General features: G+C 69.5%; 47 protein-coding genes and 1 pseudogene. 34 read left to right on the forward strand and 14 right to left on the reverse strand.

The genetic code is table 11. The features are described 5' to 3' along the window. Positions 1 to 521: 521 nt before the first annotated feature. Complete coding sequence (locus AC5P1C_RS36660; RefSeq protein ID WP_493870297.1) at positions 522 to 1,613, reverse strand: hypothetical protein; 1,092 nt, start codon at positions 1,611 to 1,613, stop codon at positions 522 to 524. After that, a complete protein-coding gene (locus AC5P1C_RS36665; protein ID WP_493870298.1) occupies positions 1,610 to 2,254 on the reverse strand; it encodes a hypothetical protein in 645 nt (214 codons plus the stop codon). The genes AC5P1C_RS36660 and AC5P1C_RS36665 overlap by 4 nt, the downstream gene beginning before the upstream one ends. Positions 2,255 to 2,803: 549 nt before the next feature. On the opposite strand from AC5P1C_RS36665, the gene AC5P1C_RS36670 reads away from it, so the two are divergent. The 6 genes from AC5P1C_RS36670 (at position 2,804) to AC5P1C_RS36695 (ending at position 12,285) form a co-directional block, all read left to right on the forward strand. After that, a complete protein-coding gene (locus tag AC5P1C_RS36670; protein WP_493870299.1) occupies positions 2,804 to 5,803 on the forward strand; it encodes a BTAD domain-containing putative transcriptional regulator in 3,000 nt (999 codons plus the stop codon). Positions 5,804 to 5,895: 92 nt separating this feature from the next. Then, entirely contained in the window at positions 5,896 to 6,621 is a 726-nt protein-coding gene (locus AC5P1C_RS36675; RefSeq protein ID WP_493870300.1) for a prepilin peptidase, read from the forward strand. A 155-nt stretch (positions 6,622 to 6,776) separates the two neighbouring features. Then, positions 6,777 to 7,976 (forward strand): cyclic dehypoxanthinyl futalosine synthase, encoded by a 1,200-nt coding sequence (gene mqnC / locus AC5P1C_RS36680; RefSeq protein ID WP_249588413.1) that lies wholly within the window; start codon positions 6,777 to 6,779, stop codon positions 7,974 to 7,976. Positions 7,977 to 7,983: 7 nt separating this feature from the next. Beyond that, positions 7,984 to 8,583, forward strand: coding sequence for an imidazolonepropionase-like domain-containing protein (locus AC5P1C_RS36685; RefSeq protein WP_493870301.1), 600 nt, complete (start codon positions 7,984 to 7,986; stop codon positions 8,581 to 8,583). A gap of 166 nt (positions 8,584 to 8,749) precedes the next feature. Further along, on the forward strand, positions 8,750 to 9,442 hold the full coding sequence (locus AC5P1C_RS36690) for a demethylmenaquinone methyltransferase (RefSeq protein WP_493870302.1): 693 nt from the start codon (positions 8,750 to 8,752) through the stop codon (positions 9,440 to 9,442). A 215-nt stretch (positions 9,443 to 9,657) separates the two neighbouring features. Next, positions 9,658 to 12,285 carry a zinc ribbon domain-containing protein gene (locus tag AC5P1C_RS36695; protein ID WP_493870303.1) on the forward strand — a complete coding sequence of 876 codons (2,628 nt, stop codon included), beginning with the start codon at positions 9,658 to 9,660 and terminating at the stop codon, positions 12,283 to 12,285. 32 nt (positions 12,286 to 12,317) lie between these two features. Here the strand turns inward: AC5P1C_RS36695 and AC5P1C_RS36700 are convergent, their stop codons facing one another. Continuing rightward, positions 12,318 to 12,602, reverse strand: a complete 285-nt coding sequence (locus AC5P1C_RS36700; protein ID WP_493870336.1) for a PASTA domain protein — start codon at positions 12,600 to 12,602, stop codon at positions 12,318 to 12,320. 168 nt (positions 12,603 to 12,770) lie between these two features. Continuing rightward, positions 12,771 to 13,295, reverse strand: coding sequence for a GNAT family N-acetyltransferase (locus AC5P1C_RS36705; RefSeq protein WP_493870304.1), 525 nt, complete (start codon positions 13,293 to 13,295; stop codon positions 12,771 to 12,773). A 97-nt stretch (positions 13,296 to 13,392) separates the two neighbouring features. Here AC5P1C_RS36705 and AC5P1C_RS36710 point away from each other — a divergent pair, with 97 nt between their 5' ends. Continuing rightward, positions 13,393 to 14,682: a geranylgeranyl reductase family protein gene (locus tag AC5P1C_RS36710; RefSeq protein WP_493870305.1), complete on the forward strand. Its 1,290-nt coding sequence runs from the start codon at positions 13,393 to 13,395 to the stop codon at positions 14,680 to 14,682. 73 nt (positions 14,683 to 14,755) lie between these two features. Next, positions 14,756 to 15,082: a putative quinol monooxygenase gene (locus tag AC5P1C_RS36715; RefSeq protein WP_371527811.1), complete on the forward strand. Its 327-nt coding sequence runs from the start codon at positions 14,756 to 14,758 to the stop codon at positions 15,080 to 15,082. Positions 15,083 to 15,158: 76 nt separating this feature from the next. Here AC5P1C_RS36715 and AC5P1C_RS36720 read toward each other — a convergent pair whose 3' ends face one another. Next, the gene (locus AC5P1C_RS36720) at positions 15,159 to 15,974 is read right to left on the reverse strand and encodes a C40 family peptidase (protein ID WP_493870306.1); all 816 of its coding nucleotides are present in this window, start codon (positions 15,972 to 15,974) and stop codon (positions 15,159 to 15,161) included. Between the two features lie 1,016 nt (positions 15,975 to 16,990). Between AC5P1C_RS36720 and AC5P1C_RS36725 the strand changes: the two genes are divergently transcribed. From AC5P1C_RS36725 to recQ, 15 genes are all read left to right on the forward strand, one after another. After that, entirely contained in the window at positions 16,991 to 17,350 is a 360-nt protein-coding gene (locus tag AC5P1C_RS36725; protein ID WP_003992243.1) for an NADH-quinone oxidoreductase subunit A, read from the forward strand. Positions 17,351 to 17,371: 21 nt separating this feature from the next. Next, positions 17,372 to 17,926, forward strand: coding sequence for a NuoB/complex I 20 kDa subunit family protein (locus AC5P1C_RS36730; protein WP_160506582.1), 555 nt, complete (start codon positions 17,372 to 17,374; stop codon positions 17,924 to 17,926). Then, the gene (locus AC5P1C_RS36735; protein WP_493870307.1) at positions 17,923 to 18,669 is read left to right on the forward strand and encodes an NADH-quinone oxidoreductase subunit C; all 747 of its coding nucleotides are present in this window, start codon (positions 17,923 to 17,925) and stop codon (positions 18,667 to 18,669) included. Before AC5P1C_RS36730 ends, AC5P1C_RS36735 begins: the two co-directional genes overlap by 4 nt. Continuing rightward, positions 18,669 to 19,991: an NADH-quinone oxidoreductase subunit D gene (locus tag AC5P1C_RS36740; protein WP_493870308.1), complete on the forward strand. Its 1,323-nt coding sequence runs from the start codon at positions 18,669 to 18,671 to the stop codon at positions 19,989 to 19,991. Before AC5P1C_RS36735 ends, AC5P1C_RS36740 begins: the two co-directional genes overlap by 1 nt. A 35-nt stretch (positions 19,992 to 20,026) precedes the next feature. Further along, complete coding sequence (gene nuoE, locus AC5P1C_RS36745) at positions 20,027 to 20,833, forward strand: NADH-quinone oxidoreductase subunit NuoE (protein WP_493870337.1); 807 nt, start codon at positions 20,027 to 20,029, stop codon at positions 20,831 to 20,833. Continuing rightward, positions 20,830 to 22,194, forward strand: a complete 1,365-nt coding sequence (gene nuoF / locus AC5P1C_RS36750; RefSeq protein WP_493870309.1) for an NADH-quinone oxidoreductase subunit NuoF — start codon at positions 20,830 to 20,832, stop codon at positions 22,192 to 22,194. Before nuoE ends, nuoF begins: the two co-directional genes overlap by 4 nt. After that, complete coding sequence (locus tag AC5P1C_RS36755; RefSeq protein ID WP_493870310.1) at positions 22,191 to 24,704, forward strand: NADH-quinone oxidoreductase subunit G; 2,514 nt, start codon at positions 22,191 to 22,193, stop codon at positions 24,702 to 24,704. Before nuoF ends, AC5P1C_RS36755 begins: the two co-directional genes overlap by 4 nt. Further along, positions 24,704 to 26,077, forward strand: coding sequence for an NADH-quinone oxidoreductase subunit NuoH (gene nuoH, locus AC5P1C_RS36760; RefSeq protein ID WP_493870338.1), 1,374 nt, complete (start codon positions 24,704 to 24,706; stop codon positions 26,075 to 26,077). The genes AC5P1C_RS36755 and nuoH overlap by 1 nt, the downstream gene beginning before the upstream one ends. After that, complete coding sequence (nuoI, locus tag AC5P1C_RS36765; RefSeq protein WP_493870311.1) at positions 26,070 to 26,741, forward strand: NADH-quinone oxidoreductase subunit NuoI; 672 nt, start codon at positions 26,070 to 26,072, stop codon at positions 26,739 to 26,741. The genes nuoH and nuoI overlap by 8 nt, the downstream gene beginning before the upstream one ends. Continuing rightward, positions 26,738 to 27,553 (forward strand): NADH-quinone oxidoreductase subunit J, encoded by an 816-nt coding sequence (locus tag AC5P1C_RS36770; protein ID WP_493870312.1) that lies wholly within the window; start codon positions 26,738 to 26,740, stop codon positions 27,551 to 27,553. Before nuoI ends, AC5P1C_RS36770 begins: the two co-directional genes overlap by 4 nt. Further along, entirely contained in the window at positions 27,550 to 27,849 is a 300-nt protein-coding gene (gene nuoK, locus AC5P1C_RS36775; protein ID WP_493870313.1) for an NADH-quinone oxidoreductase subunit NuoK, read from the forward strand. Before AC5P1C_RS36770 ends, nuoK begins: the two co-directional genes overlap by 4 nt. A gap of 14 nt (positions 27,850 to 27,863) precedes the next feature. Next, positions 27,864 to 29,759 (forward strand): NADH-quinone oxidoreductase subunit L, encoded by a 1,896-nt coding sequence (gene nuoL / locus AC5P1C_RS36780; RefSeq protein ID WP_493870314.1) that lies wholly within the window; start codon positions 27,864 to 27,866, stop codon positions 29,757 to 29,759. 5 nt (positions 29,760 to 29,764) lie between these two features. Further along, a complete protein-coding gene (locus AC5P1C_RS36785) occupies positions 29,765 to 31,336 on the forward strand; it encodes an NADH-quinone oxidoreductase subunit M (protein WP_493870315.1) in 1,572 nt (523 codons plus the stop codon). Continuing rightward, on the forward strand, positions 31,333 to 33,036 hold the full coding sequence (gene nuoN, locus AC5P1C_RS36790) for an NADH-quinone oxidoreductase subunit NuoN (RefSeq protein WP_493870316.1): 1,704 nt from the start codon (positions 31,333 to 31,335) through the stop codon (positions 33,034 to 33,036). Before AC5P1C_RS36785 ends, nuoN begins: the two co-directional genes overlap by 4 nt. Positions 33,037 to 33,261: 225 nt before the next feature. Next, positions 33,262 to 35,262, forward strand: coding sequence for a DNA helicase RecQ (gene recQ, locus AC5P1C_RS36795; RefSeq protein WP_493870317.1), 2,001 nt, complete (start codon positions 33,262 to 33,264; stop codon positions 35,260 to 35,262). Positions 35,263 to 35,371: 109 nt separating this feature from the next. Here recQ and fahA read toward each other — a convergent pair whose 3' ends face one another. After that, complete coding sequence (gene fahA / locus AC5P1C_RS36800; RefSeq protein ID WP_493870318.1) at positions 35,372 to 36,667, reverse strand: fumarylacetoacetase; 1,296 nt, start codon at positions 36,665 to 36,667, stop codon at positions 35,372 to 35,374. Between the two features lie 208 nt (positions 36,668 to 36,875). Between fahA and AC5P1C_RS36805 the strand changes: the two genes are divergently transcribed. The 3 genes from AC5P1C_RS36805 (at position 36,876) to AC5P1C_RS36815 (ending at position 40,448) form a co-directional block, all read left to right on the forward strand. Further along, the gene (locus AC5P1C_RS36805; RefSeq protein ID WP_493870339.1) at positions 36,876 to 38,117 is read left to right on the forward strand and encodes a carboxylate--amine ligase; all 1,242 of its coding nucleotides are present in this window, start codon (positions 36,876 to 36,878) and stop codon (positions 38,115 to 38,117) included. A 68-nt stretch (positions 38,118 to 38,185) separates the two neighbouring features. Continuing rightward, positions 38,186 to 39,388, forward strand: a complete 1,203-nt coding sequence (locus AC5P1C_RS36810) for an FAD-dependent oxidoreductase (protein ID WP_493870319.1) — start codon at positions 38,186 to 38,188, stop codon at positions 39,386 to 39,388. A gap of 238 nt (positions 39,389 to 39,626) precedes the next feature. Then, positions 39,627 to 40,448 carry an HAD family hydrolase gene (locus tag AC5P1C_RS36815; protein WP_493870320.1) on the forward strand — a complete coding sequence of 274 codons (822 nt, stop codon included), beginning with the start codon at positions 39,627 to 39,629 and terminating at the stop codon, positions 40,446 to 40,448. Here the strand turns inward: AC5P1C_RS36815 and AC5P1C_RS36820 are convergent. Next, a complete protein-coding gene (locus AC5P1C_RS36820) occupies positions 40,445 to 42,433 on the reverse strand; it encodes a CocE/NonD family hydrolase (RefSeq protein WP_493870321.1) in 1,989 nt (662 codons plus the stop codon). The two genes, AC5P1C_RS36815 and AC5P1C_RS36820, sit on opposite strands and share 4 nt — an antisense overlap. A 19-nt stretch (positions 42,434 to 42,452) precedes the next feature. Further along, positions 42,453 to 43,967 carry a peptide MFS transporter gene (locus tag AC5P1C_RS36825; RefSeq protein WP_493870322.1) on the reverse strand — a complete coding sequence of 505 codons (1,515 nt, stop codon included), beginning with the start codon at positions 43,965 to 43,967 and terminating at the stop codon, positions 42,453 to 42,455. Positions 43,968 to 44,007: 40 nt separating this feature from the next. Between AC5P1C_RS36825 and AC5P1C_RS36830 the strand changes: the two genes are divergently transcribed. The 6 genes from AC5P1C_RS36830 to AC5P1C_RS36855 all read left to right on the forward strand — a co-directional run bounded on the left by AC5P1C_RS36830 (position 44,008) and on the right by AC5P1C_RS36855 (position 49,960). After that, positions 44,008 to 44,214: a hypothetical protein gene (locus AC5P1C_RS36830; RefSeq protein ID WP_493870323.1), complete on the forward strand. Its 207-nt coding sequence runs from the start codon at positions 44,008 to 44,010 to the stop codon at positions 44,212 to 44,214. A 51-nt stretch (positions 44,215 to 44,265) separates the two neighbouring features. Beyond that, positions 44,266 to 45,276 carry a polyprenyl synthetase family protein gene (locus AC5P1C_RS36835; RefSeq protein ID WP_493870324.1) on the forward strand — a complete coding sequence of 337 codons (1,011 nt, stop codon included), beginning with the start codon at positions 44,266 to 44,268 and terminating at the stop codon, positions 45,274 to 45,276. Between the two features lie 160 nt (positions 45,277 to 45,436). Then, entirely contained in the window at positions 45,437 to 46,429 is a 993-nt protein-coding gene (locus tag AC5P1C_RS36840; RefSeq protein WP_493870325.1) for a CHRD domain-containing protein, read from the forward strand. 247 nt (positions 46,430 to 46,676) lie between these two features. Then, positions 46,677 to 47,948, forward strand: coding sequence for a LolA family protein (locus AC5P1C_RS36845; protein ID WP_493870326.1), 1,272 nt, complete (start codon positions 46,677 to 46,679; stop codon positions 47,946 to 47,948). A 118-nt stretch (positions 47,949 to 48,066) separates the two neighbouring features. Beyond that, a complete protein-coding gene (locus AC5P1C_RS36850) occupies positions 48,067 to 49,032 on the forward strand; it encodes an ABC transporter ATP-binding protein (protein ID WP_493870327.1) in 966 nt (321 codons plus the stop codon). Next, positions 49,019 to 49,960: an ABC transporter permease gene (locus tag AC5P1C_RS36855; RefSeq protein WP_493870328.1), complete on the forward strand. Its 942-nt coding sequence runs from the start codon at positions 49,019 to 49,021 to the stop codon at positions 49,958 to 49,960. The genes AC5P1C_RS36850 and AC5P1C_RS36855 overlap by 14 nt, the downstream gene beginning before the upstream one ends. 50 nt (positions 49,961 to 50,010) lie before the next feature. On the opposite strand, the gene AC5P1C_RS36860 is transcribed toward AC5P1C_RS36855, so the two are convergent. The 3 genes from AC5P1C_RS36860 to AC5P1C_RS36870 form a co-directional block, all read right to left on the reverse strand. Then, the gene (locus AC5P1C_RS36860) at positions 50,011 to 50,604 is read right to left on the reverse strand and encodes a flavodoxin family protein (RefSeq protein ID WP_493870329.1); all 594 of its coding nucleotides are present in this window, start codon (positions 50,602 to 50,604) and stop codon (positions 50,011 to 50,013) included. A gap of 205 nt (positions 50,605 to 50,809) precedes the next feature. After that, entirely contained in the window at positions 50,810 to 51,751 is a 942-nt protein-coding gene (locus tag AC5P1C_RS36865; protein WP_493870330.1) for a M28 family metallopeptidase, read from the reverse strand. A gap of 157 nt (positions 51,752 to 51,908) precedes the next feature. Continuing rightward, positions 51,909 to 53,465 carry a hypothetical protein gene (locus AC5P1C_RS36870; protein ID WP_493870331.1) on the reverse strand — a complete coding sequence of 519 codons (1,557 nt, stop codon included), beginning with the start codon at positions 53,463 to 53,465 and terminating at the stop codon, positions 51,909 to 51,911. Between the two features lie 428 nt (positions 53,466 to 53,893). On the opposite strand from AC5P1C_RS36870, the gene AC5P1C_RS36875 reads away from it, so the two are divergent. Beyond that, a complete protein-coding gene (locus AC5P1C_RS36875) occupies positions 53,894 to 54,310 on the forward strand; it encodes a Rossmann-fold NAD(P)-binding domain-containing protein (protein WP_493870332.1) in 417 nt (138 codons plus the stop codon). 118 nt (positions 54,311 to 54,428) lie between these two features. Here the strand turns inward: AC5P1C_RS36875 and rarD are convergent, their stop codons facing one another. Beyond that, a complete protein-coding gene (gene rarD, locus AC5P1C_RS36880) occupies positions 54,429 to 55,448 on the reverse strand; it encodes an EamA family transporter RarD (RefSeq protein ID WP_493870333.1) in 1,020 nt (339 codons plus the stop codon). Between the two features lie 139 nt (positions 55,449 to 55,587). Then, positions 55,588 to 56,448 (reverse strand): SDR family oxidoreductase, encoded by an 861-nt coding sequence (locus AC5P1C_RS36885; protein ID WP_493870334.1) that lies wholly within the window; start codon positions 56,446 to 56,448, stop codon positions 55,588 to 55,590. Between the two features lie 91 nt (positions 56,449 to 56,539). Between AC5P1C_RS36885 and AC5P1C_RS36890 the strand changes: the two genes are divergently transcribed. After that, complete coding sequence (locus AC5P1C_RS36890) at positions 56,540 to 56,911, forward strand: winged helix-turn-helix transcriptional regulator (RefSeq protein ID WP_493870335.1); 372 nt, start codon at positions 56,540 to 56,542, stop codon at positions 56,909 to 56,911. Positions 56,912 to 56,969: 58 nt separating this feature from the next. On the opposite strand, the pseudogene AC5P1C_RS36895 reads toward AC5P1C_RS36890, so the two are convergent. Continuing rightward, a pseudogene (locus tag AC5P1C_RS36895) lies at positions 56,970 to 57,139 on the reverse strand (2-oxoacid:ferredoxin oxidoreductase subunit beta); the annotation flags it as partial.

Raw genomic sequence — 57,139 nt, forward strand, 5'->3', positions numbered from 1 at the left:
ACCCGGTCCGGATCACCGGGCGTCGGATCCTTGTCCAAGTCCAGGACATGCCAATCCGCCGGACGATTCCCCGCCATACCGCAACCCCCGTAGAACCCGAAACGCTTGTGCTCGAACGCACAAGCGAAGCTATCGCACCCGTTTTGCTACTGAGGTGCTGGTTGTGACCCGCCCGGCTCCGAGTCGAAGTCGGGCCAGTCCTCGCCAGTCAATGTCGCTGCCAAGGACCGCGACGTCCTTCGTGTCGCCCCCGTGGCCGTGCCAGTCGTGGAGGCAGTCCACCAACGCCAGCTGTGGCCGAAGTACCTCAGGAAGGGGAACTCCCGGGCGAAGGTGGAGAACAGGGCTTCCGGTTCTCTCAGTTCCTCGCCTGCCAGGCGGATCACTCGGCCGCCCTGCTCTTGGAGCTGGGCGGTCTCGGTGGTCAGCCATGGGTCGTCGTGGTGTGTGAAGACGACCCATGGCTGGCTACGCCGGGTGAGGGTGGCGCCCATGGTGAGCCCCTGCTCCTCGTGCGCCGATCAGCGGTTGATCGACTGGATTTCCTGGACGTTCATGTCCTGGGTCGTCTCGAAGGTGCCGTTCGGCAGCATGTGCTTGCCGTCGTTGTCCGAGCCCTCCCAGGAGATCTCCCAGGTGACTGATGCCTTGAGCTGGTACGGCTTTCCGTCCGTGGCCCGCAGGTACTTGATGCCGCACGGCGGGTCCTGCTTCGACTTGCCCTTGGTGTAAGGCGTGCCGATGCTGCCGTCCTCGTTGATCTTGCATTCGCCGGATGCGGGGAAGGTCTCCGCGTCGGCCGTGCCCGGTTCCAGGTGGAGGCTCTTGGGTGTTGCCGTGGTTTCTGCCCAGAGCGGGGTGTTCGGCAGCTCCGCGCGGACCGTGACGTCCTTGAAGGTACCCTTGTCCAACCAGACCCAAGTCGGCAGATTCACCGTGGATTTGGCCTCAGGCTTCAGCTCCACCTCGGTGTCGGGGACCTTCACCTTGTCGTAGGCGTACTCGGCGAGCATCTTGGGGGTCGGGGCGTTCGGATCGTTCGGGATCTCGCCGTCGTCCACCCAGAACATGATGCGGCCGCAGTCCCAGGACTTGGGGTCGGAGTCGTCAGGTGCCACTCCGCGCCAGAAGCGGCCGTCCTTGCCCTCGTTGTAGTCCTTGTAGCCGTCGGCCTGGCTGTTCGCGTCTGCGTGCAGGTCGAAGTTGTCGGCCGGCTTGCCGTCGCGGTAGTGGTCGGTCCACAGTTCCTTGCCCCACCAGGACTCGTGGATGCCGACGTCGCCACCGCCGTCCGTGTCGACGAACTTCTTGAGTTCCGCGGACGTGAACGCCGGCTCGTACCAGCAGGCAGGTGGCTTCCAGTTGGGGTCGATCGGGGCGAGGTTTCCCTTCTTGCCGCCACCGTTGCCACCGCTCGGGTACGAGAGCTGGATCGAGGAGACTCCGGCCGACAGGGTGCCGCTCTTGTCGGCGTTGCCGCTCGGTGTCTCGTTGGACGGTGGTTCGGTGGTGTTGTCCCCTGGCCCGGCCGCGTAGGCGGTTCCGGCCGACCACAGCACGGCTGCCGCCGCCAATGCCGCGGACCATCGCACTGCATGTCGTGAGGATGTCATCGCTGGCACTCCTTCACTCGCCCCTCGACCTCGATCTGCAGCACCTTCCAGATCTTCTCCGAACCCTTGGGCTGCTTCATGAGGAGACGGAATTCCTGGTAGTCGTCGAGGCTCGGCTTCGTGTACCTGATCTTCTTGGTCTCGACGTTCTTGCCGTAGAACTTGCTCTGGTCGCGGCACATGGTGACGAGTACACCGGCCGTACCGACCTTGTCGGTCTTGGTGCGGTAGTAACTGTCTGTTCCGGTGGCGGTCCATTTGTCGTCCACCCACGACTTGATCTGCTTCTGCGCGTAGCGGGTGGCGTTGCCCAGCGAATAGAACTGGTAGGCAGGGTCCTTGGGGTCCTGGGCGGTGATCCCGTGGTTGAGGGCCTGGATGTATTTCTCGGCGTTCTCCTGAGCCGCCGCGTGACGCGGGTCGGACGGCTTTGAGGAGCCGAACTCGACCTTCAGGTCACTCGGCAGGCCGACGTCCGGCTCGCCGGGTTTCGCAGGAGTCGAAGTCTTCGACTTCTCCGAGCCGCCCCCCGCCCCCTCGATCTTGTCCGAGGAGTCATCACCCCCGCCGCCACAAGCAGTAAGCAGCAGGGTCGCGCTCGCCAGTAGAGCGGTAGCGACGGGCAAAGTGCGACGGGCCACGATTGCAGTCCCCCAGGTTCGGCAGAGTTCGGCAGTGTTCGACTTGTGTGCGCCATGTGCGCCATGTGCGGCATGTGCGGCATGTGCGGCAGAGAATGGAGCCGGTCGACGCTACCAGGCGCGAGTGACCGGCATTGGTGGGCCTTGTGAAGGTTCTCGCGGCCGGTGAGATGACGGAAGCGAACGGTCCTCAAGTGCTACGGGGGCGCAGCGAAGCCGTGCCGTAACTGTGACGCGCGGTGGTGAATGTCCCTTCTGTGTCTCTTCTGGGTGGGCACATCTCGGAAGAGGAACGGGCGGGATCGGGCTCGAAGCGCTCAGAGAGAGTTGGGCGTACGGCGCAACTCGGGCGTAAACGGGCAGCCTGCGAAGTCCCTTACGTCCCCTCGGGAGCCGTTGCCCCTGTCTGACCTTCGGGCCCTTCCGTACCATCGCCTCAGTACGCTCAGCGTTCACAGTTCACTGCGCGGCACCGCCCCGCACCGCCCCGCACCGCTCAGACCGCTGATCCCCATCCGCTCCCTCCCAGAGGACATCAGGACACCCGCCATGGCGCGCACCACTTCAAGTTCGACAGGCGGCCCGTCGGCTCCACGGAATCGGACGCCGCAGCCGTTGCCCGGCCGTCGTCGTACGGTCGGGGACTTCGTCAAGGCGTTCTTCGCCTTTGTCGCGTTGGCCGCGCTGCTCGTCGGCGTGCCTGGCGCCCTCGCGTATGCCGTGGGGTGGCCGCTTCCTGGGGGTGCGCCCTCGCTGGACTGGTTGCAGCAGGAGATCACGGTCGGGACGTTCATCAACGTACTGACCGTCGTCGTCTGGCTCGCCTGGGCCCAGTTCACCGCCTGCGTGCTGGTGGAGATCAAGGCCGCTCTGTCCGGAGTCGGGATGCCGGGTCGCGTTCCGGGGGCCGGCGGCAGTCAGCTCCTCGCCCGGCAGCTCGTTGCCGCGCTGCTTCTGGTGGGTGCCACTGCCGCCAGCTTCGCGCCTGGGCTCTCGCAGTTCGGGCAGTCTCTCGAAGGGAATCAGAAGCCCGCTTCCGCCGCTTCCGCCCAGCAGACCCCCGGCGGTCTCTTCGGGCAGGAGCAGGCCGGGAGCGCCGCAAGCGCCATCGCCGAGCAGGCCGCTCAGGCCGAGCAGGCCGCCCATGCGGACAGCAACGCCAAGGACGGCGACACCAAGTACTACCGGATCCAGCCGCCCGAAGGGCGTCACCACGATTCGATGTGGGAGATCGCCGAGCGGCACCTGGGAGACGGGCGCCGCTACAAGGAGATCTACCAGCTCAACAAGGACCGCGAGCAGCCGGACGGCTCGCGGCTGTCCGAGGCCAGCCTCATCCGGCCCGGCTGGATCATGGAGATGCCCGCGGACGCGCACGGCGGCGAGCTCGTCGAGATGCCCGACGAGGCACCCAAGGTCTCGCAGGACGTGAAGGAGCAGATCTCCGACTACGCCAAGTCCGGGGATCAGGGCAAGGACGGGGCCAAGGAACAGGGCGGGGGGCAGGGCGGCTCTGGGTCCGTCGATCGCGATACCGCCCACATCACCATCCCCGAGCAGCGGCCCTCCGAAGGCGCCGGGCAGGGGCAGCAGCAACAACCTCCCGTCGCCGACAGTGGGAGCGAGTCCGAAGGGTTCTCCTTCGGGTTGCCCGAAGCGCTCATCGGGGCGCCCCTCCTCGCCGCCGGACTGCTCGGCGCGCTCGGGCGCCGTCGGCGTCACGCGCTGTGGCAGTCCGCCATGGGCGCCGTCGGCGGACGTCGCGGCATGGAGCCGCCGACGCCGACCGGGGGCGCCGCCGATGTGCAGGACGCGCTGCTCGTGGGGGCCGACCCCGAGGGCGTACGGCTGCTCGATCTGTCCCTGCGGGGGCTCGCTGCCTCCCTTGCCGAGGAATCACGGGCGCTGCCCACCGTCTACGCCGCCTGGCTCAGCAACGGCGACCTGCATCTGCAGCTCGCCCAGCCCGCCGGACGGCCGCCCGCTCCTTGGCAGTTGGGGCAGGACCAGACGTTCTGGATGCTGGCCCGGACCGACGCCGAGCGGTACGAGGACGTGGACACCGCCGCTCCCTACCCGGGGCTCGTGAGCCTGGGAACGCTCGACGACTCCCGGCTGCTGCTCAATCTGGAAGCCGTGCCCGGCGTCGTGTCGCTGAGCGGCACCGAGGCCGATCGCGCCGCCGTCTTCGCGTCCGTGGCCGCCGAGCTCGCCACCAACGGCTGGTCCGACCGCATGACCATCACCCTCGTCGGCTTCGGGCAGGACCTGACGCCGCTCGCGCCCAACCGTCTGCGTCACCTCGACGACATCGAGGCGCTCATCGAGACGATGGAGGCCGAGACGCGGCAGCGGCGCGGAGCCCTGGGGGCGGCCGGTCACGACTCCGTGCTCACCGGTCGTACGGGGCCCGCCCAGCACACCCGCTGGGCGCCGCACCTGGTGCTGCTCGCCGCCGAGCCCGAAGGGGACGACGCGGTGAAGCTCGCCGAACTGGCCGCCGACGCGAGCCGGTTGGGTATCGGGTACCTCGTCGGTACGGAGTCCGGCGACCTGCCGGGCGCCGCGTGGGAGATGGAGATCACCCCAGAGGGCAAGCTCCTCGCACCGCTGCTCGGCCTTGAGCTGGAGGCGCAGGCGCTGCCCGAGGCTCAACAGCGGGCCGTCGTGGAGCTGTTCGTCGACGCCGATCCGGGGGAGGGCGGCACTTCAGGTTCCGGCGCCGGCTCCGGTCGTACGGGTGCCACCCCGCCGTTCCTCGTGGACGTCACCGAGCAGGGGCGGCCCGCTGTGTACGCGCGCCTCGTCGGTACGTACGAGATCATCGGCCTCGACACGCCTGACGGCGAGCGCAGCCCGCTGATGCACGAGGCGCTGGCGCTGCTCCTGCTGCACCGCGAGGGCGTGCACCCCCGGGTGCTCTCCTCCGCGCTGTGGCCGCGGGGAGTCACCGAGGACGTACGGGACGCACTCATCGACCGGCTGCGGGAGTGGCTCGGCACCGAGCCCGACGGGTCGCCGCGGCTGCGGGCCGACCGGAGCGGGCGGCTCACGCTCGCCAAGTCCGTCGTATCCGATCTGGATGTTCTGCGGTCGCTCTACCACGAGGCGACCCAGGGGCGCGGGGCCAACAGCCGGGCCGTGCGCGGGCGGATGCTCACCGATGCGCTGGTGCTCGTGCGGGGGCCGTTGCTCTCGGACCGGCCGCAGGGGCGGTACGCGTGGCTCACGCACGAGATCATCGACGCGCAGTTGCCGCTGCTGGTCGCCGATATCGGGCTCGCCCTCTCCGAGTTCCACCTGGAGAAGGGGCGTGCGGAGAAGGCCATCGAGGCGTTGAACGCCGCGCTTGGCTCCGCGCCTGGTGATGAGCGGCTCTGGAACGAGTTGCTGAGGGCCACGCATGCGGTGGGCGACCCCGGTCGCCTTCAGCAGGTGGCCGCTGATCTCGTTTCCCGGAGTGGGGCTCGGGGCGTGCCGCCCCGGACCGAAGCCCTGCTGGACGAGTTGCTTCCTGCCTGGCGCAGTGGCCTCAGCGCCGTGGGGTAGTTCTCTTGCCGCGGGTGGGATTTCGAGGCCGCCGCCTCGCGGCGGATCTCTCCCACCCACCCACCCGTATCTCCGCGTCTAGAGGCTGACCGTTGGACCCGTTCTCGTACGTCGTCGTCGGCGGCGCCCTCTGGGGCGCCCTCGCCGGGCTCTTCGTGCCCCGTGCCGTCTATCGGCTCTCGGTGCCGCCCGACGAGGCGTGGCGGGGGACCTGCCCAGACGGGCATCCCGTCGGGGGGTGGGTCGGGCTCGCGCGGTGCGGGGGAGGGGGTCGTTACGGGCCCAGGACCACGAGCGTCGCCACCGTCACCGCCCTCGCCTGCGCAGCCCTCGCCGCCGCCACGGGCCCCCGGCCCGAGCTCGGCGTGTGGCTGCTGCTCGCGCCCTTCGGCGTACTGCTCGCCGTCGTGGACTTCGGCGTGCACCGGTTGCCGGACGTGCTCACCCTGCCGCTCGCCGCCGCCGCGCTCGTGCTGCTCGGGGGCGCCGCGCTGCTGCCCGAGCACGGCGGGTCCTGGACGCACTCGCTGTACGGCGCCCTCGCGCTCGGCGGCGCGTACTTCGTGCTCTTCCTCATCAGCCCGAACGGCATGGGCTTCGGCGACGTGAAGCTGGCGCTCGGTCTGGGGGCCGTCCTCGGCTGGTACGGGTGGGGCGGGGTGCTGCTCGGGACCTTCGCCGGGTTCCTGCTCGCCGCCCTGTACGGGACGGGGCTCGTCATCGCCCGCCGCGCCGGGCGCAAGACGGCGATCCCGTTCGGGCCGTTCCTGATCGGCGGCGCGTTCGTGGGGCTGTTGCTCGGGGCGTACGCCGCCTGACGTGCTGCCCGGGGTGTACGCCGCCTGACGTGCTGTCCGGGCTGTACGCCGCCTGACGTGCTGTCCGGGCTGTACGCCGCCTGACGTCAGGCGGCCAGATCCCCTGGCGTACGCTGAATCAGTCCGCCCACAACCCTTACGAAAGGGACGCCCCGGTGACCGAGAAGGCCGACCTTCAGTCCGTCCTCGACCGTGCCGCCGCAGGTGGGCGGATCAGCGCCGAAGAGGCGCTCGACCTCTACCGCGATGCCCCGCTGCACGCGCTCGGCGCCGCAGCCGACGCCATCCGCCGCCGCCGGTACGCCGGGACCGAGCACATCGCGACGTACATCATCGAGCGGAACATCAACTACACCAACGTGTGTGTGACCGCCTGCAAGTTCTGCGCCTTCTACGCCGCTCCGAAGGACACCAAGAAGGGCTGGACGCGCGACCTCGACGACATCCTGCGCCGCTGCGCGGAGACCGTCGAGCTCGGTGGCACGCAGGTCATGTTCCAGGGCGGGCACCACCCGGACTTCGGCGTCGAGTACTACGAAGAGCACTTCTCCGCGATCAAGAAGGCCTACCCCCAGCTGGTCATCCACTCCCTCGGCGCCTCCGAGGTCGAGCACATGGCCCGCATCTCGAAGGTCTCCGCGGAGGAGGCGATCCAGCGCATCCACGCCGCCGGTCTCGACTCCTTCGCCGGTGCCGGAGCCGAGCTGCTCCCGGCCCGCCCGCGCAAGGCCATCGCCCCGCTCAAGGAGAGCGGCGAGCGCTGGCTGGAGATCATGGAGATCGCGCACGGCCTCGGCGTCGAGTCGACGTCCACGATGCTCATGGGTACGGGCGAGACCAACGCCGAGCGCATCGAGCACCTGCGGATGATCCGCGACACGCAGGACCGGACCGGTGGCTTCCGGGCCTTCATCCCGTACACGTACCAGCCCGAGAACAACCACCTCAAGGGCCGCACGCAGGCCAGCATCTTCGAGTACATCCGCATGATCGCGATCTCGCGGATCTTCCTCGACAACGTGGCCCACATCCAGGGTTCCTGGCTGACCACCGGCAAGGAGGCCGGCCAGCTGACCCTGCACTACGGCGCGGACGACCTCGGCTCCGTGATGCTGGAGGAGAACGTCGTCTCCTCCGCCGGTGCCAAGCACCGCAACAACCTGCGCGACATGATCGACATGATCCGCAGCGCGGACCGCGTCCCGGCCCAGCGCGCCACGACGTACGAGCACCTCGTCGTGCACGACGACCCGGCGAACGACCCGACCGACGACCGCGTCGCCTCGCACATCTCGTCCACGGCGATCGAGGGCGGCACGGCGCACCCCGAGCTGAAGCTCCTCGCCTCCAACTGAGGCTGTCGTGCGCACACTTCACGTCGCCGAACGCTCACCGGAGTCGGCGGTCCTGGTCGACGGGGCGAGCATCGCCGCCGTCGGCCCGTACGAGGAACTGGCCGCCGCGCACCCGAACGCCCGCGTCCGGCGCTGGCCCGGCATCCTCACGCCGGGCCTGCTCAACCCGTATGGCCCCGAGCTCCTGGAGGCCACGTACCACCCCGACCCGCGCGAGGCCGACCAGTTCGGCACCGAGCCGATCGTCGGGGAGCGGGCCCGTGCCATCTTCCGCGCCGACCCGTCCCGCCTGGGGGCCAGCGCACGCCGCGGCGTACAGCGGCTCTTCGCGCACGGCACGGTGGCCGTCGCGGGCGAACTGAAGGCCAGGCCCGTCATCGACACCGTCCGCAGGGCGGGCCTGGCGGTGGGCCAACGCCCACCACGGCTTCCGGGCCCGGCGTCCCTGTCCCCGACCCCGCTGGTCCTCCTGCCACCCCTGAGGGAGGGCGCCCCGGCCCGCTTCGCGATCTTCGACGTGCCGACGCGCGCGGAGCTGGTGCGCCGGGGCGCGGGAACATGCGTGGCAACGGTGATGGGCGGCCGCCTGGTGTACCGGGCGCGCTGAGAGCCGCCTAGAGCTGAGGGCAGCCCCGAAGGGGCGCCCTCAGGGGCGCGGGGAACTGCGCGAGCAACCCACGACGAACCCGCCCCGCCAGGCAGCCCGCATCCGGCAGACGCACCGCGAAATGCCCGCCGCAGGCGAGTCGGCCGCCGCCTGCCACAATGGCGGGGTGACCCGAGCCACCCTGGAAAAGCAGCCGCACGAAGTCGCCTCCATGTTCGACGACGTGGCGGAACGGTACGACCTGACGAACGACGTGCTGTCGCTCGGCCAGGCGAGGCTGTGGCGCAAGGAGGTCGCGAAAGCGGTCGACGCGCGCCCCGCGCAGAAGGTGCTCGACCTGGCCGCGGGGACCGCCACCTCGTCGCAGCCCTTCGTACAGGCGGGCGCGTACGTCGTGCCCTGCGACTTCTCGCTCGGCATGCTCCAGGTCGGCAAGGCGCGCCACCCCTGGATGCCGTTCACGGCCGGGGACGCGACGAAGCTGCCGTTCAAGGACGACACGTTCGACGCCGTCACGATCTCCTTCGGCCTTCGCAACGTCCACGAGACGGACGAGGCGCTCCGCGAGATGTACCGCGTGACGAAGCCCGGCGGCCGGGTCGTCATCTGCGAGTTCTCGCACGCGACGTGGGCGCCGTTCCGCACGGTCTACGAGGAGTACCTGATGCGGGCGCTGCCGCCGGTCGCGCGCGCCGTCTCCTCCAACCCCGACGCTTACGTCTATCTCGCGGAGTCCATCCGCTCCTGGCCGGACCAGCCGACGCTGGCCACGCTGTTGCAGGACGCGGGCTGGTCGAAGGTGGCGTGGCGGAATCTGACCGGTGGGGTCGTGGCGCTGCACCGGGGATTCAAGGCCTAGGCCTGCCGCGGAGCGCTCGAACGGGGAACGCGCGGAATCCTGCGATGTGAACCGAGTTGACGGGAACCAGCCGCCGGGCAAGATGTGTCCGTTGATACGACTCCGCCGACTTCGCGACGGTGTCGGCGCGAAGCCGCTCTTTCGCGTCGGCCGCCGCGAGGTCGCCCGGCACGGGTCGGTCTTTCTGGTCATCTCCCCAATGACGGAGCGTTCCCATGGCGTCGTACTGCCCTCACTGCGGGGCACCCACCCCTGACGAGGCCCGCTTCTGCATGAAGTGCGGGCGGGAGCGCCCGCGCGACACGACAGTGGACGCGGGGCCCGCGGAGCTGCCTGCGGCAGAGCTTGGCGTACCGACCTCCGCGGACGCCGCGGACGCCGCGGACGCCGCGGCCCCGCCCGCGCCCGCGGCAGCGGAGGGGCCCGAGCCCGAAGCTCCGGAGCCCGCGAAGAAGACCGCGGAGGCGCCCGAGGGCCCGGGGTTCACCGCGACCTCCCTCCCCGCCCCGCCCGCACTTCCGCCTGTCCCGGTGACCCCGGCGCCCGCCGCCCCCTCCCCCCTCGGCGCCTTCTTCGGGCGGGCCTTCCGTGGGGACTGGGCCGGGGCCGCTCAAGCCGCCCTGTGGCCCGTGGGGTTGGTGCTCGTCGTGGCTGTCGCGCTGGCCGTTCCCTCCTACGGGCAGGAGGACGGCGACGTCGTCGTCGGGTTCAGCGAGCGGCTGCGGATCGCTCTCGCCCTGCTGCTCCAGGCCGTGGGCGGCGGCTTCGAGATCTCGGGGAGCGAGCGGCAGCAGTCGCCCCTCTTCGGTGACAGCTCCGGAAGCTCCGGCATGGAGGCCGCGTTCGACGGCACCGCCACGCTGCACCTCATCCCGCTCACCGCCACCGCCCTGTGGATGGGGGCCCTCTTCATCGGCGTACGCATCCTGCGCAACCGCGTCCTCGTACGCACCGGAGCGCAGGGCGGCCAAGGCGGAGGCACGGCCGGGCTCGAAGCGGCCCTGCGCGTCAGCCTGTTGGTGACCGCGGGCATTCTCGTGCTCAGCCTCTTCGCGCAGCCCGAGATCGACGGCGTCGAACTCTCCTCCTCGCCGGTGCTCGCCGCGCTCGGCGCGCTCGTTCTCGCGCTCGCCGTCTCCTGCGGTGTGCTGCACCGACACGACTTGGCACAGTGGCTCTCTCAACGGCCGGGCCGGCAGGCGGCGTTCCGGGCCACCGGCACCGCGCTGCGCGCTCTCGCGATCGTGCTCGTCCTCTGCTCGATCGTCGCGTTCATCAGCCTCGCCTCGGTCGACGACCTCGAAGGCCTCACCGACCTCGACGACGCCGACGTGTCCCCGCTGCTCATCGCTCTGCTCGTGCTGCCGAACCTCGGCGTGGCCGCCCTCGGCCTCGGGTGGGGAGCGCCGCTCGACGCCTCGGTGGAGGGCAGCAGTTCGGCGTACGGAGGCGGCTACGAGAGCGAGTCCTTCGGGCTCTCCGAGTTGGGGGACGTCACCAACGACTGGGCGATGGTGGGGGCGTTGGCACTCGGGCTCGTGTGCGCGCTGACCCTCGGCGTCCTCGCCGCACGCCGCTCGGCGCACCGCGGTGAGCAACTCCTCGCCGCCGGGATCTTCCTGGGGCTCTTCCTGCTGCTCGCCGGGGTAGGCGGATTCAGTGTCGACGCGTCCGGCAGTGCCTCGTCCGAGTTCGGCTCGGACACGGGCGCGAGCGGCTCGGGCAACGGCAGCTTCGAGGCGGGTGTGAGCGTGCCGGACGCGTTGCTGTTCGGGCTGCTCTGGGTCTTCGTCGCGGCCTTCCTCGCGCCGTACCTGCTGCAGATGGCGGGGCAGCGGACGGGGATCGTGGCGGCGCCGCTCCCGCCGATGCCGACCGGGCCGGCGGGCGCGCCCGGCGGCCCCGGCACCGCGCCCCCGGCGAGTGCCGCCGGTGCTGTCGGCGCCGTAGGTCCCGTCACAGCAGGCCCTGCGGCGTCCGGAGTCGCGAATCCCGCGCCCCAGCCCGCGTACGACCCGACCGCGAGCCCCGCCTACGCGCCCGCCGCCTATGACCCCGCCCTCTACGACCCCCACACCTTCCAGCTGCGCCAGCAGCCCCCAGGCGCCCCCAAGTCCCGCCGCACCGCCCTCTGGGTCGGCACCCTCGCCGCCGCCTTCCTCATCGGCAGCGGCATCGCGGCCGGCGTCCTGCTCTGGCAGGACAACGACGACGGCAAGGCGGACAAGGCGGGCGGCAAGGACGACAAGCCCGCCGTGAGCCGGACCCAGGACCCCACCGGGTCGCCCTCACCGTCTCCCTCGTCCACCTCGACGGAAGAGGCCACGGACGACCCCGTGGAGGAGCCGAGCGCGACCCCGGACGCCGTGGACGATGCCCCCGAACTGCCCGCGGACTCCGACCTGGTGTCCGACGTGAGCGGCTTCGAGTTCGCCGTGCCCGAGGGCTGGACCCGGCAGGGCGAGGACCGGCCGGGGCAGGTCGTGTACGCGGGGTCGACCGGCCGGGAGGAGTTCCTCGTCGGCGTGGTCCCGAACGCCCCGTACACCTCGTACGGGAACTTCACGACCATCGAGAAGGACGCCAAGAAGGACCCGAAGAAGTCGGACTACCAGCGGCTGCAGCTGGAGCCGAACACCTTCCAGGGGCGCAGCGGCGCGATCTGGGAGTACACCTACACCGACCAGTCGGGCCGTGAGATCCACGCCCTGAACCAGAGTTACGTCGCGGACAACGGCACCGAGTACGCCATCCAGCTCTCCTGGCGCGCGGACTTCTGGCCCGCGGGCGAAGGCGAGAAGATCCACCGGACCGCGCTGGAGCACTGGCGGCTCAACGGTTGAGCCGCCGGGCGGTCGCTGCGGCCCGGCACTCGCTACCGCCAGGCGCCGACCTCGCTGTCCGGTTCGTCCAGCTCCTGCCGCAGCCCGCCGTCCGGAGGCCCGGGGCGACGGGGCTCGCGTACCCCCGCACCGCCCTCGCCCTCGCCGGGGCCGAAGTCGAACCAGACGGTGACGACGGCGTCGCGGGGGATCCACACGCCGGGGTGCGGGTACTGCCGGACCACGTGGTCGAGGACGACCAGATGGAAGTCGGGGCGGTCCGGCGCCGCGAGCTCCACGCCGTGCTTCGCTGCCGACTCGCGCGCGTCGACGGCCATGAGACCGATCAGTGGCGGCACGAGTACTTCGTCTGTCCTGGGTACCTTCGGCACAGATGTCACCCCCAGCGGTACCGGCAGAGTAGACCCGCCACGGCGCGAGCCGGAAGCGGTGAGCGCCCCTTGGGGGGCGCGGGGAACCGCGCGATCAGCCAAGTGGTGCCGCACTCAGAGGACGAGACCGAAGCGGTGCGCCCGCCGCTCTGACCCCGGAACCGGCAGGGTCTCCTCAAGGTGCATGCCGAGTCGGCCCGTCACCGCGACGGACCGTGCGTTGCGGGCGTCGACCATCGCCACCACGTCCCCTGTGCCCGCAGCGCGCACCCGCTCCAAGGTGGCCTGCGCCGCGGCTGTCGCGTACCCCTTCCCCCAAGCGGCGCGACCCAGTCGCCAGCCGATCTCGATCTTGCCCTGGGGCCCCCATGCGTGCGGCCAGGGCTGTGCTCCGGCGAAGCCGATCGGCTCGCTTGCCGCGTCGAGCAACGTCCAGAAGCAGAAGCCGAGTTCGGCGTCGTGTCTGCGCTGCCGGGCAGTCAGCTCCTCGTACACGGAGAGCTCGTCCGATGTGCCGCCGAAGAACTCCATGACCTCCGGGTCGTCGAAGAGCCGGTGCCAGACGAAGGCGTCCTCGTGCGTCGGAACGCGCAGGTGTACGGCGGGCAGGGGCTTCGTCGGCAGTGCCTGCTTTGTCACGGGTGGCCCTTCGGCTGGCTGATCAGTACCGCTGCATAGACTGCCCATAACCAGTGCCCTCCGGCACACAGATTTCGAGCCTTGGGGAGAACCCGCCGTGACTGAGCCCCAGCCCCTCACCGAACACACCGCTGATGTGATCGTCGTCGGGGCCGGGCCAGCCGGTTCCACGACCGCCTACTACTTGGCGAAGGCCGGACTCGACGTACTCCTTCTGGAGAAGACCGCGTTCCCCAGGGAGAAGGTCTGCGGCGACGGCCTGACGCCGCGCGCCACCAAACAGCTCGTGTCCATGGGGATCGACATCTCCGAGGAGGCGGGCTGGCTGCGGAACAAGGGCCTGCGCATCATCGGGGGCGGCGTCCGGCTCCAGCTGGACTGGCCGGAACTCGCCGCCTATCCGAACTACGGCCTGGTCCGTAAGCGCGACGACTTCGACGAGCAGCTCGCCAACCAGGCCCAGAAGGCGGGCGCGCGCCTGCACCAACGCTGCAACGTCGGCGCCCCGATCGTCGACGAGCGCACGGGTCGCATCACCGGCGTGCACGCCAAGCTCGGCGAGGAGAAGACCCCGGTCACCTTCCACGCCCCGCTGGTGGTGGCCGCCGACGGCAACTCGACGCGGCTCTCCCTCGCGATGGGTCTGCACCGCCGTGACGACCGCCCGATGGGTGTCGCGGTCCGTACGTACTTCACCTCGCCCCGCCACGACGACGACTACCTGGAGTCCTGGCTCGAGCTGTGGGACCGCCGCGGCGCCGAGGACCGGCTCCTGCCCGGATACGGCTGGGTCTTCGGTATGGGCGACGGCACGTCGAACGTGGGTCTCGGCATCCTCGACTCCTCGTCCGCCTACAAGGAGCTCGACTGGCGCGAGGTGTTGAAGGCCTGGTGCGCCTCGATGCCGGAGGACTGGGGCTACACCCCGGACAACATGACGATGCCGATCCGCGGCGCCGCCCTGCCCATGGCCTTCAACCGCCAGCCGCACTACACCAAGGGTCTGCTCCTGGTCGGCGACGCGGGCGGCATGGTGAACCCGTTCAACGGCGAGGGCATCGCGTACGCCATGGAATCCGGGCAGATCGCGGCGGACGTCATCGTCCAGGCGCACGCCCGCTCGACCCCCGGCCAGCGTGAACTGGCGCTGCACAACTACCCGAAGGTCCTCAAGGACACCTACGGCGGCTACTACACGCTGGGCCGCGCCTTCGTGAAGCTCATCGGCAACCCGAAGGTCATGAAGATCGCCACGCAGCGCGGTCTGACGCACCCGATGCTGATGCGCTTCACGCTGAAGATGCTGGCCAACCTGACCGACCCGACGGGCGGCGACGCGATGGACCGCATCATCAACGGTCTGAGCAAGGTGGCCCCGAAGGCGTGATGGCGCTTCTGCACCGGTCAGAGGTGGGGCGTCCGGTTTGCCCCACCCGCCGGTCGGAAGGCAGGCTGGCCGCATGATTTTCATCGCCGTCAAGTTCACCGTCCGCCCCGAGTACGCCGACAGCTGGCTGGAGCGGACCGCCGAGTTCACGCGGGCCACGCGCGCGGAGGAGGGCAACCTCTTCTACGACTGGTCCCGCAGCGTGGACGACCCCAACCAGTACGTCCTCCTGGAGGGCTTCGCCTCGCAGGAGGCGGGCGCGGCGCACGTCGGGTCCGACCACTTCAAGGCCGGTATGGAGTCGATGTCCGAATTGATCGCCTCGACTCCCGAGATCATCCACACCGAGATCCCGGGCAGCAGTTGGTCCGAGATGGGCGAGCTCTCGCCGAAGAGCTGAAGCCCCGCAACGCGCGCAGAAGGGCCGGGAACCCCACTGGGGGGTTCCCGGCCCTTCTGGGTGGCTGTGAGGGCCCTCAGAGGACGCGCACGGCGCCGTCGGCGGGGTAGCCCGACAGATCCTGGATGACAACGCCCTTGCCGGGGTTGGCGGCGTCGAGGTACTGGCCGTTACCGATGTACACACCCACGTGGTACGCGGAGCCCGCGCCACCCCAGTAAAGGATGTCGCCCACCTGGACGTTGGAGAGCGAGACCGGGGTACCCGCGACCGACTGGTCCTGCGAGACGCGCGGAAGGTCCACGCCCGCCTGCTTGAACGCGGCCTGGACGAGGCTGGAGCAGTCCCAGGCGTTCGGTCCAGAGGCACCCATGACGTACGCGTCACCGAGCTGGGCCTTGAGGAAGCTGATGACCGAACCGACGTTGCCGCTGGCCGGGGCGGCCACATCGGCGGATGCGCTGGAGCCGGAACCGGAGGCACTGAGCGTGGTGCGCTCCTCGGAACGCGACGCGCGCTCCTCTTCCGCCTGCTTCTTGGCGGCGGCCTCGGCCTTCGCCTTGGCCTCGGCCTTCTTCTCGGCCTTGGCCTGGTCTTCCTTGGCCTGCTTGGCGGCCTTCACGGCGGCCGCGTCCTGCTCGGCACGGAGCTGGTAGCTGTCGGCGGTCTGCTGAGTGGCTTCAGCGGACTGCGCGATCTGCGTGGAGAGGTCCGCGCTGAGCGTGGGCATTTCGATGGTCTCGGTCACCGGCTCGGCGGCGTTCGCCGTTCCGGCCGCGGCGGCCACTGCCAGGGTGCTGAGGACGCCACCGGCAACTCCGGCGCGCAGGGCCATCTTCGAGGCGCTACGACGGGGCTTCCGGTGGCTGGGTATGTGAGCGGTGTGGGACATGAGACCAACCGCTATCAGGGAGTCCGGGTTCCCTTCAAGAAACGTGGGCTGCGCCACAGTTGCCCGTGGAGGCCCTGAATCCCGGGCGTGTCACTTCTTATTGACGCCGTAACGGGCAATGCGGACAACGTCGATCACGCCTGTGATCATGGGTTTTCTGCGATACGCCCGAATTGCCCGTGGACTACCACCGGTTGAGCCGGTTGGCCAAGCCCCGCTTCTCTGCCGGATCATGCTGTGTGGCGCAGGTCACAGTTTTGGCCCTAGGGGATCTCCCTGAGATCCCGCCGAGACCTTCCTGAGATATCCCGAAGAATTCAGGGGTGTTGTGGGTGTGGGGGACGCGTGACGGATCGACGGCGGATCGACGATGGATCGAGGGTGGATCCACGACGGACGGGTGCCGAGCCGGTGCCGGGTCGATCGGTGTCGACGGCCGTTTCGACCGTCGGCGTGACTGTCGCGCCGACGGCTGATTCGACCGTCGGCGTGACTGTCGTGCCGACGGCTGTTTCGGCAGCCGGCACGACTGCCGTGCCGACCATCGTGCGGACTGCCGTGCCGACAGCCATGCCGACTCACGGGTCGGCTCGTGTCGACCGCTCGTGAATCTGTGCACGCGTCAGCGGCCGTCCACCCTCATTCACACCTCTCCCGCCAAAGTGTGAACGAGCCGCCCCTATCAAGCCATCGCGTCCAGCGCCAATTTGCTTGCGGCGGCCATCGCTTGATAGGGCGACCCCCTTCCGACCAGCGGTAACTCGCCGAGATGTCACCTCTGGTGATCACTCAGGCGCTTCGCGTATGAAGATCACCGCTCATCCGACTTCATGATCCTTCGTCAGGTGGTGGAGATCACAAAGCCGTTGTCGCACCCCGTGTCGCAGATCACAGACCGGCGGGCATAAGATGCGGGGCAGTTGGGCTTGTGACCTGCTTCACATGTAAGCGATCTTCGTGGGCCGCAGTCCAATGCAACCGCCAACAGTCAGTGCCGACTGAGAGGAGCGAGGAGCGTGAATGCCTATGCGCCCATCCTCGTGCTGGGAGCCCTCGGGGCAGGCTTTGCGATCTTCTCCGTGGTCATGGCCACGCTTATCGGTCCAAAGCGGTACAACCGCGCCAAGCTCGAGGCGTACGAATGCGGAATCGAGCCGACGCCGACTCCGGCCGGTGGTGGGCGATTTCCCATCAAGTACTACCTGACGGCGATGCTCTTCATCGTCTTCGACATCGAGATCGTCTTCCTTTACCCCTGGGCCGTCACCTTCGACGCGCTGGGGATTTTCGGGCTCGTGGAGATGCTGCTCTTCGTGCTCACCGTCTTCGTCGCGTACGCGTACGTATGGCGGCGTGGCGGCCTGGAATGGGACTAAGGGTCTGAGGGGCAAAGAGCAATGGGACTCGAAGAGAAACTGCCGAGCGGATTTCTGCTGACCACCGTCGAACAGGCCGCGGGCTGGGTGCGCAAGTCATCCGTCTTCCCCGCGACCTTCGGCCTCGCGTGCTGCGCCATCGAGATGATGACGACGGGGGCCGGGCGCTATGACCTGGCCCGCTTCGGCATGGAGGTCTTCCGCGGTTCACCGCGCCAGGCCGACCTGATGATCGTGGCCGGGCGCGTGAGCCAGAAGATGGCGCCGGTTCTGCGGCAGGTCTATGACCAGATGCCCAACCCCAAGTGGGTCATTTCCATGGGGGTTTGCGCTTCATCGGGCGGGATGTTCAACAATTACGCAATTGTGCAGGGAGTGGACCACATTGTCCCTGTTGACATCTATTTGCCCGGCTGTCCGCCGCGACCCGAGATGCTGATGGACGCGATCCTCAAGCTCCACCAGAAGATCCAGGGCGGCAAGCTCGGGGTCAACGCCGAGGAAGCGGCCCGCGAGGCGGAGGAGGCGGCCCTGAAGGCCCTCCCCACCATCGAGATGAAGGGGCTGCTGCGGTGAGTGACGCGCACGACGAGCACCTGAACGGGAACGGAAACGAGAACGGAAACGGGAACGGCGTTCCGGCTCCCCGCGACGAGGCCGGCAAGGTCATCGGCGTACGGAAGGGCATGTTCGGCGCCAACAACGGCGGCGACACGTCCGGTTACGGCGGTCTCGTGCGGACGGTCACCCTGCCGGGTGCCTCCGCGCGCCCCTACGGAGGCTGGTTCGACGAAGTCGCCGACGAGCTGGAGGGGGCCCTTGAAGAGCAGGGGCTCGTGCCGGAGAACGCGATCGAGAAGACGGTCGTCGACCGCGACGAGCTCACCTTCCACATCGCGCGCGAGCACCTCGTGCGGGTCGCCCAGACCCTGCGCGACGACCCGGCCCTGCGCTTCGAGCTCTGCACGGGCGTCTCGGGTGTGCACTTCCTCGAGGACAAGGGCCGCGAGCTGCACGCCGTCTACCACCTGCGCTCGATCACCCACAACCGCCTGATCCGGCTCGAAGTCAGTGCCCCTGACGCCGATCCGCACGTCCCCTCGCTGGTCGCGGTCTACCCGACGAACGACTGGCACGAGCGCGAGACGTACGACTTCTTCGGCCTGATCTTCGACGGTCACCCAGCCCTTACGCGGATCATGATGCCGGACGACTGGCAGGGCTTCCCGCAGCGCAAGGACTACCCACTCGGCGGCATCGCCGTCGAGTACAAGGGCGCCCAGATCCCGGCTCCGGACCAGCGGAGGTCGTACAGCTGATGAGCACGTCACACGCATCCGCGCGCGAAACGACCGAGGGGACCGTATATACGGTCACCGGCGGCGACTGGGACGAGGTCGTCCAGTCCGCCGCCCGGTCGGACGACGAGCGGATCATCGTCAACATGGGTCCGCAGCACCCCTCCACCCATGGTGTGCTCCGGCTCATCCTGGAGATCGAGGGCGAGACCGTCTCCGAGGCCCGCTGCGGCATCGGCTATCTGCATACGGGCATCGAGAAGAACCTTGAGTACCGCACGTGGACGCAGGGCACGACGTTCGTCACGCGCATGGACTACCTGACGCCGTTCTTCAACGAGACGGCGTACTGCCTGGGGGTCGAGAAGCTCCTCGGCATCGAGGACCAGATCCCGGACCGCGCCTCGGTCCTGCGCGTGCTCCTGATGGAGCTCAACCGCCTCTCCTCGCACCTGGTGGCCATCGCCACCGGTGGCATGGAGCTGGGCGCGACGACGATCATGATCTACGGATTCCGCGATCGTGAACTCGTTCTCGACATCTTCGAGTTGATCACCGGCCTTCGCATGAACCATGCGTTCATCCGGCCCGGCGGGCTCGCGCAGGACCTGCCCCCGGGTGCGGTGGACCAGATGCGCGAGTTCGTGAAGAAGATGAAGAAGAACCTTCCCGAGTACGACAAGCTCGCCACCGGGAACCCCATCTTCAAGGCCCGCATGCAGGACGTCGGCTACCTCGACCTCGCGGGCTCCATGGCCCTCGGCGCCACGGGCCCCGTACTGCGCTCGGCGGGTCTGCCGCACGACCTGCGCAAGTCGCAGCCCTACTGCGGCTACGAGAACTACGAGTTCGACGTGCCGACCGCCGACACCTGCGACTCCTACGGACGCTTCCTGATCCGCCTTGAGGAGATGCGCCAGTCGCTGCGCATCGTCGAGCAGTGTCTGGACCGCCTTGAGCCGGGCCCGGTCATGGTCGCCGACAAGAAGATCGCCTGGCCCGCGCAACTGGCGCTCGGCCCGGACGGCCTCGGCAACTCGCTCGACCACATCAAGAAGATCATGGGCACCTCCATGGAGGCCCTGATCCACCACTTCAAGCTGGTGACCGAGGGCTTCAGGGTCCCGGCCGGACAGGCGTACACCGCGGTCGAGTCGCCCAAGGGCGAGCTCGGTGTGCATGTCGTCTCCGACGGCGGCACCCGCCCCTACCGGGTCCACTTCCGCGACCCGTCCTTCACCAACCTGCAGGCCATGGCGGCGATGTGCGAGGGCGGCCAGGTCGCCGACGTCATCGTCGCTGTCGCATCCCTCGACCCCGTGATGGGAGGCGTCGACCGGTGACCACCACTCCTCAGGGTGCGGGCGTCAGCCTGGGCATGCCCCAACTCCCCGCCCCCGACTTCCCGGCCGACGTACGGGCCAGGCTCGACGCGGACGCCAAGGAGGTCATCTCCCGCTACCCGGACTCCCGGTCCGCGCTGCTCCCGCTGCTGCACCTGGTGCAGGCCGAGGAGGGTCACGTCACGCGCACGGGCATGGCCTTCTGCGCGGAGGTGCTCGGCCTGACCACCGCCGAGGTCACCGCGGTCGCGACCTTCTACACGATGTACCGCAGGAAGCCCTCCGGGGACTACCAGGTCGGTGTCTGCACCAACACGCTGTGCGCCGTCATGGGCGGCGACGCGATCTTCGAGTCGCTCCAGGAGCACCTGGGTGTCGGCAACGAAGGGACCACGGAGGACGGCAAGGTCACGCTGGAGCACATCGAGTGCAACGCGGCCTGTGACTTCGCTCCCGTCGTGATGGTCAACTGGGAGTTCTTCGACAACCAGACTCCCGAGACCGCCAAGCGGCTCGTCGACGACCTGCGCGCAGGCGTGCAGGTCGAGCCGACCCGCGGCGCCCCCTTGTGCACGTACAAGGAGACGGCCCGGATCCTGGCCGGATTCCCGGACGAGCGCGCGGGCGCCGTCGAGGCGAGCGGCGGCGCGGGCCCCGCGTCGCTGATCGGACTCCGCCTGGCCAAGGGCGAGTTGCCGCAGCCGCGCGTGGTGGCACCGCGTACGGGCGGTCCGCAGGACGAGGCGCCTGCCGAGCACCTCAGCTCGCACGACGCACCGCAGGAGACCTCGGCATCCGACCCGGCCCACCCGGCCGGACCGACCGCCGAGGAGGGGGAGTGATGACCTTGGCAGCCGAGATCGACCACGAGACGAGCCCCGAGAAGCTGCTCGCGCCGGTGCTTTCGGCGTTCTGGGACGAAGAGAAGTCCTGGACGCTGGACACCTACCGACGGCACGAGGGGTACGAAGGCCTGCGCAAGGCCCTGGCCATGGCGCCGGACGACCTCATCGCGTACGTGAAGGACTCCGGTCTGCGCGGCCGGGGCGGCGCGGGTTTCCCCACCGGAATGAAATGGCAGTTCATTCCGCAGGGAGACGGGAAGCCGCACTATCTAGTTGTCAACGCCGACGAATCGGAGCCGGGGACCTGCAAGGACATCCCGCTCCTCTTCGCGAACCCGCATAGCCTCATCGAGGGCATCGTGATCGCGTGCTACGCGATCCGTTCGTCGCATGCCTTCATCTACCTGCGTGGTGAGGTCGTCCCCGTGCTCAGGCGGCTGCACGAGGCCGTGCGTGAGGCGAAAGAGGCGGGATTCCTGGGCGAGAACATCCTGGGCAGCGGACTCGATCTCGAACTCACCGTGCACGCGGGCGCGGGCGCGTACATCTGCGGTGAGGAGACCGCGCTGCTCGACTCGCTCGAAGGCCGTCGTGGCCAGCCGCGACTGCGTCCCCCTTTCCCTGCCGTCGCGGGCCTCTACGCATGCCCCACTGTCGTCAATAACGTCGAGTCCATCGCGTCGGTTCCCGCGATCCTGAATCGCGGAAAGGACTGGTTCAAGTCGATGGGGAGCGAGAAGTCCCCCGGCTTCACGCTCTATTCGCTGAGCGGGCACGTCACGAGCCCCGGCCAGTACGAGGCCCCGCTCGGCATCACCCTGCGCCAGCTGCTCGACATGAGCGGCGGGATGCGGGCGGGCCACCGGCTCAAGTTCTGGACGCCGGGTGGATCCTCCACGCCGATGTTCACCGACGAGCATCTCGACGTCCCGCTGGACTACGAGGGCGTGGGCGCCGCCGGTTCGATGCTCGGCACGAAGGCGCTGCAGTGCTTCGACGAGACGACCTGTGTCGTGCGAGCGGTCACGCGCTGGACCGAGTTCTACGCCCACGAGTCCTGCGGCAAGTGCACTCCCTGCCGCGAAGGGACGTACTGGCTGGTGCAGTTGCTGCGCGACATCGAGGCCGGCAAGGGCGTCATGTCCGACCTGGACAAGCTGAACGACATCGCCGACAACATCAACGGCAAGTCCTTCTGCGCCCTCGGTGACGGTGCCGCTTCGCCGATCTTCTCCTCCCTCAAGTACTTCCGCGAGGAGTACGAGGAGCACATCACCGGCAAGGGCTGCCCCTTCGACCCGGCCAAGTCGACTCTCTGGGCCGACCGGCCCGCCGCACATTCGGAGGTGAACGCATGACAGTGACCACCAACAGCGCTCCCTCCGGGGGCGGGGAGGCGGCGGTTCCGCCGGAAGACCTCGTGTCGCTGACGATCGACGGCATCGAGATCAGCGTGCCCAAGGGGACGTTGGTGATCCGCGCCGCCGAGCTCCTCGGCATCGAGATCCCCCGGTTCTGCGACCACCCGCTGCTCGACCCGGCGGGCGCCTGCCGCCAGTGCATCGTCGAGGTGGAGGGCCAGCGCAAGCCGATGGCCTCCTGCACCATCACCTGCACCGACGGCATGGTCGTGAAGTCGCAGCTGTCGTCGCCGGTTGCCGAGAAGGCGCAGCGCGGTGTGATGGAACTGCTCCTCATCAACCACCCGCTGGACTGCCCGGTCTGCGACAAGGGTGGCGAGTGCCCGCTGCAGAACCAGGCGATGCAGGTCGGTGACACGGACTCCCGCTTCGAGGGCAAGAAGCGGACGTTCGAGAAGCCGGTGCCGATCTCCACACAGGTGCTGCTCGACCGCGAGCGGTGCGTGCTGTGCGCGCGCTGCACGCGGTTCAGCAATCAGATCGCCGGTGACCCGATGATCGAGCTCCTCGAGCGCGGCGCCCTGCAGCAGGTCGGCACGGGCGAGGGCGATCCCTTCGAGTCGTACTTCTCCGGGAACACCATCCAGATCTGTCCGGTCGGTGCGCTGACCTCGGCGGCGTATCGCTTCCGCTCCCGGCCCTTCGACCTGGTGTCGTCGCCCTCCGTCTGCGAGCACTGCGCGGGCGGCTGCGCCACGCGCACCGACCACCGGCGCGGCAAGGTCATGCGGCGCCTCGCCGCGGACGACCCCGAGGTCAACGAGGAGTGGCTCTGCGACAAGGGGCGCTTCGGCTTCCGTTACGCGCAGAAGCCGGACCGTCTCACCACGCCGCTGGTGCGCAACTCCGAGACGGGTGAGCTGGAGACGGCCAGTTGGCCCGAAGCACTCGAAGCCGCGGCCACCGGGCTCGCCGCCGCGCGCGGCCGGGCCGGTGTGCTGACCGGCGGGCGCCTCACCGTGGAGGACGCCTACGCGTACAGCAAGTACGCGCGCGTGGCGCTCGACACGAACGACATCGACTTCCGCGCGCGCGTGCACAGCAGCGAGGAGGCCGACTTCCTCGCCGCACGCGTGGCGGGCCGTGGTCGGGATCTCGACGGCACCGGCGTCACGTACGCGGAAGTGGAGAAGGCGCCCGCCGTCCTGCTCGTCGGGCTCGAGTCCGAGGAGGAGGCGCCCGGCATCTTCCTGCGCCTGCGCAAGGCCTGGCGCAAGCACGGCCAGCGGACCTTCTCCCTCGCGACGCACCAGACCCGCGGCCTGGAGAAGGCGGGCGGCACGCTGCTGCCCGCGGCTCCCGGCACGGAGACGGAGTGGCTCGACGCCCTTGCCGGCGGAGTCGGCATCGAGGGCGACGGCGCCAAGGCGTCCGAGGCGCTGCGCACTTCGGGTGCGGTGATCGTGGTCGGCGAGCGGCTCGCCGCCGTGGCGGGCGGGCTCACCGCCGCCGTACGGGTCGCGTCCGCGACCGGTGCGCGGCTGGTGTGGATTCCCCGCAGGGCGGGGGAGCGCGGCGCCGTCGAGGCCGGTGCGCTGCCCTCGCTGCTTCCGGGCGGGCGTCCGTCCACCGACCCGCGCGCGCGGGACGAGGTCGCGACCGCCTGGCGCGTCGCCGAACTCCCGCACCGCTACGGCCGCGACACCGGCCAGATCATCGAGGCGGCGGCGACCGGCGAACTGGGCGCGCTGCTCGTGGCGGGAGTGGAGGTCGCCGACCTTCCCGACCCGGCACGCGCGCGTGAAGCACTCTCCGAGGTCGGGTTCCTGGTCTCCCTGGAGCTGCGGCCCAGCGAGGTCACCGAGCACGCCGACGTCGTACTGCCCGTGGCCGCGGTCGCGGAGAAGCCCGGCACCTTCCTCAACTGGGAGGGCAGGGCGCGGATGTTCGACGCCGCGCTCAAGCCGGACCACATGACGCGCACGCTGGCCCCGACGGACGCGCGTGTGCTGCACATGCTGGCCGACGCCGGGGACGTGCACCTGGGTCTGCCCGACCTGGCGAGCGCACGGCGCGAGCTGGACCGGCTCGGCGGCTGGGACGGGACGCACGCCACCGATCCGGTCGAGACGGCTGCTCAGCCGCCGAGGCCCGCCTCCGGAGAGGCCGTTCTCGCGGGGCACCGGCTGCTGCTCGACCAGGGCCGCCTCCAGGAGGGCGACGAGGCGCTCGCCGGCACGCGGCACGCCGCGGTCGCCCGGCTCTCGGCGGCCACCGCGGCCGAGGCGGGCGTCAAGGACGGCGACGTCCTGGCCGTCACCGGCTCCGCAGGCGCGACCGAACTGCCGCTGCAGGTCACCGAGATGCCCGACCGCGTGGTGTGGCTGCCGCTGAACTCGACCGGGGGAGGCGTCACTTCCGACACGGGAGCGCGCCCCGGCGACCTCGTCCGCATCGGCCCGGCGCTCCTGCCGGAGCCCTCTGAGGCCCCGGAGGTGACGTCGTGATGCACCACATGGTGCCGCTTGCGGCGGAAGACCTGTCCATGTTCGGCCGTGACCCGTGGTGGCTCGTCGCGATCAAGGCGGTGTTCTGCTTCGCGTTCCTGATGGTGACGGTGCTCTTCTCCATCGTGTGGGAGCGCAAGGTCGTCGCCTGGATGCAGCTGCGCATCGGGCCCAACCGGCACGGCCCCTGGGGCATGCTGCAGTCCCTCGCGGACGGCATCAAGCTGATGCTCAAGGAAGACCTGATCGTCAAGCGCGCGGACAAGGTGGTGTACATCCTCGCGCCGATCGTCGCGGCCATCCCGGCCTTCATGGCGATCGCGGTGATCCCCTTCGGACCCGCGGGCAACGAGATCTCCATCTTCGGCCAGCGCACGACGATGCAGCTCACCGACCTGCCGATCGCGATGCTCTACATCCTCGCGGTCGCCTCGGTCGGCATCTATGGCATCGTGCTCGCGGGCTGGAGCTCTGGATCCACCTATCCGCTGCTCGGCGGCCTGCGCTCCTGCGCGCAGATGATCTCGTACGAGATCGCGATGGGCGCCGCGTTCGCCTCGGTGTTCCTCTACTCCGGGTCGATGTCGACCTCGGCGATCGTGGAGGCGCAGGCGGACCGCTGGTACGTCCTGCTGCTTCCGGTCTCGTTCCTGATCTACATCGTGACGATGATCGGCGAGACCAACCGCGCCCCGTTCGACATGCCGGAGTCCGAGGGTGACCTCGTCGGCGGCTTCAACACCGAGTACTCGTCGATCAAGTTCGCGCTGTTCATGCTCGCCGAGTACGTCAACATGGTCACCGTCTCGGCGGTCTCGGTCACCCTCTTCCTGGGCGGCTGGCGGGCCCCGTATCCCATCAGCACCTTCTGGGAGGGCGCGAACCACGGCTGGTGGCCGATGCTCTGGTTCGTGATCAAGGTCCAACTGCTGCTGTTCTTCTTCATCTGGCTGCGCGGCACGCTGCCACGCGTGCGCTACGACCAGCTGATGAAGCTCGGCTGGAAGGTCCTGATCCCGGTCTCGGTCGTCTGGCTGATGCTCGTGGCGACGGTCAGGGCCATGCGGAACGAGGAGTACGACTTCACCTCGATCGCGCTCTATGTGGGCGGCGGAGTCATCGCGCTCCTGTTGCTCTCCGTCGTCGTCGACATCTTCCGCGACAAGCGTGAGAAGGAAGCGGCAGCCGATGAGGAGCCGGTCGCCTTCGACCCGATGGCGGGCGGATTCCCGGTCCCGCCGCTGCCCGGCCAGAGTCTGCCGCCCGTGCCACGCCGACGCTCGCGCCAGGAGCGGGAGTTGATTGTCAGTGGTGGGTCGGATACTCAAAGTGACGGAACCCGAAGTGACGGAAAGGAGGCGTCCGATGGCTGAGTCGAAGAAAGAGTCACAGCAGTCGCACCACGAGTCGAATCAATCGAAGCAGGGGTTCCAGAACCCCGTCGCGGGCTTCGGCGTGACCTTCAAGGCCATGTTCAAGAAGCGGCTGACCGAGCAGTATCCGGAGCAGGAGAAGACCACCGCTCCCCGCTTCCACGGCAGGCATCAGCTCAATCGCCATCCGGACGGCCTGGAGAAGTGCATCGGCTGTGAGCTCTGCGCCTGGGCCTGCCCCGCGGACGCGATCTATGTGGAGGGCGCGGACAACACCGAGGAGGAGCGCTACTCCCCGGGCGAGCGGTACGGCCGCGTCTACCAGATCAACTACGCCCGCTGCATCCTGTGCGGCCTGTGCATCGAGGCGTGCCCCACGCGCGCGTTGACGATGACGAACGAGTTCGAGCTGGCCGACAGCAGCCGCGAGAAGCTCATCTTCACCAAGGAGCAGCTGCTCGCCGGCCTGGAGGAAGGCATGGTCGAGTCACCGCACTCGATCTTCCCGGGCACGGACGAGCAGGACTACTACCGCGGTCTGGTGACGGAGGCGGCTCCCGGCACGGTGCCCCAAGTGGCCCTCTCCAAGGGCGAGACGCCCCAGGAGGCCGCTTCGACCTTCGGTGACTCCGAACCCGCGTCGGGGGAGGTGATCAACCGATGACGCAGCTCGCCGCCTACACCACCTCCACCGGTGAGGCCGTCCAGTTCTGGGTGCTCGGCACGGTCGCCGTGATCGGCGCCCTGTGCACGATCCTCATGAAGAAGGCCGTGCACAGCGCGCTCTGTCTGGCCGGGACCATGATCATCCTGGCGGTCTTCTACCTCGCCAACGGGGCGTACTTCCTGGGCATCGTCCAGGTCGTCGTCTACACCGGCGCGATCATGATGCTCTTCCTCTTCGTGGTCATGCTCGTCGGTGTCACCGCCGCCGACTCCCTGAAGGAGACCATCAAGGGGCAGCGCTGGCTGGCCGGCCTCTGCGGCTTCGGCTTCGCCATCCTGCTCTTCGGGGGGATCGGGAACGCCTCGGTGAACGAGTTCACCGGACTCGGCAAGGCGAACGCGGGCGGCAACGTGGAGGGTCTCGCCGAGGCCATCTTCACGAAGTACGTCTTCGCCTTCGAGATCACCGGCGCCCTGCTCATCACCGCCACCGTCGGCGCGATGGTGCTCACCCACCGCGAGCGCACGGAGCGCGCCAAGACGCAGCGAGAGATGTCCGAGGAGCGCGTGCGCGGCAAGCACCTGCCGCCGCTGCCGGCCCCCGGTGTGTACGCCCGGCACAACGCCGTGGACGTCGCGGGCCTGCTCCCCGACGGCACCCCGTCGGAGCTCACGGTCAACAAGACGCTGCGCGAGCGCGGTCAGATCCGCGACGTGTCGGACGAGGCACTGGACGACCTGCGGGCCCTCGAACAGCGCTCCGAGGAGCGTCTGGAGCGGTCGCCCAAGTCCGAGGAGGCGTCGAAGTGAACCCGGTCAACTACCTGTATCTCGCGGCGCTGTTGTTCTCGATCGGCGCCGCCGGCGTACTGATCAGGCGGAACGCGATCGTGGTCTTCATGTGTATCGAGCTGATGCTCAACGCGTGCAACCTCGCCTTTGTCGCCTTCTCCCGGCTGCACGGCAATCTCGACGGCCAGATCATCGCGTTCTTCACGATGGTCGTCGCCGCGGCGGAAGTCGTGGTCGGCCTCGCGATCATCGTGTCGCTGTTCCGCTCCCGTCACTCGGCCTCGGTCGACGACGCCAGCCTGATGAAGCTGTAAGGGGTCGCTGAAAAGTGGAGAACTCGATCGCGCTGCTCGTAGCGGCGCCTCTGCTCGGAGCGGTCGTACTGCTGTGCGGCGGGCGGCGGTTGGACCGTGTGGGCCACTGGCTCGGCACCCTGCTCGCGGCCGCCTCCTTCGTCGTCGGCGTGGTGCTCTTCGCCGACATGCTGGGCAAGGGCGCCGATGAGCGCTCCCTGTCGCAGCACCTGTTCAGCTGGATCCCCGTAGAGGGCTTCCAGGCGGACGTCGCCTTCCAGCTCGACCAACTGTCGATGACGTTCGTCCTGCTGATCACCGGTGTGGGCACCCTGATCCACATCTACTCCATCGGGTACATGGAGCACGACGAGCGGCGCCGCCGCTTCTTCGGCTATCTGAACCTGTTCCTCGCGGCGATGCTCATCCTGGTCCTCGCCGACAACTACCTCCTCCTGTATGTCGGATGGGAGGGCGTGGGCCTCGCCTCGTACCTCCTGATCGGCTTCTGGCAGCACAAGCCCAGCGCGGCCACCGCCGCGAAGAAGGCCTTCCTGGTCAACAGGGTCGGCGACATGGGCCTGTCGATCGCGATCATGCTGATGTTCACCACCTTCGGGACCTTCGCCTTCGGGCCCGTCCTGGAGGCCACCGGTGAGACGTCGGAGGGCAAGCTGACGGCCATCGGCCTGATGCTGCTGCTCGCGGCGTGCGGCAAGTCGGCACAGGTGCCGCTGCAGTCCTGGCTCGGCGACGCGATGGAGGGCCCGACCCCGGTCTCGGCCCTCATCCACGCGGCGACGATGGTGACCGCGGGCGTGTACTTGATCGTCCGCTCCGGCGCGATCTTCAACGGCGCACCGGACGCGCAGCTCGTCGTCACCGTCGTCGGTGCGGTCACGCTCCTCTTCGGTGCGATCGTCGGTTGCGCGAAGGACGACATCAAGAAGGCCCTCGCCGGATCGACGATGTCCCAGATCGGGTACATGATCCTGGCCGCGGGCCTCGGCCCCATCGGCTACGTCTTCGCGATCATGCACCTGGTGACGCACGGCTTCTTCAAGGCCGGGCTCTTCCTGGGGGCCGGTTCGGTCATGCACGGCATGAACGACGAGGTCGACATGAGGAAGTACGGCGGCCTGCGGAAGTACATGCCGGTCACCTTCGTGACCTTCGGGCTCGGCTATCTGGCGATCATCGGCTTCCCCGGTCTGTCCGGCTTCTTCTCCAAGGACAAGATCATCGAGGCGGCGTTCGCCAAGGGCGGCACGGAGGGCTGGATCCTCGGCTCGGTCGCGCTGCTCGGCGCCGCGATCACCGCGTTCTATATGACACGCGTAATGATCATGACCTTCTTCGGAGAGAAGCGCTGGCAGCCCGACGCGGAAGGCCACGAGCCGCACCCGCACGAGTCGCCCAAGTCGATGACGATCCCGATGATCGTGCTCGCCTTCGGGTCGGTGTTCGCGGGTGGCTTCTTCAGCATCGGCGACCGCTTCACGCACTGGCTGGAGCCGGTCACCCGGCACGACCACGGGCACTCGCCGCTGAGCGCCACCACGGTCACCGGTGCCACCATGGTGGTCCTGCTCATCGGTGTGGCTCTGGCCTACGTGCAGTACGGCCGCCGTCCCGTCCCGGTCACCGCCCCGCGCGGTTCGCTGCTCACCCGGGCCGCCCGGCGCGATCTCCTCCAGGACGACTTCAACCACGTCGTCCTGGTCCGCGGCGGAGAGCACCTCACCCGCTCCCTGGTCTACGTCGACCACACCCTGGTCGACGGAGTCGTCAACGGCTCGGCGGCCTCGGTCGGCGGCTTCTCCGGGCGGCTTCGCAAGATGCAGAACGGCTATGCCCGCTCCTACGCGGTCTCGATGTTCGGCGGCGTTGCGGTACTCATCGCCGCGACCCTGCTGATGAGGGCGGTCTGATACCGATGTCCTTTCCTCTGCTGACAGCGACGGCGGCCCTGCCCGCGCTCGGCGCGATCGCCACGGCGGCCGTCCCGGCCGCCCGGCGGACCGCCGCCAAGTGGCTCGCGCTGCTCGTGTCGCTCGCCACGCTCGCCCTCGCCGTGACCGTGCTCGTGCGGTTCGACCCGGGCGGCGACCGCTATCAACTGACCGAATCCCGCTCCTGGATCGCGGAATTCGGAGTGCGGTACGAGCTGGGGGTCGACGGCATCGGCGTCGCCCTCATCGCGCTCACCGCACTCCTGATGCCCTTCATCATCCTGGCCGGCTGGCACGACGCCGACCCCCTGGAGACGAAGTCCTCGCGCTGGCGGCCGACTCAGGGCTTCTTCGCCCTGATCCTCGCCGTCGAGGCGATGGTGATCATCTCCTTCGCGGCCACCGACGTCTTCCTCTTCTACATCTTTTTCGAAGCCATGCTCATCCCGATGTACTTCCTCATCGGCGGCTTCGGAGACCGCGCCCACGCGGGCAGCGACGAGAAGGCATCGGCGCAACGCTCGTACGCGGCCGTGAAGTTCCTCCTCTACAACCTCGTCGGCGGCCTCATCATGCTGGCCGCCGTGATCGGGCTCTACGTGGTGGCGGGGAACTTCTCGCTCCAGGAGATCGCCGAAGCGCGGGCCAACGGCACGCTCGACATGGCGACCAGCACCGAGCGGTGGCTCTTCCTCGGCTTCTTCTTCGCCTTCGCGGTGAAGGCGCCGCTGTGGCCGCTGCACACCTGGCTGCCGAACGCGATGGGCGAGTCCACGGCCCCGGTGGCCGTGCTGATCACGGCAGTCGTCGACAAGGTCGGCACCTTCGCGATGCTGCGCTTCTGCCTCGGGCTCTTCCCCGAGGCGAGCAAGTGGGCGACGCCGGTCGTCCTCGTGCTCGCACTGATCAGCATCATCTACGGCGCGCTGCTCGCGGTCGGCCAGCGCGACATCAAGCGCCTGGTGGCGTACGCGTCGATCTCGCACTTCGGGTTCATCATTCTCGGCATCTTCGCGATGACCTCACAGGGCCAGTCCGGCGCGACGCTCTACATGGTCAACCACGGGATCTCGACCGCCGCCCTGATGCTGGTGGCAGGCTTCCTGATCTCGCGGCGCGGTTCGCGGCTCATCGCGGACTACGGAGGGGTGCAGAAGGTCGCGCCGGTGCTCGCGGGCACCTTCCTGATCGGCGGACTCGCGACACTCTCGCTGCCGGGGCTCGCCCCGTTCGTGAGTGAATTCCTGGTCCTGGTCGGCGCGTTCGCGCGCTATCCGGTGGTCGGGATCATCGCCACCATCGGCATCGTGCTCGCCGCGCTCTACACCCTCGTCCTCTACCAGCGGACGATGACGGGCCCGGTGAAGCCGGAGGTCTCGGCCATGCCGGACCTGCGGGTGCGTGAACTCGTGGTCGTCGCGCCGCTGATCGCGCTCCTGATCGGCCTCGGCGTCTACCCGAAGCCGCTCACCGAGCTGGTGAACCCGGCGGTCGAGCACACCATGTCCGACGTACAGCAGAAGGACCCGAAGCCCGACGTGGAGGCGGCCAAGTGAGCGCATCAGCCGTCCACAGCCTGTGGACAATGGCGTCGGCCGCGGCGCCGCAAGATCAGATCGACAAGATCGACACTCCCACGATCGAATACGCGCAGCTGTCACCGACGTTGATCGTCATCGGTGCGGCGGTCCTCGGGATCCTCATCGAGGCCTTCGTACCGCGCAAATCCCGTTACTACGTGCAGGTGTTCGTGGCCGTCGTCGCCCTCACCGCGGCGTTCGCCGCGGTCGTCGGCCTCGCGACCACCGGGTACGCGTCGACGAAGGCGAACGTCGCCGCGATGGGCGCCATCGCTGTCGACGGGCCCGCGCTCTTCCTGCAGGGCACGATCCTCCTCGCGAGTCTCGTAGCGATCTTCACCTTCGCGGAGCGGCGGCTCGACCCGGTGGCGCACGGCGTTGGGGCCTCCCCTGCTCGAACGAAGTTGAGAGCTTGGGGACGCGTCGACTCGTTCGTCGCACAGGCCGGATCGACGCCGGGCAGCGAAGGCGAAAAGGCCGCCACCAAGGCCGGGTTCACCACCACCGAGGTGTTCCCGCTCGCCCTCTTCGCGGTCGGCGGGATGCTCGTCTTCCCCTCGGCGAACGACCTTTTGACGCTCTTCATCGCCCTTGAGGTCTTCTCGCTGCCGCTCTACCTGCTCTGCGCGCTCGCCCGCCGCAAGCGCCTGATGTCGCAGGAAGCCGCCGTCAAGTACTTCCTGCTCGGCTCGTTCTCCTCGGCGTTCCTGCTCTTCGGGATCGCCTTGCTCTACGGGTACGCGGGCTCCGTGTCGTACGGCACGATCGCGAAGGTCATCGACGGCAGCGTCCAGGAGGTCAACCCCGCGCTCGCCGACACCATGGGCAACGACGCGTTGCTCCTGATCGGCGCCGCCATGATCGTCATGGGGCTGCTCTTCAAGGTCGGCGCGGTGCCGTTCCACATGTGGACGCCCGACGTGTACCAAGGCGCTCCCACCCCGGTCACCGGCTTCATGGCCGCGGCGACGAAGGTGGCCGCCTTCGGCGCGCTGCTCCGGCTGCTCTACGTGGTCCTGCCGGGCCTTCGCTGGGACTGGCGTCCCGTGATGTGGGGCGTCGTGATCCTCACGATGCTGGCCGGCGCGATCGTCGCGATCACGCAGACCGACATCAAGCGGCTGCTCGCGTACTCCTCGATCGCCCACGCGGGCTTCATCCTCGCCGGTGTCATCGCCATGACCCCGGACGGCATCTCGTCGGTCCTCTTCTATCTGGCGGCCTACTCCTTCGTGACGATCGGCGCGTTCGCGGTGGTCACGCTGGTGCGGGACGCGGGCGGTGAGGCCACGCACCTGTCCAAGTGGGCGGGGCTCGGCCGGCGCTCGCCGCTGGTCGCCGCCGTCTTCGCGGTGTTCCTGCTCGCCTTCGCCGGCATTCCGCTGACCTCCGGGTTCTCCGGGAAGTTCGCGGTGTTCAAGGCGGCGGCCGAGGGCGGTGCCGGTGCGCTGGTCGTGGTCGGTGTGATCTCGTCCGCGATCGCCGCGTTCTTCTACATCCGCGTGATCGTGCTCATGTTCTTCAGCGAGCCGAAGGCGGACGGACCGACTGTGGCCGTGCCCTCGCCGCTGACGATGACGGCGATCGGGGTGGGCGTCGCGGTGACGCTGGTCCTGGGCGTGGCCCCGCAGTACTTCCTGGATCTGGCGAACCAGGCGGGGGTCTTCGTCCGGTAGCCGATCCGTCCGGTGGTCCACTTGTTCCAGTGATCCACTTGTTGCGGTGGTCCACCTGTTCCGATAGCCCGCCTGTTCTACTCGCCGCCGCCCGGCACCCCTCTCAGACGGGGTGCCGGGCGGCGGCCTGTGGATAACTCCGGAGGTGTCGGTGCGGAGCCCTATCGTGGAGGCAGTGGTCGAAGCGCGACGTACGGGGGCAGGGCGATGGATGGGATCGATGGCATGAGCGAGGTGACCGTACCGAGCGCGGTGGCGGAGAGTGACGCACTGCGGACGCTGCACCGCGTCTTCGGATATGACGCGTTCCGCGGCGAGCAGGAAGCGATCATCGAGCACGTGGTCGCGGGCGGGGACTCCGTCGTCCTGATGCCCACCGGTGGCGGCAAGTCGCTCTGCTATCAGATCCCGGCACTGGTGCGGCCCGGCACCGGTGTGGTCGTCTCCCCCCTCATCGCGCTCATGCAGGACCAGGTGGACGCGCTGCGTGCGCTCGGCGTGCGGGCCGGGTTCATCAACTCCACGCAGGACTTCGACGAGCGGCGCGTGATGGAGGCCGAGTTCCTCGCCGGGGAGCTCGACGTGCTGTATCTGGCGCCGGAGCGGCTGCGCCTTGAGGGGACGCTCGATCTGCTCTCCCGCGCCAAGATCTCCGTCTTCGCGATCGACGAGGCGCACTGCGTGGCGCAGTGGGGCCACGACTTCCGCCCGGACTATCTGGCGCTCTCCCTGCTCGGCGAGCGCTGGCCGGAGGTTCCCAGGATCGCCCTGACGGCGACGGCGACGCACGCCACGCACCGGGAGATCACCGAGCGGCTCGGCATGCCGGACGCGAAGCACTTCGTGGCGAGCTTCGACCGGCCCAACATCCAGTACCGCATCGTGCCGAAGGCCGAGCCGAAGAAGCAGCTCCTGTCCTTCCTCAAGGAGGAGCACGAGGGTGACGCGGGCATCGTCTACTGCCTCTCGCGTAATTCGGTCGAGAAGACCGCCGAGTTCCTCTGCAAGAACGGCATCGAGGCCGTTCCGTACCACGCGGGCCTGGACGGCGGGACGCGCGCGAGGCACCAGTCCCGCTTCCTGCGGGAGGAGGGCCTGGTCGTTTGCGCCACGATCGCCTTCGGCATGGGCATCGACAAGCCGGACGTCCGCTTCGTCGCACACCTCGACCTGCCGAAGTCGGTCGAGGGGTACTACCAGGAGACGGGCCGCGCAGGACGTGACGGCCTGCCCTCCACGGCCTGGATGGCGTACGGCCTCCAGGACGTGGTCCAGCAGCGGAAGATGATCCAGGGCAGCGAGGGGGACGAGGCGTTCCGCCGCCGGGCAGCCTCGCACCTGGACTCGATGCTGGCCCTGTGCGAGACGGCCCAGTGCCGCAGGGGCCAGCTCCTCACCTACTTCGGCCAGGACGCGAGCGGTCGGTCCTGCGGGAACTGCGACACGTGTCTCACACCCCCGGAGACCTGGGACGGCACGGTCCCGGCCCAGAAGGTCCTCTCCACGATCGTCCGTCTGCAGCGCGAGCGCGGGCAGAAGTTCGGCGCGGGCCAGATCATCGACATCCTGCTCGGCAAGAAGACGGCCAAGGTCATCCAGTTCGACCACGACCAGCTCTCGGTGTTCGGCATCGGCGAGGAGCTCGCGGAGGCCGAATGGCGTGGCGTGGTGCGGCAGTTGCTGGCGCAGGGGCTCCTCGCGGTCGAGGGGGAGTACGGCACGTTGGTCCTGACCGAGGAGAGCGGTTCGGTCCTCGGCCGGGAGCGGGAGGTGCGGTTGCGCAAGGAGCCGAAACGTCCCGCTGCGGCGAAGGCGGCCAAGGGCGAGCGGAAGGCGAAGGCCGCGGCTGCCGTCGCGGAGCTGCCTCAGGAAGCGGTGCCGGTGTTCGAGGCGCTGCGGGCATGGCGGGGCGCGCAGGCCAAGGAGCTCGGCCTGCCGGCGTACGTGATCTTCCACGACGCCACACTCCGGGAGATCGCCACGCTGCGTCCCGCGTCCTTGGCGGAGTTGGGCAGCGTCAGCGGCCTCGGCGAGAAGAAGCTGGCGACGTACGGGGAGGGAGTGCTGGGGGTCCTGGCGGAGCTGGACGGTACGGGGGCGCCGGCGCCGACGGGGGCTCCGGCGCCGACGCCGACGGCTGCTCCGGTGCCCCCGCAGGCTCCGGCTCCCCCGCAGGCTCCGGCTCCCCCGGAGGAGGAGTGGCCGGAGCCGCCGGAGGACTTCTGAGCAGCGCGTCGGGGAGAGGAGTCGGGGGTGGATCCACCCCCGCCCCTTGGCCGTCATCTGCGGGTGCGTCGTGGCTGGTCGCGCGCTTCCCCGCGCCCCTTCGGGGCGCTCAGCGAGCGGCGGTGATTCTGCCGGAAACATCCCCGAGGCCCACCCGGGTCCCGTCCGGGCCCGGGGCCCACGCCGAGAGCGTCACCTCGTCACCATCCTCAAGGAACGTCCGCTTACCGTCCGGGAGGACAAGAGCGTCGCGGCCGTTCCAGGTGATCTCGATCAGGGAGCCGTACTGACCCTCATCGGGACCGCTCACCGTGCCCGAGCCGTACAGGTCGCCCGTGCGCAAGGACGCGCCGTTAGCCGTCATGTGGGCCAGCTGCTGGGCGGCCGTCCAGTAGACGGTGGAGAAGGGGGGCTCGGAGATGACGTGGCCGTTCAGGGTCACGGTGATGCGCAGGTCGTAGCCGGCGGGCTCGTCGGCCACGGACTCAGCGGAGTCGTCCAGGTAGGGGAGGAGTGCGTGCGTACGCTCCGGAGGGGCGATCCGCGCCGCGTCCAGGGCCTCCAGGGGGGTGATCCATGCCGAGACCGAGGTGCAGAAGGACTTGCCGAGGAACGGTCCGAGCGGAACGTACTCCCAGGCCTGGATGTCGCGCGCCGACCAGTCGTTCAGGAGGCTGAGACCGAAGACGTGCTCCCGGAAGTCCGCCAGCGGCACCGGTGTGCCCAGCTCCGACGGCGTACCCACGACGAAGCCGACCTCGGCCTCGATGTCCAGGCGGACGGAGGGCCCGAAGACCGGCGCCGTCTCCGCGGGAGCCTTGCGCTGGCCCGACGGACGTACCACCTCGGTCCCGGAGACCACAACAGTGCCGGACCGGCCGTGGTAACCGATGGGCAGGTGCTTCCAGTTGGGGGTCAGCGGGCTCGGTGCGTCCGGGCGGAAGATCTGGCCCAGGTGGGTCGCGTGGTGCTCGGACGCGTAGAAGTCCACATAGTCCGCGACCTCGAAGGGGAGGTGCAGCGTGACCTCGGACAGCGGGTGCAGCAAGGGGCGTACGACCTCGCGGTGGGCGGGGATCGTCACCCACGCGGTGAGCGCCCGCCGCACGTCGGACCAGGCGGTGCGGCCGGCGGCGAGCAGCGGGTTCAGCGTGGGCCTTGCGAGCAGCGAGACATAGGGCGAGCCGAGCGCGGCCGCGACGGCGCCCGCGTCGAGGACGTGATCGCCGAGCCGTACGCCGACACGGCGCTCCGCGACCCCCGCCGCGTCCCCTGCCAGGGAGAACACGCCGTACGGGAGATTGTGCGGCCCGAAGGGGTCGCCCTCCGCGAGAGCGAAGGGGTCGATTGCGGAGCGGACGGAAGGGTTGCTCCCGGCCTGATCGAGCGGGGTGTGCTCGGACATGCGTACCTGCCTCGCTTCCAGATGGGTGTGCCACACGTTACGTGGAAGCCACCGGTTGGGGCAGTGTCTAAAGAGTTCGCAATGTCCGGATAAACCTTGCTGGAGTGGTCAGTTCCGGCTTAGCGTCCATTGGGGGGACGCGGACGGGGTGGGTCCGGGTCATACGGAGGGACACGTGGGGGGACCCGTGGCCATGACCAACGACAGCATGCCCTTCACGGCCGACCGTGAGGTGCCCGGCCTGATCGTGAAGTTCGGCGACTATCCGCTGCACCACGGCGGCGTGGGGGCGATCCGCAGCCTGGGGCGGCTCGGCGTGCCCATGTACGCGATCACGGAGGACCGTTACACACCGGCCGCGGCCTCCCGCCATCTCACCCGCGCCTTTCCCTGGCCGACCACCGGCGCGGAGGAGCCGGAGCGGCTCGTCGAGGGGATGCTGCGCGTCGCGCGCCGGATCGGCAGACCCACGGTCCTGATCCCGACCGACGAGGAAGCGGCCGTCCTCATCGCCGAGCATCAGGAGCCGCTGAGCGCGGCGGGGTTCCTCTTTCCGCGCGTGGACCCGGAGTTACCCCGCCGCCTGGCCAGCAAGCGGGGCCTGCACGAGCTGTGCGTGGAGCACGGCATCGCATCGCCCGCGGCGTCCTTCCCCGAGAGCTACGGGGACATAGCGGAGTTCGCCGCTGCGGCGGTCTTCCCGGTCGTCGCCAAGAACCGCGAGGCGTTCACGCGCCGCTCCTGTCCGGCGGTGAACGGGACGACGCGCATAGAGACCCCGCAGGGCCTGCTCGGCCTGGCCCGTGGCTGGGGCGAGCGCCCCGGAGTGATTCTCCAGGAGTATCTGCCGAGGGAGCAGGCCGAGGACTGGATCGTGCACGCGTACTTCGACGCGGACTCGGTGCCCCGCGCGATGTTCACGGGGGTCAAGGTGCGCTCCTGGCCGCCGCACGCGGGGATGACGGCGCATGCGTACGTCGTCGACAATCCGGAACTCGCGGACCTCGCCGCACGTTTCATCAAACAGATCGGCTTCACCGGCGTCATCGACCTGGACCTGCGCTTCGACCGGCGCGACGGTCAGTACAAACTGCTCGACTTCAACCCCCGCATGGGCGCGCAGTTCCGGCTCTTCGAGAACGAATCCGGTATCGACGTGGTCCGCGCGATGCACCTGCACCTGACAGGCCGCACTGTTCCGGAGGGGGAGCAGCGCGCCGGTCGTCGGTACGTCGTGGAGAACATCGACCTACCCGCCCTCCTCGCCTACCGCCGCAGTGGCTACACGACACCGCACGCGCCCCCGCACGCGAGCGGCACGGAGCTGGCATGGCTCGCGTCGGACGACATGAAGCCGTTCTTCACGATGCTCGCGCGATTCATCCGGCCGGGGGCGAAGCATCTGTACCAACTGTGGCGGACCAACAGACGGGGCAGCACGACCGGTTGAGCAGGCCGCCGAACCATGCACCACACGAAGTAGGCACACGCAGTAAGTGACGTCCTGGGGAGGACTTCGTGATCCATCCAGTAGCAGTCATCGGGGCGGGGCCGTACGGCCTTTCGACCGCGGCCCATCTGCGGGCCCGTGGTATTCCCGTACGGATCTTCGGTGATCCGATGGTGAGTTGGCGTGCGCACATGCCCGCGGGGATGCTCCTGAAATCGACGCCGGTGGCCTCGAACATCGACGCGCCACAGCGCGGCCACACCCTCGTCGACTACTGCGACGCGGCGGGGATACCGCGCCTGGTCACCGACGAGGACATCGTCCCGATCGAGACGTTCATCGCGTACGGCGAGTGGTTCCAGCAGAAGCTCGTGCCCGAACTGGAACAGGTGCGGGTGGTGTCGGTCGAGCGGCGCGGCACGGCGGGCTTCGAGCTGAAACTGGACTCGGGGGAGCAGTTCACGGCGCGTGCGGTCGTCGTCGCGACCGGCCTGTCCGGACTCGCCCATGTCCCGCGCGAACTCGCCTCGGTCGCACCGGACGGGCCGGCCCCCACAGGGCCCGTCTCGCACAGCTCGCAACACCACGACCTGTCACGCTTCTCCGGCCGTGAGCTGATCGTCGTCGGCGCAGGCCAGTCCGCGCTCGAAACAGCGGCGTTGGCGGCGGAGGCGGGAGCGCAGGTACGTGTCGTGGCTCGCGGCAGGGGCGCGGTGGACTTCGGCGACCCGCCCTGGAAGCAGCCGAAGTTGCGTCCGGAATCGCCGTTCGGCCGCGCCTATTCGCTGTACGCGATCAGCTATCACGCCGACCCGTACCGCCATCTGCCCCCGCAGGCACGCCACTTCCTGGTCCGCCGCATCCTGGGCCCCCTCAGCGCGTGGTGGCTGCGGGACCGCTACGAGGACAAGGTGGAGACGCGGGAAGTACGCAGGATCATCAAGTCCGAGGTGCAGGAAGGCAGTCCACTGCTGCGGGTGGAGACGCCCGGCGGCCGCATCCGGGAGCTCACCGCGGACCACGTGATAGCGGCGACGGGCTACCGCGTCGACATCGCCGCGATGGACTTCCTGGGCCCCGCGCTCCGCGCCCGCCTGGCCACGAGCCGCGGCACCCCGAAGCTGGGCGCGGGCTATGTCTCGTCGATCCCGGGCCTCTACTTCACGGGCATGCTGGGCGGCTCGTCGTACGGCCCGATCATGCGGTTCGTCTGCGGCACGGAATTCGCTTCGCCGCGGGTGGCTCGGCACCTGGCACGGACGCACGGCTGAGCCGCCGGCCAGGGACCGGCCGACGAGCTTGTTCCAGGGGCTTGGCCACCTGTCTTCCGGCGGGTGGTCCCGTCCCGGGGCATGTGCACATCCCGCCGCCCTCGCGCAACCGCGATGGCTCGAAGCGACACGTCCCGGTGAATCCGCCGAGCGCCGGTTGTGCGACCAGCGCACTGCGCGCGTCACAGCTCCTGTCACGTTGCTTTCGACATCGCCGGGGATCCGTATTCTCTGGATCATGGCTGTAGCCCTCGCATATTCACTTATCGCCACTGACCTGGACGGAACGCTGCTGCGCGGCGACGACACCGTCTCCGACCGGTCGTTGGCCGCCCTTGCGGCGACAGCCGGGGTGGGGGCGCGCCACCTGGTGGTGACCGGGCGGCCCGCGCCACGGGTGAAGCCGTTGCTCGACGATCTGGGGGGAGATGGCCTGGCCGTCTGTGGGCAGGGGGCGCAGTTGTACGACGCCGGGGCCGACCGCATGGTCTGGTCCGTGACGCTCGACCGCGAGCTCGCCGAAGCCGCGCTCGGGAAGATCGAGGCCGAGGTCGGGGAGGTCTACGCCGCCGTCGACCAGGACGGCGTGGACGGGCTCACCCTCATCGAGCCGGGGTATCTGATGCCGCACCCCACCCTGCCCGCGGTGCGTGTGAAGGGGCGTGACGCCCTGTGGGCCGAGCCCATCAGCAAGGTGCTCCTGCGCCACCCCGACCTCACCGACGACGAGTTGGCCGCCGTCGCGCGCGATGCCGTCGGGCCCCTCGCCACCGTCACCATGTCCGGACCCGGCACCGTCGAGCTCCAGCCGCGCGGGGTGACCAAGGCGACCGGCCTTGCGCTGGCCGCCGAGCGGCTCGGGATGACCGCCGAGGACACCATCGCCTTCGGGGACATGCCCAATGACGTACCGATGTTCGTGTGGGCGGCCCGTGGCGTAGCCATGGCCAACGCCCACCCCGACCTCAAGTTGGCCGCCGATGAGGTGACTTCGACCAACGAGGAGGACGGGGTGGCCGTCGTGCTCGAGCGGCTGCTCTCCGGGCAGCGGGCGGGCTAGCCCGCCGTTCGCGGGATGCGCTTCTCCCACGTCCTGTGGAACACCACCTCGTCACGGTCCTTGCACACGACCTCGTTCGACGTGATGAAGTCCGTCGCGTCGCACGTGATCTCCGAGCGGGAGGTGATCGACACGTCCCATGCCAGCTCGGGCCGGTGCAGACGGATCGTCCAGTCGGAGCGGGTGCGGGCGCTGAGGGGGTCGGACTCGTTGATCGTGTACGTCTCCACCGCGTCCTCGGTGAACTCGAGGCCGTCCGGGTAGACCCGTGTGCCGCCGTAGCGTGGGTCCACCTCCATGCGCCATTCGCCCTTCGCCACATCGCGTACGACCAGGCGCTCGGGACGCAGCTCGTCGAGCGTCGCCGGGTAGACCACCTCGAGCGGCTCCGACTGCTCGGGAGCCTCGAAGGTGATCGACGGGTCGAGGTCGCCCTCGCGCACCGGGAGTTCGAGCGCACTGCCCGCCGGGTCGAGGACGAAGCCCGCCGAGTCCGCCTGCGGCCAGATCCACGGCCAGTACGCCGACGACACCGCGAGCCGGATCTTGTGGCCGCGCGGGAAGGTGTGGCCGATCGCGTTCAGGTCGAAGGTCACGTCTTCCGTCTCGCCGACCGGCCACGGGTCCACCCGGTCCCGGCCGTTGCGCGACGAGAGGTTCAGGACGCCACGGGTGACCAGGGTCGACGAGCCGTCCGGTGCCACGTCGCACACGCGCGCGATCGCCTGGCCGGACGGGGCGTCCATCTTCAGGCGCAGGGTCACCTTGGGGCGGCCCAGGATGCGTACGGCCGAGGGGACCTCGAACTCGAAGCACGCCGACTTCGCGTCCTCGTCCCGCTGGTCCGGCGGCAGGTCCGCGTCGTTGCCGAACGGGAAGTAGCGCCCCGCGTCCAGGCCCGTGTGCTGGGGGGAGTTCACCACCAACGGCGTGCCCTGGAGGGCGTACGCGACCGGCGTGACGTTCGGGGACGGCCAGGACGGGTCACCGACCCAGCCGCCCGGCAGCTCCGCGTACACCGTCGCCGGCGGGTGCGAGTCGCTGATCCAGGAGCGGAGCTTCGGCTCGGCCATCACCCCTGTGTCGACGCCCTTCAGGTGCTGGTCCCACCACCTGAGCGTCTCCTGGAGGAAGCCGATCGCCGGACCCGGCGGCAGGCCACGGTCGGGGTACTGGTGCGACCACGGGCCGATCAACCCCCGTACCTCGCCCGGCAGATGCTCGACCAGGCGCAGGACCGTGTCCCGGTAGGGGTCGTGGAAGCCGCCGACCGCGAGCACCGCCGCGTCGATCGCGGAGTAGTCCTCGCAGACGCTGCCGTGCCGCCAGTAGGCGTCGCGGGTCTGGTGGTCGAGCCAGGTGTGGATGAAGGGGTCGACCGCTTCGAGGCGGGCCAGCCACATGTCCCGCCAGCGGTCGCCGACGAACAGCGGGTCCGGCGGGCGCGACACGAAGGCCAGCATCGTGGCCGCCCACGCGTGCATGTCCACGGCGAGGACGGAACCACCCATGTAGTGCACGTCGTTGTCATAGCGGTCGTCCGCGGAGCAGACCGTGATGATCGCCTTGAGCGGCTCGGGCTTGAGTGCCGCGATCTGGAGGGAGTTGAAGCCGCCCCACGAGATGCCGAACATGCCGACCTTGCCGGAGCACCAGGGCTGCTCGGCGAGCCAGTCGACGACCGCGACCCCGTCCGCGAGCTCCACGGCGTCGTACTCGTCGCCCGGCATGCCCTCCGAGTTGCCGTGGCCCCGCACGTCGACGCGCACGGAGGCGTAGCCGTGGCCCGCGTACCAGGGGTGGCGCTGGAAGTCGCGTGGCGCCGTCCAGTCGCTCAGGCGGTAGGGGAGGTACTCCAGGAGCGCGGGGACGGGTTCGTCCGTCACCGGGCGCCAGATGCGCGCGTAGAGCTTGGTCCCGTCCGGGAGGGGTACCTGGACGTCCTCGCGCGTGGTCTCGTACGGGAAGGAAGTGCGAATCTGCATGGCGGGAACCTCAGTGTCCTCAGTGGACGGGGTGCATGGTGCGGCGCAGCCACGGTGCGAGCAGGATGACGGCGATACCGGCGGCGACCGCGATCGCGCCGTTCACGCCGAAGTACGCCGGGTTGGAGACCTCTCCGTAGAGCTTCACGATCTGGGCCTGGATGCCGTTGGCGAGGGCGAGCGAGAGGAACCAGAGGGCCATGGTCTGACTGGCGAAGGCCTTCGGGGCGAGCTTCGTCGTGGCCGACATGCCGGAGGTCTCCACGAGGATGTCGCCCAGACCGAGCAGCAGGTACGAGCCGACGATCCACCAGACGGCCATCTTGTACGTGTCGTCCGAGTGCCCCGAGGTCGGCAGGACCATCAGGAGGAACGAGAGGCCGCCCAGGATCACGCCGAAGGCGATCTTGTTCGAGGCGTGCGGCTGGCTGTGGCCCATCCGGGCCCAGACCGCGGCGACGACGGGGGCGAGCGCGACCTCGAAGGCGCCGAGCGCGGAGGCGTACCAGCTGGCGGGGAAGGTGAAGCCGAGGATCGCGGTCTCGGCGTTCGTCGACGCGAGCAGGATCATCGTCGAGTAGGCCTGGAAGAGGATGAAGTTGAAGACGACCGAGGCGAGGAAGAGGACCACGTAGGGCTTGAGTCGTCCGCGTTCCTCGCTGCTCACGCGCGGGCTGCGGAACATCACCACGAAGTAGACGATCGGCGCGATCACCGAGACCAGGGTGAGCAGGTCGACGAAGCGGTCCATCGTCAGCCAGCCGATGCCGGCGAGCAGACCCGCGAGCGCGGCGAACACGACGACGCCCGCGACGATCAGGGCGACCGCGCGGCGCATGGCGCCCTTGGGCAGCGCGAATTCGGCCGACGCCTTGCGTCCGGCGAGGTGACGGCGGCCGAGGACGTACTGGATGAGGCCGAAGGTCATGCCGATCGCGGCCGCCGAGAAGCCCCAGTGCCAGCCCTTGTGGTCGCCGAGCCAGCCGGTGATCAGCGGGCCCGCGAAGGCGCCGATGTTGATGCCCATGTAGTACAGCGCGAAGCCCGCGTCGCGGCGGTCGTCGTCGGTGCGGTAGAGCTTGCCGACCATCGAGGCGACGTTCGGCTTCAGGAGACCGGTGCCCGCGCTGATCAGGCCCAGGCCCACCCAGGTCATCGTGGCCGTCGGGACGGCCATCGAGTAGTGGCCGCAGGCGATGAGGATGCCGCCCCACAGGACCGCGCGGTACGAGCCGAGGATCCGGTCGGCGAGCCAGCCGCCCGCCACCGACACCAGATAGACGAGCGTTCCGTACGCCGCCGACACCGAAGCGGCGGTCCCGGAATCCATGCCCAGTCCGTCGTTCGCGACGGAGTCGGCGAAATACAGGACGAGGATGGCCTGCATGCCGAGGAACGAGAAGCGCTCCCAGACCTCGAGGCCCGACAATGTGAGCAGCCCGCGCGGCTGCCCGAAGAAGGCGTGGTCGTCGCCGGGCGGCGGGTCCGTCGGCGGCTCCGCGGGCGGTTCGGTGTCGGGCTCAGTGCGGGACAAAGGTTGTGCTCCCGGTAGTTCTGTTGTTCATGGTGCTTTCGTGAATTACGGGGTGATGCGGTCTTCTGTGTCGTATCGGCTGATCAAGAACATACCGGTGGTGATCGCACGTCGCCTGGGCGGCATTGCACAGGCGGGTGCCCACTGTGATCGAAAGGCGACCGGATACGCTGACTTGAGTGATGGCAGCGACACATCGACAAACCGTGTCATCGACGCGATCATCACGCAAAGATCGACCGAGTGATGATCGACCGAGTGACCGACTTGTGATCGTCAGCAGACAGGAGAACCCCTCGTGACCGTCGTCGGGCCCTTCGGCCTCAGCGTGCGGGACCAGGCTCTCGAAGCCGATGTCCAGGCCGGATTGGCGGCCGTCGAGGAAGGTCTGCTCGACGCCACCAAGAGCGGGGTCCCCTTCATCACGGAGGCCGCGCAGCATCTGGTGCGCGCGGGCGGCAAGCGGTTCAGGCCGCTCCTCGTGATGCTCGCCTCGCAGTTCGGCGATCCGTACGCGCCGGGCGTCGTGCCCTCCGCCGTCGTCGTCGAGCTCACGCACCTCGCGACGCTCTACCACGACGACGTGATGGACGAGGCGGACGTGCGCCGCGGGGTCGACAGCGCCAACCAGCGCTGGGGCAACTCCGTGGCCGTGCTCACCGGCGACTTCCTCTTCGCCCGCGCCTCGTACATCCTGGCCGACCTCGGCCCGGACGCCGTCCGCATCCAGGCGGAGGCCTTCGAACGCCTGGTCACCGGCCAGATCCTGGAGACGGCGGGACCGACCGAGGGCCGCGACCCGATCGACCACTACCTCGACGTGCTCGGCGGCAAGACCGGCTCACTCGTGGCCGTGGCGTGTCGTTTCGGCGCCATGATGTCGGGCGCCGACGAGACCGTCGTGGACGTCCTGACCCAGTACGGCGAGCGGCTCGGCGTCGCCTTCCAGCTCGCCGACGACGTACTGGACATCGCATCGGACTCGCACGAGTCGGGCAAGACGCCCGGCACGGACCTGCGCGAGGGCATCCCCACGCTTCCGGTCCTGCGCCTGCGTGAGCGGGTGGAGAAGCTCGGGCTCGCCGAGGACATCGCCCTGAGCGAGCTCCTGGACTCGGACCTGACGGACGACGCCCGGCACGCCGAGGCGCTGGCACGGCTGCGGGTCCACCCGGCCCTGGAGCAGGCGCGCAAGGACACCGTGCGGTTCGCGGAGGAGGCGCGGGACACGCTCGCGCCGCTGCGGGACTGCGACGCGAAGACGTCGCTCGTCGAGCTCTGCGATCTCGTGGTGCATCGGGCGGGCTGAGTCGGCGCGCAGGGCGGGCCGTCGACGTGACGGATCGAGTGTGGCTTAGGTCACACTTTCCGTTCGTCCTGGAGTGAGTCCAGGATCAGATCTATTCCGTACCTATGCCCGGAAGCCGACGCAGTGGGGCGTCGGCTCAGGTACGGGGAGATTTCTGACCATGGGCACTTTTGGTACCTCGGGTACTTTCGCGCACCGCCGCAGGGCTCTGCTCGCAGCCGGTGTGGCCGTCGCCGCGGCGGGGGGTGTGGCGATGGCGGCACCGCCGGCTGTCGCGGGCAGTGGGGGCACGGGTAGCAGCGGCGGATCCATCTTCGCGGCGAGCATGAACGGCGCGAACGAGGTGCCGACGCAGGGCGGCCCCTCGGTCGGCGACAAGGACGGCAGGGCGCTTCAGTTCGTCCAGGTCAAGGGCGACGAGGTCTCGGTCACCGTCAAGTGGCGCGGCACCGGCAAGCCGACCGCCCTCCACATCCACCAGGGCGCCAAAGGCGCCAACGGCGGCGTCAAGGTCGACTTCACCAAGCTGCTCGGCAAGGGCGACAGCAAGAGCCAGGGCGCCAGCAAGAGCAAGGGCAATCGCGTCACCGGCACGGTCAAGGTCCACGACGCGGCGCTGCTCGCGCAGTTGAAGGCGAACCCCAACAGCTTCTACGCCAACCTGCACACCGCCGAGTTCCCCGGCGGCGCGGTCCGCGGCCAGCTCCACAAGGTGACCACCGCCTTCGACTTCCGGAACGCGGCGGCCAACTTCCAGGCGTCCGTGCTCCGGGGCGAGCAGATCTACGAGTGCAAGAAGGCCGAGGACGGCTCCGGCAAGTTCGCCTTCGCGCAACGGGACGTGCGCGCGCGGCTCGGCGGCTCCATCGCGCATGACTTCGTCGCCCCCAACTCGGGCACCCCGCGCTGGACCGCCCCCGACCGCAGCCAGGTCACCGCGAAGCTGATCTCCAGGACCCCGAACGGCGACAAGAACATCCCCGAACTCGACCTGGCCGCAACCCAGACCGGCAAGCCCCGCGGACTGCTCGCAGGCACCGCGGAGATCCTGCGCCTGAACACGGAGGGAGGGGTCGCACCGGCGGGCGACTGCGAGCCGGGCGCCATCGAGAAGGTGCCGTACAAGGCGGACTACGTGTTCGTGCAGCGCTGACCCTGACCGCCTGGCGGTGTCTCCCCTACTGGTTGGGGGAGGCGCCGCCTGTCTGTGTCATCCCACAGCAGTACGTGGAGTTGCTCCCGGGGTCTGACGCTTCTCGCTGGCCGATTTGGTCGTATAGAGAACAGCAAGGTCCAGCAAGAACAACCACTCCTGACCTATTCGGGTGAGAATGGCGGCGAGGAGTGGACGCACGCACGTACTGGGAAGGCCGCCGCCGACCACGGAGGTAGGGCACACAATGGCACCGTACGAACCGGAGCAGCACACCAGTGAGACCGGGGAGCTGCGCGCAGGCCGCCGTAAGGCGGCGCGTTACGTAGTCCCCATCGCGGTGGCGGGGGTGGCGGCGGCGACCATCGGGCTCGTCCCGGCGCTCGCGACGTCGGGCGACCCGGACCTGCCCGATGTGACCGCGCAGGAACTCATCGAGAAGATCGCCGCGTCGGACACGGAGCAGCTCTCGGGCACCGTGAAGATCAGCACCGACCTCGGCCTCCCGTCCATCGGCGGCGGCATGGCCGGCGGATTCGCTCCGGGCAGCGGCTCGGGCGGCGAGGGCGACGACGGCGAGGGCAAGGGCTCGGCCGCGGACCCGCAGGCCAAGCTGATGGAGCTGGCGTCCGGCACGCACACGCTGCGCGTCGCGGCCGACGGCCCCGACAAGCAGAAGCTGTCCGTCCTGGACGACGCCGCCGAGTACAGCCTGATCCACAACGGCGACGACGTGTGGGCGTACGACAGCAAGTCGAACGAGGCGTACCACTCGAAGGCGGACGGCAAGGGCGCCGACAAGGGCTCGGGCAAGGACTCGGGCAAGCAGGACCTCCCCAAGGACGTCCCGTCCACGCCCAAGGAGCTGGCCGATGAAGCCCTGAAGGCGGTCGACGACACGACGTCGGTGAAGGTGGACGGCACCGCGCAGGTCGCGGGCCGTGACGCGTACCGCCTGGTCATCAAGCCCAAGCAGTCCGGCTCGACGGTCGGTCAGATCACGGTCGCGGTGGACGCCGAGACCGGTACGCCGCTGAAGTTCACGCTCACTCCGTCGGGCGGCGGCAGCGCGGTCGTCGACGCGGGCTTCACGAAGGTCGACTTCGGCAAGCCGGCCGCGTCGACCTTCGACTTCACGCCGCCCAAGGGCGCGAAGGTCACCGAGGGCGACGAGGCCAAGGCCGAGAAGCACGGCTTCGAGGAAGGCGGCAAGGGCGGCAAGGAGTTCAAGGGCGAGAAGGACCTGAGCGGTCTGAACGTCATCGGCGAGGGCTGGAACTCCATCGCCGAACTGGAACTGCCGGGCGGCCAGGGCCTCCCGACGGGTGGCTCCGACGACGTCCCGCCGGACGCGCAGCGGCTCCTGGACTCGCTCGGCGACAAGGTGTCGGGTGACTTCGGCTCGGGCACGGTCTTCAAGACGCGCCTGGTCAACGCCCTCATCACCGAGGACGGCAAGGTCTACGCGGGCGCGGTCACCAAGGATGCCCTGGTGAAGGCGGCGAACGACGCGAAGTAGCGCCCCGTAAGGGGCGCGGGGAACCGCGCGATCAGCCACGAAGCACTCGCAGTAGACGTACAGGCGGCGGGCTCAGGGGGCGAACCCCTGAGCCCGCCGCACCGGTGAGGGAGGACAAGTGCCCCGCACAGACGGCAGCCCGACGCAAAGCGTGATCGAGACCTCCTCGCTGACCAAGCGCTACGGCAAACAGCTGGCCGTGGACCAGCTGAGCCTCACCGTGCCCGCGGGCAGCGTCTTCGGGTTCCTCGGGCCGAACGGCTCGGGCAAGACGACCACCATCCGGATGCTGATGGGCCTGATCGAGCCGACTTCGGGCCGGGCCAAGGTCCTTGGCCGCCCCATGCCGCGCGAGACGCGTACGGTGCTCCCGCACGTGGGCGCCCTCATCGAGGGCCCGGCCCTCTACGGCTTCCTGTCCGGCCGCGACAACCTCCTGCGGTACGACGCCGCCGACCCGACCGCCGATCCGCGCACCCGCCGGGTGCGCGCCGAATCGGCCCTGGACCGGGTGGGGTTGACGGCCGCCGCGGGCAAGAAGGCGAAGGCGTACTCACTGGGCATGAAGCAGCGCCTCGGCCTCGCGGCCGCGCTGCTCCAGCCGCGCAGACTCCTCGTGCTTGACGAGCCGACGAACGGCCTCGACCCGCAGGGCATGCGGGAAATCCGGTTGCTGATCCGGGAGTTGGCGTCGGAGGGCACGACCGTATTCCTCTCCTCGCACCTCCTGGACGAGATCGAGCAGGTCTGCACGCATGCCGCGGTGATGGCCCAGGGCCGACTGATCACCCAGGGCCCGGTCGCCGAACTCGCCGCCGGAGCACGGGGACGGCTGACCGTGACGACGCCGGACACGGGCGAAGCCGTCCGCGTCCTGAAGGAGCTGGGCGTGACGGATCTCGTCGTGACGGAGGACCGCGTGACGGGCGAACCGCCGGGCGCGGACTCCCTCACGGACCTCGCGGAGCTGAACGCGGCCCTGGTCGGCGCGGGCGTACGGGTACGGGGCTTCGGCGTCGAACGGGCCTCGCTGGAGGACGCGTTCGTGGCGCTGACGGGGGAGGGTTTCGATGTCGCGGGCTGAGGTCGATGGCGTACGAGGGATGGACGGCGTACGAGGGGCGGACGGCGTAGGCGGGACGGACGGCGTGGGTGAGGAGCGTGCGGTCCGGCGGATCTGGACCTTCGGGCTCTTCCGCAGCGAGCTGGGCATCACCTTCCGGCGCTGGCGCACCCTCGCCCTGCTCGGTGTGCTCGCCGCCGTGCCGATCCTCGTGGGCGTCGCCGTCAAGATCGAGACCAGCGACGGCTCGACGCTCGGCGGGGGCGGCGAGGCCGGTGGCCCGGCGTTCATCGCTCAGGTCACCAACAACGGCCTGTTCCTGGTCTTCACCGCCCTCGCCGCGACGCTCCCGTTCTTCCTGCCCATGGCGGTCGGCGTCGTCGCGGGCGACTCGATCGCGGGCGAGTCCAGCTCGGGGACGCTGCGCTATCTGCTGGTCGCCCCGGCGGGGCGGACGCGACTGTTGCTCGCGAAGTACGCGACGACGATGACGTTCTGTCTGGTCGCGACGCTCGTCGTGGCCGTATCGGCGCTCGCCGTCGGGTCGCTGCTCTTCCCGGTCGGCGAGGTCACCACCATTTCCGGCACCCGGATCAGCTTCGGCGAAGGGCTGCTGCGCGCCCTGCTCATCGCCCTCGTCGTCGCCGCGTCCCTGATCGGTGTGGCGGCGCTCGGGCTCTTCGTGTCGACGCTGACCAGCAGCGGCATCGCGGCGATGGCGACCACCGTCGGGCTGCTGATCACGATCCAGATCCTCGACCAGATCCCTCAACTGCACGCCATCCAACCGTACTTCTTCTCGCACTACTGGCTGTCCTTCGCGGACCTGATGCGCGAGCCCGTCTACTGGGACGAGCTGGCCAAGAACCTCGGCCTGCAGGGCCTGTACGCGGTCCTGTTCGGATCGGCGGCCTGGGCGCGGTTCGGGGCGAAGGACATCACGGCGTAGGTCCTCACGGCGTAGGTCCTCACGGCGCAGGTCCGACGGCGCAGGCGGTGTCACTTCTCGTACGGGTAGCGGGCGAGTGGCGGCTCCTGCGTGAAGAACGTCTTGGCGCGGGCGAGGGCCTCGGTGTCGTCGAGCACGTTGCCCGGCCGGGAGCCGTTGCCCAGCAGGACGCCGCCGAAGTTCATGGGGAAGAACGCAGCGGTGTGGTTCAGCGTGCCGATCAGCGGCTCCGCGACCTCCTCCTCGCGATGTGCGAGCACCGTCACGCCCCACAGGGTGCGGCCCTTCAGGGAGTCCTTGAAGGCGATCTCCGGGATCTCCAGCCACGCGTCCCAGTGGTCGAGGTAGCGCTTGGTGGTGGCCGACAGCGAGTACCAGTACAGGGGCGACACGATGACGATGTCCGTGGCGTCGAGCGTGGCGTCCAGGAGCAGCGCCTCGTTGTCGCCCACGGGCCGGGGGCGGGCGCGGGGCCGGGTGCCGTCGTGGCGCAGATCCTCGAAGTCGGGCAGCGGGTGGTCGGCGAGGTTCAGCCACCGCTGCTCGACGTCCGCGGGGAGTTGCTCGGCGGCCCGGCGGGCCAGGGCCTCCGAGTTGCCGTCGGGGCGGGCGCTGCCGAGTACGAAGAGGAACTTGCGGGTCATGGTGGGCCCCCTGGGTCGTGGCGTGGTCGAGCGCGGCCCGCGAAGGAGCCGTGCAATTACCTGCGCATGCACTATATGCACGCGCAGGTATTTGCGTCCAGGGGGTGCTGGGCCGACCGCCGACCGCCGACCGCCGACCGCCGACCGCCGACCGCCGACCAGTGGGCCGGGGGGCCGGTGGGCCGGGGGCCGGTGGGCCGGTGGATTACGAGGAGAGCCCCCACACCGCGTACGCCACGGCGTCGCTGTTGTGGTCGAGCGCGGTCCCGTCGATGTTCGACTCCGTGTCGCAGGCGGAGTGGTAGCACTTGTCGAACGGTTCACCCGCCGTGCCGCCCCAGTTCTGGGCCTGCTCGGCGGTCTTCTCGTAGTCGGCGCCGCTGAACAGTCCGCCGACCGGGATGCCCGCGTCCTTGAACGGGGCGTGGTCCGAGCGGCCGTCGCCCTCCTCGTCGGGCTCCGTGGTGAGGTCGAGGCCGCCGTAGAAGTCCTTGAAGGTCTTCTCGATCGTGGGGTCGTCGTCGTAGACGAAGTAGCCCGGGTTCGGGGAGCCGATCATGTCGAAGTTCAGGTAGCCCTTGATCTTCGAGCGGTCGCCCGCGGGCAGCTTGTCGACGTAGTGCGAGGAGCCGACGAGCCCCAGCTCCTCGGCGCCCCACCAGGCGAACCGCAGGTGCTTGGTGGGCTTGTACTGCTCGCGCGCCACGGTGAGCGCGGTCTCCAGGATCGCGGCCGAACCGGAGCCGTTGTCGTTGATGCCGGGACCCGAACCGACGCTGTCGAGGTGCGAGCCGGCCATGACGACCTGGTCGGCGTCGCCGCCGGGCCAGTCGGCGATCAGGTTGTAGCCGGTCTCGCCGTTGGAGGTGAACTCCTGCAGTGACGTGGTGAATCCGGCCGCGTCCAGCTTGCCCTTCACGTAGTCGACGGAGGCCTTGTAGCCCGCGCTTCCGTGGGCGCGGTTGCCGCCGTTGGACGCGGCTATGGACTGCAGCTGGGAGAGGTGGCCCTGGACGTTGGCCACGGAGATGTCGGGGGCGGCCGCCGTGGGGGAGGGGGCCGCGGAGGATATCGCGCTGGTGGTGAGGAGTCCGGCGACGGCTATGACGGCGGCTGCCGAGGCGCGTCCGGGAACGGAGAGCTTCATGTGGGGGGCTCCGTGTTCTGTTGGATCGTTCGGTGAGGGTGGTGACGGTCGCCGTCAGGTGCGTGGGGGCATCTGAGGGCTGCCTGCTGGTGCGCCAATTCCGTGAACGTCGAACGGAATTGGCGTGCCTGATGGTGAGGCTGGGCTTGACCGTGCGTCAAGAGCGCATATCGGTCGACGTGTTCCGGATGGCGGTCGCGGGCGGTGGCACGAGAACCGTCCAGCCGGGGGCGTAGGTGTCCGGCACCGGGTGGCGCCGCCAGTCGCGGGCCCAGCGAGGGGGTTGCTTGCCGCGCAGGACCAGGGCGGCGGGCTGCCGCCGGTCACCCTGGCGGGCGGCCGAGCATCCGGATACGTACGCGATGGGGATCACCGAGGTGTTGCCCTTCAGGAGGCACGGGGCGCGGACCCCCTGCGCGTACAGGACGTCGGTGATGCGCTCCCAGTCGCCGCGGGCGCCCGCCTGGATACGGGCGTTGCCGAAGGCGAGAGCGATCTGTACCGCCACGTGGGCGACGAGGAGGGCGGCGACGGCCACGGCGAGGAGGCGGAGGGGGCTGAGGGAGCTGAGGGGCCGGAGGGCGCGCTTCGCCCGGTCGCCGAGGGCGAGGAGGCCGACGGCTGCGGGGATCGCGAGGAGGGCGTGGGTGGGGAGGAGGAAGCGGGGGGCGCCGTAGGGGACGAGGAGGAGGTAGGGGAGGGCGGCAGCTGCCGCTACGGCCACGGCGAGCCAGAGCGCGCGGCGGTCCGGCTGCCGGGTGACGTCGACCGCCCTCCTCGTGGCCCACAGCCCGGCGGCCACGAGCAGCGGCAGCAGGATCCACCACCCCGAGGCCGCGATCCTGAGCTGGTCGGCGGTGCACGGGCGGCAGAGCAACGGGCCGTCCAACGCGGTGAATTGGGCCTCGATGGCGGCGAGGGGGCGCAGCCCGCCCTGCACGTCACTCGCGTCGGTGAGCCGTTCGCGTACGCCGCCGAAGCGGACGTACGCCTCGAAGACCCACGGCAGCAGACCGGCCACGACGCCGCCCACCACGGCAAGGACGCGCCCCCGCGGCCGCCAGGCGGGCACGAGCAGGGCGGCGACGAGCAGCGGGACGGCAACGGCGGCGCCGTCGTTGGGACGCATGAGGGCGGCGACCGTGAGCCCCGCCGCGATCCCCGCGTGAGCCAGGAGCCCGGGGCTCGCCCGGAGGAAGAGTCCGACCGCGGCCGTGATCCCCATGGCGGTGTAGTGGTTCGGCATAGCGGCGCTCGCGTAGAACAGCGCGAACCAGAGGGTTCCGTAGAGCCCGGCGGCCACGCCGACGGCGGCGGGACGGTGGGCGATGACGCGCAACCAGGGCCGGAAGCCGAGGTAGAGGGCGGCGGTCGACAGCAGCGTCAGCCACACCCGGAGCAGGACGACCGAGTCGCTCCAGGCCGCCACCGGGGCGATGAGCAGCGGTACGCCGCGGGTGCGGGGCGCGCTGAACGGGGTGGGGGGCGCGTACGGCGGGAAGCGGCTCGCGTAGACGATCTCGTCCCAGCCGAGGGAGAGGGTGAGCGGGACGAGGGCCAGTGAGAGGAGGGCGAAGGCGACGCAGGCGGCGATGAGGGGGAGGTCGCGGCGCCCGGAGAGCCGGCGCGGGAGGAGACGGCTGGTGAGGGCGATGGCGAGCCCGCTGGGGAGGCCGCTGGGGAGGTGGTCACGGGGCCGTGTCGTCTCGGACACGAGGGTCTCGACCTCCCGCCGATCTCGATCGATCAGGTCATGTCGCTTTCGGTCACGTCTGATGCCGTATCGGTGAAGGTAGCGACGATGCCGCCGAAATCGCAGGAGGTGGGGCCGACGTGTTCCCGCCAGCCGGTTCGGCCGAGCGATTCGGGCGAGTGGTTCGGGCGAGTGGTTCGGGCGACGGGTTCGGCTGACCGGCTCGGGCGACGGGTTCGCCGACCGATTCGGGCGAGTGGTTCGCAGACCGGCTCCGGCGAGTGGTTCGGGCGACGGGTTCGGCTGACCGGCTCGGGCGACGGGTTCGCCGACCGATTCCGGCGAGCGGTCCGCCGACCGGTTCCGCCAGCCGGTTCCGCCGACCGAGCGTCGGCGGAACACGTCGGCACAAGACATCGGCCGAGTGTCGAGCTCAGCCCGCTGCTGCCGTGAGGGAGGCGGGGGCCGGGCGTCCGGCCGTCAGCGACGTTCCGGAGCCCTTCATCGACGTGGACGACATCGCGGACGTGGCCGCCGCGCTGCTCACCGAGGACGGACACACGGGCAAGGTCTACGAACTCTCCGGGCCCCGCGCGCTGAGCTTCGCCGAAGCGGTCGCGGAGCTGGCCGAGGCTTCGGGGCGGCCGATGCGGTTCGAGGACATCACGCCGGACGAGTACGTGGTGGAACTGACAGCCGCGGACGTCCCCGCGGACCTGGCCCGCGCCTTGGCGGACGTCCTGGCCTGGCTGACGGACGGCTACAACGCGACACCGGTGAGCGGAGTACGGGATGTCCTCGGCCGCGAACCACGAGACTTCAGCGTGTACGCGAAGGCGGCGGCGGAGGCGAAATCATGGGGCTGATTTCCCGCCGGGGGCGCCCCGTAAGGGGCGCGGGGCTGTGCCGATATGCGGCTCCGCCGCGTGAGCGCGACCAGCCATAGCGCACCCGCAGCCGCAGAACGGCGGCCCGCAGGGCAGGTCAGACCGTGGACCCCGTGTCCCGCCCGGCGGCGGGAGTCATCGGCTCCGTCTCCCGCCCGGCGGCGGGGGCCGGAGCAGCGGCAGCAGCCTTCCGCGCAGCGGAGAGACGCACCGCATTACGCCGCGCGCCGCGCATCGCATCCCAGGTCAACAACGTCAACGCCAGCCAGACAAGCCCGAACCCGGCCCACCGCTCCGGCGGCATCGCCTCATGGAAGTACAGGATGCCGAGCAGGAACTGGAAGACGGGCGCGAGGTACTGCAACATCCCCAGCGTCGCGAGCGGCACCCGGATCGCGGCGGCTCCGAAGCAGACCAGAGGGATCGCGGTGACCACCCCGGTCGCCGCGAGCAGCGCCCCGTGCCCCACACCCTCCGCGCCGAACGTGGCGTCGCCCTGCACGCCGAGCCACACCAGGAACCCGACCGCGGGCAGGAACTGGATCGCGGTCTCGGCGGCGAGCGACTCCAGGCCGCTGAGGCCGACCTTCTTCTTCACCAGGCCGTACGTGGCGAAGGAGAAGGCGAGGCAGAGCGAGATCCACGGCGGCTGCCCGTACCCGAAGGCGAGGACGAGGACCGCCGCGAGGCCGACGGCGACGGCCGCCCACTGCACGGGCCGCAGCCGTTCGCCGAGGAGCAGGACGCCCATCGCGATGGTGACCAGGGGGTTGATGAAGTAGCCGAGGGAGGCCTCCACGACGTGGCCGGAGTTCACGGCCCAGATGTAGACGCCCCAGTTGATCGTGATGACCGCCGCGGCGATCGTCACCAGGCCCAGCTTGCGCGGCCGGCGGATCAGCTCACCCGCCCACGCCCAGCGTCGCACCGTGAGCAGCGCGATGCCGACCACGACGAGCGACCACGCCATGCGGTGGGCGAGGATCTCGCCCGCTCCGGACGGCTTGAGCAGGGGCCAGAAGAGGGGCACGAGGCCCCACATTCCGTAGGCCGCGATGCCGTTCAACAGTCCTATGCGCTGCTCGCCCTTCGACTGCTCAGCTGCGGCAGCGTCCACGGCCCCTCCTTGGTGCACGGCAGCCCCACGCTGCCTCCAAGAAGGTAGCGGCCTGGATACCCCCGTGTCATGCCCGTATCGCGAAAACGGTCATGACCTCCGTCTCGCCCGGCGCCGCCCCCCCCCGGGCCTCAGGGCGTCAGCCCTTGAGAGCCACCGCGATCGCATCGGCGAGAGGCGTCGTAGGCCGGCCGATGAGCCGGGCCAGATCGCCGCTCGTACCGGCAAGCCGCCCCCGCCCGATCGCCGCGTCCACGTCGACGAGGATCGCGGCGAACTGCTCCGGAAGACCGGCGCCGGTCAGGATCGCGAGGTTCTGCTCGGCGGGGACGTTCGCGTACGAGATGTCCTTGCCGGTCTGCCGGGCGATCTCGGCGGCGTACTCGTCGAGGCTCCATGCGACGTCACCGCTCAGCTCGTAGGCCTTGCCCTCGTGTCCCTCGCCGGTCAGTACGGCGACGGCGGCAGCCGCGTAGTCGGCGCGCGAGGCGGATGCGACCCTGCCCTCGCCCGCGGAGGCGACGACGGCGCCGTGCTCCAGGACCGGGGCGATGTTGGCCGTGTAGTTCTCGTGGTACCAGCCGTTGCGCAGGAACGTGTGCGGCAGACCGGATTCGATGATCAGCCGCTCGGTCTCCTTGTGCTCGGCCGCGAGGTCGAAGTCGGCGTCGGGCCCGCCCAGGACGCCGGTGTACGCGAGGAGCGCGACACCCGCCGCACGCGCCGCGTCGATCACCGCCGCGTGCTGCGGCACGCGCTGCCCGACCTCGCTGCCGGAGATCAGCAGGACCTTGTCGCCCGCGGTGAAGACACCAGCGAGGGTCTCGGGCGCGCTGTAGTCCGCGATCCGCAATTCGACGCCGCGCGCGGCGAGATCGGCTGCCTTCTCCTTGTCGCGGACGACGGCGGCTACCTGCCCGGCGGGCACCCGCGCGGCGAGCAGCCCGTCGATGACGAGACGGCCGAGGTTTCCGGTGGCTCCGGTGACGACGATGCTCATGTCTGGAATCTCCCTTTGGTGTGGTTCTGACAATGAGCCTACGGCTAGCGCTAACTTTTGGAAAGTACCCACTTTGAAGTAAGGTACTGGCATGGCAGTAAGCGAGTGGAACCTCGGAGACGAGGGGATGTGCCCGCAGCGCATCGTCCTGGAGCACGTCACGAGCCGCTGGGGCGTGCTCGTCCTGATCGCCCTGGACGAGCGTTCGTACCGCTTCAGCGAGCTGCGCCGGGCCCTCGGCCGGGTCAGCGAGAAGATGCTGACGCAGACCCTCCAGACCCTGGAGCGCGACGGCCTCGTGCACCGCGACGCCAAGCCGGTCATCCCGCCGCGCGTCGACTACTCGCTGACCGACCTCGGGCGCGAGGTCGGTCAACAGGTCAGGGCGCTCGCCGAGTGGACCGAGCGGCGGCTGGGTGATGTGCAGGAGGCGCGCCAGGCGTACGACGAGGCCCGGTCCTGAAGGATTGGATCCATCAGAACCGGGCCTCGGGGCAAGCGAGTTGAGCCGGTCGACCTGATCAGCCGGCGACGGTCCAGGTGTCGCCGCCGGCGAGGAGTGCGGCGAGGTCGCCCTTGCCGTTGTGCTCGATGGCGGTGTCGAGCTGGTCGGCCATGAGGGTGTCGTAGACGGGGCGTTCGATGTCGCGGAAGACGCCGATGGGGGTGTGGTGCAGGGTGTCGGGGTCGG

It is taken from the genome of Streptomyces sp. A18, assembly GCF_059026065.1.

What these genes read in the sequence shown, in the direction of transcription:
- AC5P1C_RS36715 (WP_371527811.1), top strand. Translation starts at nt 14,756, where the DNA reads ATGATTTTCATCGCCGTCAAGTTCACCGTCCGCCCCGAGTACGCCGAC.
- nuoI (WP_493870311.1), top strand. Translation starts at nt 26,070, where the DNA reads ATGGCTGAGTCGAAGAAAGAGTCACAGCAGTCGCACCACGAGTCGAAT.
- AC5P1C_RS36860 (WP_493870329.1), bottom strand. Translation starts at nt 50,604, where the DNA reads ATGACCCGCAAGTTCCTCTTCGTACTCGGCAGCGCCCGCCCCGACGGC.
- AC5P1C_RS36805 (WP_493870339.1), top strand. Translation starts at nt 36,876, where the DNA reads ATGCCCTTCACGGCCGACCGTGAGGTGCCCGGCCTGATCGTGAAGTTC.
- AC5P1C_RS36660 (WP_493870297.1), bottom strand. Translation starts at nt 1,613, where the DNA reads ATGACATCCTCACGACATGCAGTGCGATGGTCCGCGGCATTGGCGGCG.
- AC5P1C_RS36740 (WP_493870308.1), top strand. Translation starts at nt 18,669, where the DNA reads ATGAGCACGTCACACGCATCCGCGCGCGAAACGACCGAGGGGACCGTA.
- AC5P1C_RS36755 (WP_493870310.1), top strand. Translation starts at nt 22,191, where the DNA reads ATGACAGTGACCACCAACAGCGCTCCCTCCGGGGGCGGGGAGGCGGCG.
- AC5P1C_RS36720 (WP_493870306.1), bottom strand. Translation starts at nt 15,974, where the DNA reads ATGTCCCACACCGCTCACATACCCAGCCACCGGAAGCCCCGTCGTAGC.
- AC5P1C_RS36670 (WP_493870299.1), top strand. Translation starts at nt 2,804, where the DNA reads ATGGCGCGCACCACTTCAAGTTCGACAGGCGGCCCGTCGGCTCCACGG.
- AC5P1C_RS36785 (WP_493870315.1), top strand. Translation starts at nt 29,765, where the DNA reads ATGTCCTTTCCTCTGCTGACAGCGACGGCGGCCCTGCCCGCGCTCGGC.
- nuoE (WP_493870337.1), top strand. Translation starts at nt 20,027, where the DNA reads ATGCCCCAACTCCCCGCCCCCGACTTCCCGGCCGACGTACGGGCCAGG.
- AC5P1C_RS36820 (WP_493870321.1), bottom strand. Translation starts at nt 42,433, where the DNA reads ATGCAGATTCGCACTTCCTTCCCGTACGAGACCACGCGCGAGGACGTC.
- AC5P1C_RS36770 (WP_493870312.1), top strand. Translation starts at nt 26,738, where the DNA reads ATGACGCAGCTCGCCGCCTACACCACCTCCACCGGTGAGGCCGTCCAG.
- AC5P1C_RS36890 (WP_493870335.1), top strand. Translation starts at nt 56,540, where the DNA reads ATGGCAGTAAGCGAGTGGAACCTCGGAGACGAGGGGATGTGCCCGCAG.
- nuoH (WP_493870338.1), top strand. Translation starts at nt 24,704, where the DNA reads ATGCACCACATGGTGCCGCTTGCGGCGGAAGACCTGTCCATGTTCGGC.
- AC5P1C_RS36730 (WP_160506582.1), top strand. Translation starts at nt 17,372, where the DNA reads ATGGGACTCGAAGAGAAACTGCCGAGCGGATTTCTGCTGACCACCGTC.
- AC5P1C_RS36845 (WP_493870326.1), top strand. Translation starts at nt 46,677, where the DNA reads ATGGCACCGTACGAACCGGAGCAGCACACCAGTGAGACCGGGGAGCTG.
- AC5P1C_RS36840 (WP_493870325.1), top strand. Translation starts at nt 45,437, where the DNA reads ATGGGCACTTTTGGTACCTCGGGTACTTTCGCGCACCGCCGCAGGGCT.
- AC5P1C_RS36865 (WP_493870330.1), bottom strand. Translation starts at nt 51,751, where the DNA reads ATGAAGCTCTCCGTTCCCGGACGCGCCTCGGCAGCCGCCGTCATAGCC.
- AC5P1C_RS36695 (WP_493870303.1), top strand. Translation starts at nt 9,658, where the DNA reads ATGGCGTCGTACTGCCCTCACTGCGGGGCACCCACCCCTGACGAGGCC.
- fahA (WP_493870318.1), bottom strand. Translation starts at nt 36,667, where the DNA reads ATGTCCGAGCACACCCCGCTCGATCAGGCCGGGAGCAACCCTTCCGTC.
- AC5P1C_RS36885 (WP_493870334.1), bottom strand. Translation starts at nt 56,448, where the DNA reads ATGAGCATCGTCGTCACCGGAGCCACCGGAAACCTCGGCCGTCTCGTC.
- recQ (WP_493870317.1), top strand. Translation starts at nt 33,262, where the DNA reads ATGAGCGAGGTGACCGTACCGAGCGCGGTGGCGGAGAGTGACGCACTG.
- AC5P1C_RS36855 (WP_493870328.1), top strand. Translation starts at nt 49,019, where the DNA reads ATGTCGCGGGCTGAGGTCGATGGCGTACGAGGGATGGACGGCGTACGA.
- AC5P1C_RS36700 (WP_493870336.1), bottom strand. Translation starts at nt 12,602, where the DNA reads ATGGCCGTCGACGCGCGCGAGTCGGCAGCGAAGCACGGCGTGGAGCTC.
- AC5P1C_RS36815 (WP_493870320.1), top strand. Translation starts at nt 39,627, where the DNA reads ATGGCTGTAGCCCTCGCATATTCACTTATCGCCACTGACCTGGACGGA.